A 56,641-nucleotide genomic window follows, 5' to 3' on the forward strand; every position below is an offset into this window, starting at 1 on the left:
GCGTGCCGAGCATCCGGACCACCCCGACCCCGGCTGACCTGAGCTCCAGCCCCCACAGCTCGTCGAGGACGAGCCTGTCGTGCTCACCCTCGACCACGAGCAGGACCCCGCGGAGGTTCTTGTATGCCGGCACCTGGACGCCCAAGATCCGTGGACCGGTAATAGAGGGGGCGTTGGTCATGCGACAGGGCCGAACAGACGGCCACCCAGTTCCCCCACGCCGGTCAGGTCGCTGAAGGCGATCACCTTGACGTGGTGAAGCGATTGACGGCGGCCGCAGGACGCGGCGCTCGGAGGCGTGGTCCGTGTCGCATCAACGATTGTCTCGGCGAGGATCACTGGAAGGTCTGCCGGCGCGTATCCCAGCGCGGTCCGTGGGGACACGCGCATGACCTCGGCGACCGTGTCGATCCGGTTCCGCAGGATCTGGTCGAGCACCTCGGGCTCGACCGCCAGGCCCTGCTCGCGAAGCTGGTCCTCGACCGCGCGCGCGAGGTCGCCGAAGCGCGCGGTTCGTCTGGTGAGGGCCACGGCGACCACCTTAGGAGCTGGACGCGTCGCTCACCTGGGAACGGGGTCAGTCGTCGTCGAGGAGAGACCGAATCTCTGCGTCTTCCCTCTCCGGCCAGTCCATGCTGTCGACGCGCTCGAGGTAGGCGTCCCGGCACTCTTCCGCGGTCCACTCACCCGTGGCCGCGGCGAGGTCGCTCCACGTGGCCCCAGCTTTCAGGGCAGGTAACGGTGCGTAGTCCTGCGCGGCGTCTACGGCTTCCTGGATAGCCTCGACCGCAGCAACCAGCGCTGTGAGCGCACGACGGTCCTCGGGTCCGATCTGGTCCCAGCGGCGAGGGCAGTTCGCCCGGACATGCTGAAAGTTCGTGATCGCCTCGTCGAGACCGCCAACCGTGTGAGCCCACTCCCCCGACAGGTCGAGGCTGACGGTGAAGGTGGACCACCCGCCGACCACCGCGGTGAGGGGGTCGGAGTCCGTTTCACGAGGTGGGGCGAGCTGTCGCTGTTGGCAGGCAGCTCGGTCGGAGCAGACGTACCGCCACGTTCCGTCGTCCTCGACGGGCTGGTAGCGCCGCCACGGTGCGCGCCACTCCGGCGACTTGGTGGGGTCCACTGGCGTGACGTGGCCGCAGTCCGCGCATGCGGTCGGCTCAGTGACGCCGTGCTGCCGGACGAGCGCAGCGATGGGGTCGATCTCGCGGGAGTCGACGAACGGCCCCCACTCACCGCAACTACACCGGGCCGCGTGGAGGCGACCGCCGTCATCGGTCTGCTGGGAGCGGACGGTTCGGACGAGGGGGATGTGGATCGGGAGGGAGCGCAGGCGGTCGTGATCGGTCATCGAGACCCCCCGGCGAGGGCCAGTGTCGGGCAGGTGCGTGAGCAGCGTTGTACGTACTCGTTCGGGGTAATCTCGCCGACGACGTACTGCACCATGTCGTCGACCTCGCCCCGAGTCGGCTCCCTGCCCCCGGGGTACGTCTGAGCGAGATTGCGGACGACTGTGCGCCTCTGCCCGGGGGTGAGGCCGACGAACAGCTCGGGCCACTGCACGGTGACGCAAAGGCGGCTCATTCGCCCTGCGTCTTCCGCTGGGTCTTGGGCTTGCTCGCCGCGGCGCGGAGTTGGTCGACCTGTGCCTGCAGGCCGCTGCGTTCGGTTCGGAGTTCGTCGAGCTGCTCACCGAAGCTGGTGCGCAGGTCGGTGAGGCGCTGCTCGCCATGGCTGCGTTCGCGTTCGACTTCGGCGCGGACGGCGTCGCGCTCTGCCCTGGCGGTGGCCTCGGCGGCGCGGAGTTCTCCCACCTGCTCGCGAAGCTCGTCGACCTTGCCGCGCGCCACGTCGACCTGCTCGCGCGCGGCGGTGGCCGCCTGCTCAGCGCGGTCGGCGCGGGTGGTCTCGGCGGTGACCCGCTCGACCGCTCCCCGGGCTCGCTCGTCGGCCTCGGCGCGGGCTGCCTGGGCGGCGTCGAGCTCCTCGGCGAGATGGTCGCGCTCGCCCTCCACGAAAGACGAAACCCCCCCAATCGTCGCCTGGCTCGGCGTTGGATGGGCCGGGTCTGGGCGAACGCCGGGACGTGTGCCGGCGGTGCGTGCGATGCTTCCGCCTGAGAGCCCCGCCGGTGACCCGAGACGCCTGCGGGCTCTCAGCATGTTCCGTCGTGGCCGGCTGCCCCGGAGCGCGCACGGTCCGGCCCTTCCGTCGGGGCACCCCTTCTACGGGGATGGGCCCCCGGCTCAGGGGCTTCGGCGGCCTGCCTTGTGGATCTGCGCGGAGACGTCGGCGACGACCTCACCCAGTGAGACCGGTGCGGAGTCGTCCGCGAGTTGGTCGAGTAATTCTTCCGTGGGCTCTCCGAGTTGTGGGGCGGCGTAGGCGTCCCACAACTCGGTGGCTCGGTCGAATCGGGCGTAGGCCTCGGAGTCGGTGGGCGCTGCCGCGTGCAGCCAGACGGACGCGGTCGTTGTCACCAGGTGCGCGAGTCGGGTCGCCTCTTCGTCCGTGGCCTGAAGTACTTCACGTGCCGCCCGGCGTAGCTGGGCGGCCACATCGTCCGCTGCGGGCTCGTCGAGTGTCGGGGCGACGTACGCGTCCCACTCGCTGGTGGCGACGACCAGACGGCGGTAGGCCTCGGTGTCGGCCTTCGCGCGGCGCCAGGCGGATGCCGCCATCGCCACCTGCCGCTCGAGCAGGGCCGCCTCGTCGTCCATGGCCAGCAAGTGTCGACGACCGAGCGCCGACACGGAAGACCACACGCGCCCCCTCCCCCACTCCCCCGGGTCCACGAAGTTCGCCATGGCTGTCCGATCCAGTGCGCGACCGGTTGCTTCTCCGCAGCAGAGCACACGTCTCACGAGGAGAAGAACCTTGATGAACCAGCCCCCGAACGACTCGTCCGGCACCGCCGGACGTCCCCATGCCCACCCGGTCGCGCTGCGGGATCAGCTGACGCAAACCATGACGGCCGCGAAACAGCTCAGGTCAATCCTCGCCACGGTGGACGACCCCGGTCGCAGGCTCGGTGAGCACCGATGAACGAGCGTGAGGTGCTCGCGGCCGCCGACGCCGTCTTCGACGCGGAACGAGCGCTGCGGCTGGCCGCTGACACCGTCGACGAGCTCGGCGACCTTGCCGCGTCGTCTCTGCGGGTCCTCGACGATGCCGCAACCGACGCCTTCTACGCGCACCAGGAGGAGCGGCGGGACTTCTACCTGGAGTCCGCCGGCGACCACCTGGCGCGGCTGCGCAACAGGTCCGGTCTGATGAACGAGCTCGGCGAGGACCTCACCCGCCACCTGACCGCCGCCGGCAGCGCCATCGAGCGCGCCGGCGACGAGCTCGCGCGCGGCATCGACGGGGAGGACCGTGACACGGACGTCCGGGCACTGCGCACCCAGATCGACATCCTGACCGAGGTCGTCACGCTGGCGCGGCCGGTCGCGGAACAGATCACCCGCCACGCCCAGCACGCCGCTGAGTCAGCGGCTGCGACCGATGCACTGATGCTCCTCGACTCGCGGGTCCACCACGCCGGGCGGGAGGTGACCCGGGCCGACGAGGGCGTGTCGATGATGCGCTCGGTGATCGAGAGCGCACAGTCGCGGGCGCGGACCTCAGTGGCGCTCGCCGGTTCCCTCAGCTACACGGCCACGCAAACGAGCAGTCAGTCGTGGTCCAGCGGTCCTCCGCAGCAGACCCACCAGCCCGACACGCCGGCCGACCCCGGCATCGCCATCTGAAAGGAAAGGTGCACGCGCCATGGGTGATCGCACACCGATCGAAGTCATCGTCTACTCCTGCCCGCCGGAGAGAGTGAACGCGGTCCTCGAGGTCTTCGAGGAGTTCGGCCTAGGAGACAAGTCGGGCTTCCCGGCGACCCCCGTGCCAGGCCCGAGCGACCAGCGGAGCCTCGAGTTGGGCCGGGGGTACATCCACAGCGACATCTCCGTGGGCTCCAGCGCGGAGATCGCGGCGGCCCTGCCCGCCGAAGCGGCCTGGAAGGTCTGGGAGGACCCTAAGTACGAGCACCTCGGGGAGGTGCACCTGAATCACCCCGACCTGGGCGTGTTCGTCGCGGACTGCGACGCGCAGGGTCGCCCGGTGTTCACCAGCGAGGAGATCGACCGCCTCATCGAACGCACCGACGCAGACCGCGTTCAGCTCGGGCACCTGACGGGCCGCACCTGGGAGATCGCGCTCGAGCAGCTCGACGAGGCGAACAAGGGGATCGTGATCCCAAGCGACACCCCGCCCGCCTCGGCACCGCTGCAAGCCGTCGCGCTCAACCAGCTCGCGGCCGGACCGTCGCGGTGGATGCCCGCCGACGCGCCGGGTCAGGCTCGTTCGACGTCGGCCCCAAATCGGTAGCCGCCCAGCTGTCCGATCCGCCGGTTCGCCGGTTGCTTCTCCAGAAAACGTCCGCGCCAACTTGAACAGGTGTGCCCTCGATGAACAACACGCTCACGATCCGATCGCATGACGAGCTGATCGCCTACGTCCCGCACCTGCTGGGCTTCCAGCGAATTGAGTCGAGCATGGTGTGCCTCGCAATCGGCGGCGGACCGACCGCGCGCCTTGACCTTCCGGACTCCCCCGAGGCGATGAGGCAGTTCCTGGACCAGATGTCCGACGTCTACCTCCATCGGCACCCGACTCGCCGTGTCGCACTCATCGCGTTCGGCGAGGACGGCCGGGCCTGCATCGAGGCTCTCTCCGCCCTGGGCGAGACCTTGGTCGACAGCGACCGCGGTCCCGACGTCGGCCCCATGCTCTGGGTCAACGGCGAGGAGTGGTTCGACGTCCTCGACGGCACCAGCGGGACCGTCGACCCGGCGACCCGCGTCCGGATGGCCGCAGAGTTCGCCCTGCTGGGCCGGGCCATGCCGGCCGCCACACGGGAGGATCTCGCCGCCGCGATGCAGGGCGACCCCACTGCGGTCGCCGAGCAGCTGCCGGCTGCCGAGGCCCGCGTTCTGGACATGGACGCCGCTGCCCTCCATGCCGAGGTCGGGTGGCTGGGTACCCGGCTTGACCAGTTCCGGAGCGATCGGGAGTACCTCTCCGACGTCGACGCAGCCCGCGTCCTGGCCGTGATCCACGACAGCGGAGCTAGGAACGCGGCCGAGATGCGGATGACGCGTGAGAACGCGCCGGTCTACTCGGAGTTCTGGCACGACCTCGTCCGTCGCGCGCCGGACGCGGTGCGTGATACTCCGGCGGCGATGCTGGCACTCAGCTCGTACCTGGAGGGCAAAGGCGCGCAGGCGTGGGTGGCGCTCGATCAGATCTCCGAAGCGCGTCCGCCGCTGGCTGACCTCCTGGCGACCGCCCTCGAGCAGGCGATCGACCCGCGGGAGTGGGAGCGTGCGCTGCAGCCGGAGGCCCCCGGCTCGCTGATGCAGCAGGCGGCCCTGCGCGACAGGACCGCGCCGGAGCGCCGTACCCACGACCAGCACGACCACAACACCCACGGCGTCGAGGGCCCGGAGTCGTCGACCCCTGGGCGTTGAGAAGGACGGAGGCCAGACCCGTGCAGAACACTCGCTCTCGACTGGAGAAGCGCCTCGCGCAGCTCCTCGCCACCACTGCCCCACTCGCTGCGCGGCCCGCGCCGGGACAGCCCGGATCGACGTCGTCTACCTCTCCGGAGCCGACCAGGACCGCCTGGACAGGTGTCTGCGCGAGTAGGCCTCCGGCGCACGTGTCAAGGATCCGACCTGGAACCTGTGGACAGCGACCGGTATCCACAGGCCGACGGCGCTGCGGTTGCGCTGTCGGTGGTTCGCGGCACACTCAGTTGGAAATGTCGGCGCGTTCGGGTCGTGCCGGCTGGTGGGGATTCATGAAGAGTCCCGCCACGAAGGGACGTGAGGAACATGCGGACGTCGACCAAGTTGATCCGCCTGTGCGCCGTCGTGCCGGCTGGTCTCGCCGGCAGCTTCGTTGCGGTCATCGGCCTGGGCTTCCTGCCCGGCGAGGGCCTGGTGTTCGCGTTCCTGGGCACGCTGGTGGTTTCGCTCGTCTTGGCGTGCGGCTGGGTGGAGGCTCCTGCTGCCCGGATCTTCGGGTTTGCGCGCGGCCTTCGTCCCGGGCAGCGCGCCGTCCTCGACCCGCCGCTGGCCCTCCTCGAGCAGCTCGATCTCGCGCCCGGGCGGGTGCTGGTGCGGCTCGACGACGACGCGAGGTTGCCCGCAACGCCGATCGGGCGCCGTACGGTGATCGTGGAGCCGTGGCTGGTGCAGGGCCTGTACGAGCGTCGGCTAACGACCGAGGATGCCGCGACGGCGATCGGGCACGCGGTCGCGAGCCAGCGGGTCGGCCCGTCCCGGTTCGACCTGGCGGCGCGGCTGTGGGCGCTGCCCTGGACGCTGGTGTTCGTGGTTGTGCGGCAGATCGTGCGCATGTTCTCGTGGGTGCCTGCCGGCGGGTTCGCGTGGCATCTGCGGATCGTGGTCGGTGTCATCGCCGTCTTCCAGGGCTTCCAGGCGGGCGGCGATCCTGCGATCGGGGTCGCGGCCGGCGTGCTGGTGGCGATCAGCTACATCGCACCGGCTGCCGATCGGGCCTGGCGCTCGGTGGCACAGCGCGACGCCGACCTCATCGTCGCCCAGCGCGGGCTGGCTGGCTCGTTGATCCAGCTCGCGCAGTGGCAGCACGGCTCCGCCTCGCTGGAGCGAGTGCAGCGGATCTGTGCGGCCGCGGCCGAGCGCGTCCCGTCCACGCCGCCAGCGCCCGCCGAGGGACCGGCGGTCGAGGCGGCGTCCGGCGCTCAGGTGCTGACCCTCCCCACCGCACGACCTTGAACCAGGGAGGAGGCGACGACCATGGATGACTTGCACCTGGAGGCCGACCGGATCTTCGGGCCCTGCAACGACCCGGCGTGCCCAGGTTCCAGGCCTACGACGGACCGCACGGCACGCCTCGACCTCGACTGGCCCGGGCGGGGGCATCTTCGCCTGGTCCGGGACAGCGAGGATCGCGCCGTGGGAAGCGACGGCGACGAATAGCAGGCCACCACAGCCCCTACTGCTGGTCGCGGATGTCGTCGACGGTCGTCCTGGTCCCCAGCGAGACGGTGACGACGCGGGCCAGCAGGTCGAGGGATGTAGCGCGGGCCGCCGACTTCGCGGGGACCAGGCGTTCGGGTCGACGGTAGGCCATGACGTCGCTCAGCGGTCGCGATGGTGCGTGGTGTGCCGCGGGTCAGCGACGGGCGGGAGCGGCGGCATGTCTTCGCCGAGGACCCACGTCCAGACGTCGGTGCCGGTGTCGGTGGCGATCCGGGCGGCGGTGTCGCGGTCCTCGTCGCTGGTGAGCAGAAACGCCGCGGTAGGGGTCTCGGTGTCGGTGAACACCAGGGAGGCCATGGGCTTGTCGGGAGCGAGGTTGTAGCGCAGCGACTTGGTGAACCTGCGGCGTGCGGCGAGCGCGGCGTCGAGGAGCAGCTTGTCGAGGAGCGACTCGTACGGCAGCCAGTGCTCATCGGTCATGACCAGGGAGATCTCCTCGGCGGTGGCCAGGCCGGCGCGTCCCACGGAGAAGGTCGCGATCACCATCAGGTGGCCGTCCTCGTCGGCCTGCGACAGTTCGAGCTCGTCACCGAACCGCTTGTTGAGGCGGGCCAGGAGCTTGTCGTCGATCATGAGCGGCGCGTCGGGCAGGTGCCTGACGAGGAGCTTGTGCCCGAACCTCGCCGGCACGATCTCCTTGTATTCGCCGATCAGCATCATGAACTGCTGGCCGGAGCCGTGCTGCTGCATCGGCGCCCACGCGGAGAGCCGCCGCGCGGCGATCTCGGTCTTCTTCTCGAGCTTGAACGGCTCGGGGATGTACAGCCTCGTGGCTAGCGGCTTGCCCTTGGCGAATTTCCCGCGGGCGGCCTGGCGCAGGTGCCAGGAGACGATGCGCCAGTTGCGTTTGCCGTCCATACCGGGCGTCCAGGTCGCCAGGTCGGCTTCTTGCCACAGGTAGTGCAGGACGGCGCGGAGGGTGAGGCGGTTGGGGTCGGCTGCGACGGAGTCGGCTACTCCCCCGCCCCCGGCACCGGCCGGGGCTGCTCGCTCAGCCTTGGACATGCGGAACCCCAGCTTGATGGCGGTCAGGCCGCTGTCGGCTTCTTCGGTGATCGCCGAGCCGAGGACCTGGCCGAGCCCAGAGAGCTCTTCGGGCGGCAGGTAGGAGGCGCACCGGTGCGCGTGCTCGAGGCCGGAGTCGGGCATGCGTTTGATGACGTACTTGTCGGGCCCGATCTTGGCGACGTACATGGCCACGCCGTCGGGGCGGCACAGGCACAGGGGCCGGACCCGGTCGGTGTGCGCGGCCGCGAGGAGTTGCTGGACGTCGCGGTTGTTGATGTGGGTGATCCGGCGGCCGTAGAGCTCGAAGGTCTGCCGGTCACCGTCGTGGTCGCTGCCGTGGTCTGCCCGGCCGCTTGGCGGGGCGCTGTGTGTCGTGGTCATGCCCGGAGAAGCAACAGACCCACGCGCCAATCGGACGCCTCGCGCCGGCCGGCCTGAACTTTTTCCACATTTTCTCGCCGAGGTGTCCGATCTGCGGCCCGGGTGGGTGCCTTTCGTAGTGAGGGCGGTGGTGAGCCGTGGCGTGGGTGTCGCGGCCGGCGTCCTCACCAACGGGTTGGAGGTGCCGGGCGTGGCGCGACGGCGTGCGAGTGTTGCTGACTCTGATCAGCTGGCGCTGTGGGATCTTGGTGAGGAACCTGGTGACCCGGCCGGTGAGGTCACCAGCGAGGGCGAGGACCACACGGGCAGCTCCCCGCAGGTCGTGACGGAGGAAGGGGCTCGGGATGAACCCGTACGGGACGCGGATGCGGGAGCACTACGCGAAGCATCGGGCCACGGAGTTGGCGGCGATCGCCGATCCGGAGAGTTTCTTCGAGGAACTGGGGCTGCAGATCGAGGCGGAGATCGACACGTTGGCGGACCAGATCGCCGGCCCGTCGGACCCGTCGGAGGGCTACCTGGAGCGGGTCGGCCGGCTGACCGAGGCGAGGACGACGGCGGAGTCGGAGGTCCTGCGGCAGCACATGAGGCCGGGCCTGACGACTCCCCCGAACACGTAACAACCGCGGCAGACCTCGTCGTCGGCGTACAGCCGCCGACTGCGAGCGCTCCGACGGGAGCGCCGGCGGTGGAACCTGCCGGGCTGATTCCTTCCGGGGAGTCGCTCCGGTTCGGGCCGGGCTCGCAGCGGGACCTGGCACCGTCGACGCCACGGGAGCGGCTGACCGCGAACGTGGCTGTACTGGAACTGCTCGCCCAGCTCGACGAGGAGAACAGGCTCCCCTCGGCGCAGGAACAGGGTGTGTTGGCGCGCTGGTCGGGCTGGGGATCACTGCCGGAGGTCTTCGACGACACCGCGAACCACAGCGAGGCCGCGGCGCGGGCTCGCGAGCTGTTGCAGGGCCGCGCCCGTGCCGCTGCGGCACGGACCACGCTGAACGCGCACTACACCGACGCCGCGCTGGTCAAGGCCGTGTGGTCGGCGCTCGGCGGAGCTGGGTTCGACGAGGCCTCCGGCGGCCGTGTCCTGGAGCCCGGCTGTGGGTCGGGGACCTTCATCGGGTTCGCGCCCGACCATGTCCGAGACGTGGTCGGCGTCGAGCTGGACCCGACCACCGCCCGGGTCGCGTCGCTGCTCTATCCGGCCGCGGACATCCGCGGCGAGTCGTTCGCCGAGACCCGGCTGCCCGAGGGAACGCGGGACCTGGTGATCGGCAACGTTCCGTTCGCCGACGTCGTCCCGCACGACTCCACTCACAACCGGCTCGGGCTGAGCCTGCACAACTACTTCATCTACAAGAGCCTGCACCTGGTCCGCCCCGGTGGTGTAGTGGCGGTGCTGACCTCGCGATGGACGATGGACGCAGCGAACCCGGCCGCCCGGGACGCGTTCTCCGACATGGCGGACCTGGTCACCGCGTATCGGCTGCCGAACCAGACCCACCACCAGGCGGCCGGCACTGACGTGATCACCGACCTGCTGGTCTTCCGGCGACGCCTCGAGGGCGAGGAGCCATTGGATCTCACCCCTGGGTGGCGGAATCTGGAGAGGTTGCCGTCGTTCCGGGCCGGGACCGGGCTCGAGGACGCCGAGGTCAATCTCAACTCGCTGTTCGTGCAGCAGCCGGCCCGTGTGCTGGGACGCCTCACGTCCCGCTCGGGCCGGTTCGGGCCCGAAGTCGCCGTCAGCCCACCGTTGACCAGCGAAGGTCAGAGCCTCGCCGAGCGGGTCGCGGCGGATCTGGAGCGCCAGCTGGGCTTCGACCTGTCCAACTACGCCGACGTACGGCCCCTGTTCACCCCTCCCCCGGCCCCGACTCGGCCCACCAGCGCCCCGGCGACCACGTCGTCGACGCCGAACGCTGCTGCCGGTCCGTCGATGCCGGGTAGCCGAGGTTCTGCAAACGCACTCGCCTGTGAACATGCGCGTGCGCGCGGTTTCAGTCTACTCCCATCTGTGGACGGTGACCTTGCCGACTGTGCGGCCGTTCTCGACCAACTCGTGCGCCTCGCGGAGTGTGGTCGGTGAGATCGGCGCGAGTGTCGTTGTGGCCGTGGTGCGGATGCGGCCCTGATCTACAAGGTCAGCGACAGTGTTCAGGAGCTGGTGCTGTTCAATCATGTCCGGGGTCTGCCTGAGCGGGCGGGTGAACATCAGTTCCCAGTGCCAAGCGATGCTCTTGCCCTTGAGCGGGAACACGTCGCGCGGACCGTCGTCAATGGCGACAATATGCCCGAACGCTCGAACGATCCGCGCATAGGTTTCGATCTGCCCCGCGGAATGCGCGGTGAACAGCCAGTCCACGCCATCCTGCGCGACGGCGAGCACCTGCTCAGCCAGGTCGTCGCGGTGGTTCACCACATGCTCCGCGCCCAGGTTGCGCACCCAGGCGGAGCGTTCATCGTCGGAGGCGGTGGCGATCACGGTGACGTTCGGCAGGAGCGCGTCGGCCAGTGCCAGCATGATCGATCCGACTCCGCCGGTCGCGCCGATCACCAGCAGGGTGCCGGTCGAGTCCTCGGTAAGGGCGAGCCGCTCGAACAGGGTCTCCCAGGCGGTGATCGCCGTCAGCGGCAGCGCAGCAGCGTCGGCAAACGACAGCACCTGCGGCTTGCGCCCCGTAATCCGCTCATCCACAACATGCAGGCGCTGGTTCGTACCTGGCCGGTCGATGCTGCCCGCGTAGTACACCTCGTCACCCGGAGCGAACAGCGTCACCGCTGAGCCGACCTCGCGCACCGTACCGGCGGCGTCGAAGCCGAGCACCTTGAACCCGTTCGCAGGAGCGCCTTCCCGCAGTTTCACATCGACCGGGTTCACCGAGACCGCCTCGACCTCGACCAACAAGTCATGCGGTCCAAGTTCGGGCACCTCGACCTCGCGGGCGGTCAGCGCCTCGGGGTCGGTGGCGGGGAGGTTCTTCTCGTATCCGATCGCAGTCGTAGCCGTCATGCCAATTATGGTTCCCCAGACCTACTGGTTACCGTCAAGGCAACCTAGTACCCATCGGATACCATGAACGTATGAGTCAGACCGTGGATGAGTGCGACCGGAACGACGTGTACGCGGCCATGTGTCCGTGCCGCGACATGCTCGACCTGCTCGCCAACAAGTGGAGCGCCCTGGCCATCGGTGCGCTCGAAGACGGGCCGCAACGCAACGGGCAACTCAAACGACGCTTGGAAGGCGTCAGCCCCAAGGTGCTGTCCCAGACCCTCAAGCGTCTCGAAGACCACGGCCTGCTCACTCGCACCGTCTACCCCGAGGTTCCCGCTCGCGTGGAGTACGAACTTACTGACCTCGGACACAGCGCAGCCGCCCCGTTGAAGCATCTGCGCGACTGGGTTGAACACAACGTCGGAACCGACCAGTAGCGACCCCCTCGGCGCTACATCGAGCCAGGAGTCCCGGCCTCCGCGTAATACCGCGTCAACACAGACGAGGCGTCGCGGTCGCCGTCACCGGACACGACAGAGTTCAGCAGGTACCGGTACCCGTCACCGGTCGTCATCACCCTAATTGATAACGTCACACCTAGAAGGTGCGAAGTAACCGACGCGCGAGCACAGGAGCGCTTCTGTCATTTCGAAGGCGAGACTTCGCGCGATTGGGATTCGCCGGGCCATCCTTCTTCTCTTTCGTCGAACGTCACCGCAACACCGTGTCGCTGGGGTTCGTGAAATCTTCTTCCGGAAGCGAAACCCAGGTACTGCGCCATGAGGAACTCGCCGCAGCGATGCACAGGCGTTCGACAGTTCGGTCGCACGAACCGATCGTTTGTTAACGGACGGCACTGTACGTCGATCGAAAGTCGCGCCGACACCCCCTGCGAATTCGCGTCGCGGGATAGTTTGCCAGGATCCGGCGATCAGCGTGGTGCGCATCAAGGAGGTGCGCAGCGGCCTCAGCACGAGGAGCCTGCCCGCGAGGCCGACCACCCCGCCCCTAGGAACGGTAGGAGTGCGACGTCGGGGCGAGCTGGGGGCCACCCCCCGAGACCGAAAGTAGCACCGCAGCGACGATAAGCGCCACGCCAACCAGGGTGGTCGTCAGCTCCCCGACCAACGAACCGATCCATCCGCGTTCCTGGAGGTCTCGGAACATCCTTATGCTCAGCCCGAACGTTCCGTTCGAGCTGCGAACCGATCGTCTCGATGCGTCGTGGCAGACGCCTCAGCTGTCCACCGATGACCTGGAGTTGCACGCGGCCGTCGGCGAACATCTCCCTTGAGTCCATCGCCAGACGTATGAAATGAGGAGTTCGAGCAAGGGCCCGATCGACCAAGTCGTAGTCGGCAACGAGCTGGCACAGCGTTCCCTCGAGTGACACGAAGGAAACGACTGGCGTTCTCCTCCGCTGTTGGGGACGTCGGGTCGGCTGAAATAATGGCCGGGACGATACGGTGGCGAGTCAGAGCGCCGTGATCCACCGCGCGATCTCGTCAGCGAGCTCGTCGCTATTGTCTTCGACCAGCAGCGAGTGGCCGTTCCCAGCGAGAAGAGGCAGTTCGGACGACCAGAAGGTGACGGCGGCGCCCTGATCGGTGAGCCAGGCCACGATGTCCTGATCCAGCTGCGAGGGGTGGTCGGTATCGGCTCCACCCGTGAAGACGAGAATCGGCTTGTTCGTGAACGCGTCGGTCGGCCCGATCCTCATTTGGCTCCCACCGATGTTCAGACGCTGATAAAGCATCCGGGCCGGGATCGGCCGAAGGGTGCGGCGGAACACCTCGATGCACTCGCGGGGGAACCGCCGGCTGGGTCCGATGGCCTTGTCGTTCACGAAGGCGCTTGTGGGTTCCCAGAAACCCATCTTCGGGATGGTCCAGTCGATGGCCGCTCCACGGATGGAGACCTCCTGGTCGGACTCCCTCACGATCTCGGGCACCGCCTGTATATTTCCAGGCGGGCCCGGAGCGACGGCTACGAGCCCGTCGATGAGATCGCCATGCGTCTCTAGGAGGCGGAAGCCAATCGGACCTGCCATCGAGTGCACGACCAGCACGACGTTCCGGCCGAGACCAGAGAGGAACACGCCCATCCCTCGGCACACGCTCTCATAGTCCAGCCGCGCAGACGCCGCACGATCATCGACGTGTTGGGCCGCCTCATAGGACAACCCCAGCCAGTCCACCACCAGCACACCGTAGCCATGCGATACCAATCGTGCCGCCCAGCCCTGTCGGCCGTCGGGCGTCTCGAGATAGCACTCCTTCGAGACACCACCCCCGTGCACGAGGACGATCCACCGAGCAGGCGCACCCGACGGCGCCAGTTCGGTGTACGAGATCGGCGCGACGTCGTCTGGGCGTGAAATCGAATCCATAGCTTCCTCTTCGCATATTTATCTGCTGAGCAGAACTTGTTCCTAACTAGAAGACACAATAGCTTGCGCGGCGCCAACAGTCCAGCATGGCTCGAGCTCTCTTCAGAACGCGCCGAACGACCCCTGCACCAGGTCGCAGGGGAAAGAGACGACGAGCCTTCAGGAGGTCAGGTCGGCCAGACGTACGGCTGCCTCATCGAGGAGTGCGACGAGGGTCTTCACCTTGCGGGGAGGCAAGCGGAACACCGGGGCAGATGCGTTGATCGCCAACCGCAGCCCGCTCGCCGAGGGAACGGCCACGGCCACCGAGGCCACGCCCTCCTCGCTCTCCTCCCGGTTCGTTGCATAGCCCTGCTTCGCGACAAGATCCAGTTGTGCGAGGAGCTCGGTCTTGGTACGGATCGACTGCGGAGTCACCTGTGAGAGTTGCTCGTCGGGGTAGAGACGGTCCAATTGTTCTCGCGGGAGCTGCGCCAGGAGAACCTTTCCCGTGGAGGTGCAATGGGCCGGCATCTCCTTGCCCAACCGTGAAGCGACTCGCACCGCCGTCGTCGGTTCCGAGACCGGGGTCGTGCCCGACGTGAACCAGATCCAGCTCAGCCCCGACATCGCCCGTACCGTTCCTCGACGCGCGCACGAGGTGCTCGGTATCGTGACCGAGAGCTGGAGCCCGCTCGGCCGCGGGCCCGAGCTGCGGGAGAACCCGACGATCGTGCAGATCGCGGCGGACGTCGGACGAACGGCGGCACAGGTGGTGCTCCGCTGGCACGTGCAGCAGGGCCTCGTGCCGGTGCCGAGATCGTCAGACCCCAAACGCCTGGTCGAGAACCTCTCGGTCTTCGACTTCCGCCTTAGCACCGACCAGATGGCCACGCTTGCGTCCCTCGACAACGGCGAAGCCGCCGCGCGGGACTCTGACCTGCCCGAGAACGGTCATTAGTCCACCAAGAACACCAAAATCGTCACCGATCTGGTAAATTCAGCGCGCTCTGGAGACGCAGCAGAACGCCTCGCGCGGCTCCTGGACATTCGACTACACGCAGGACCGGCTCTCCGCCATCATGCGCTGCACACACGACCGCTGCCTCGAGACCGCCGACGAATACGGCTCGCCAGGCTTGCCCGGTGGACTTCGGCGACTGCGCGAAGCAACTGACCGGCGGCGAAGGTGATGGCTCGAACGTAGGCGCGATCTGCCTTGCTCGCCTCACCTTCGGCTCGCTCGACAGCCGCGTCCAAACCATCGCGAAGTCGCGTGCACTGCAGATGGCGGCGAGGGAGAGAGTAAGTTCTGCAGTGTGCCCGATCGGGAACAGGGGGTGGGCTTTAGTACCCCTGCCCGAATTCGCGAAGTCTGGGCCACAGATCGCCGCCGACGACGCCGAAGACCCCTACGTCCGCCAGCATGCCGCCGAAGCCCTGCTTGAGATCAACGAAGACCGGAAAGTCAACGGCCGCTACCTCGCCGTCAAGACCCGACAGAACCTCGCCCGCCTCACCGACTTCGCCGAACACACCCGTCGGTTTCCCTGCCTCTTCCGCCTCGATCAACGCCACCTGTGCACCCCTATCAGCGGGAGCGAGGGTCTCGGGAAGCTTCTCAAGCCGACGGGCAACTCGCTCGGCAGTGCTTGCGAATCGGCGGTACGGACGACCCAACTGTTCGCTCGTGTTGGGGTCCTGGCCGTGCCCCATGAGACGGCGGAGCTGCTCCTCGCTGACCTCACCACCGGGTTCGACGGCGCCAGAAATGTACGCGAGACCCGATCCGAGCCATGAGCCCGGCGGCGTGCTGTTCAGTCGTTCAGCCGGTGGAGCCAGTAGCCGGGTTCGCGGCGCTCGTGGGCGTAGGCGAGGATCAGGATCGTGTCCGGCTCCACCGTGTAGACGATGCGGTACGGGTATCCGCGAACGGCCTTGCTGCGGATCACGGTGCCATCGTCAGCGGTCGTGAATGGTGGGGCGGCGTTCGGCCATTGGTCGAGGTCTTTCCGGGCTTGCCTTGCTCGGTCGATGAGCGCAAGGCCGATCCCTGGCTCCTGGTCTTCGTACCAGCGCACGGCGGCGTCGAACTCCGCGACGGCCTCGGGGTGCTCTCGCTGGGCCAAGGTCATGCGGTGAGCAAGGCGCGCAAACGCTCGTAGTGCTCGTCGGCATCCACCAGATCGACCGCACCCTCACGCACCTCGGCCAGTCGCCGGGTAGCCTCGGCACGCCAGGCTGCATCGACCTCGCTCTCGTCGTCTGCATCATGGAGGCTTTCGAGCAGGGCGTTAGCGACGACCGCGCGCTGATCGGCGTCGAGCGCGAGGCCGTCTCGGATCAGAGTTGCGGTGTCGGGTGTCATGTATTCAAGTGTACGTCGAACGGCCGACAATCGCGCTGGGCGTCTGTGGCTCGGGTTGCGGGGCTGCTGTGAACGTCACGCCGACGCGACGTGCTGCTGATGCTCATAGGCCGCGTGCTGGCCCGTCATGTCGCGGGTCGTTGCGCCGCGGGTCGCGTTCGGTCGGCTCGCGGAGTTGCCGTTCGCGTTCGGCGAGTGCTTGCTGCCTTGCTTCGTGCTCGGCGCGGGTGGTTTCGATCCGTGCGGCGGCGTCGCGGATCGGTAGCGCGCGGAGGTAGTCGGCCTCGGCTCGGAGCGCGGTGGCTTGCTGGTGCGCCTGTCCTGCTTGCTGTGCTGGGTTCGGCAGTCGCATCCCGACCCGGTGGCGCATCACCGCCTGCGGCCCGTACTCGCTGACCAGCAACGCCCGGCGTTCCTGCTCGTGCCGCTGCCGCAACTCGTCACGGTCGGCTCGCGCGGCCTCGACGTGCTGGGCGGCGTCGATCACGCGGGGATCGGCCTCGGCGCGACGCTCGGCCTGTCGTGCCGCCCACTCGGGCAGGGTGTCGGTGGTGCGGGGTGGTTCGCCCCATGTTTCGCGCACCCGTGCCCGAACCGTCCGGGTGTGCTCGCTCGTCTGGCGGTGCTCCGCGCGGGCCTTGCGCCTGCCGAGCCTGCCGACGGTGGCGAGTCGGCTGCTTGCGGCGGCCTCGCGCTCGACAGCATCGAGATAGGTGGTGCCGTCTGCCTCGGCCTGCACCGTCAACGGTTCCGCGATTTCGGCACGGATGCGCGCCGCCTCGTCCTCGGCGTGGCGGAGCACGTCGGCGTGCTCGTCGTCCTCGGTCTTGTGTGTTGCGCGCTGGGCGTCGAACCTGGCAGCGGTCTGCTCCCAGCGTTCCGCCGCACGTTCGGCTCGTTCGGCTTCGGCGGTGAGGCGGGCGAGTTCTTCGGTGATGAGCTGCACGGGGCCATCGCTGACGAGGCCTTGCACGGCGTCGATGGCTTGGGCGGTGGCGTGGTCGAGGCCACGGTCTGCCGGGTCGCGTTCCATCGCCTCAACGAACCGCGCCCGCGCATCCGCCATATCAGCGGCGACGACGTGGAGTTGGTTCTGTTGGCGGCCTCTCGTCATGCCGACGTAGACGCCTGCCGCGCTCGTCGCCTCCGACAAGGCCGTGTGGGAGGCATCGACGGTTGCGCCTTGGACGCCGTAGGCGGTCGCGGCATACGACAGGTGCGCCCACTCGCTCACGTACTCGGCGGGGAGGGCGACGGTGCGGCTGTGCTTGCCTCCGCCGCTGACTTCGCGGGCGTAGACGCTGCCCTCGTCGGTCACATGCTGCACGATCCATTGCTGCCGGTTTGCCACGCCGAGGTCGCTGCTGTTCTTCCGGGTCTGGATCAGGTCGCCAGCGCCGATGCTCAGCCCGTCGCTGCCGGTCGTCGTCATAGTGTCGTCGACCTCGCCGCGCTCGACCCGCCCGGCGCGGATGTGCTCGTTCAGCTCGGTGGCCTCGTCGTTGGTGGCGACGGTGATCGCTTCGCCGTCGTGGGCGTGGGCGGTGATGTGCTCGCGGGCCGCTTCCTCGTCGGCATGCAAGGTCACGAGGCCCATCGTGGCGAGTCGGTCGAACACGTCGCCGGGGTGCTCCCGGTCACGCATGACCAACGTCAACGCCGCATACTCGGCATCGGTGAACCTGTGGAGTTCGGTCATGTCGTAGGTACGGCCACGAATCTGGGCGGCCATGTCGAGCACCCCGCCGCGCCCGACCGCCGGGAGCTGCGCCCGGTCGCCCACGAACGCGACCGACGCGCCTGCCTCGGCGGTGACGGTCAGCAGAGCGAGGGCGGTGTCCTGGTCGAGCATCCCCGCTTCGTCCACGATCACCCGCTCACCCCGCGACAGCACGGCGTCGTTTGGTGGGCCGGTGTAGATGTTCCCGGTTGCAGGGTCGGTGTCGCCGGGTGCGAGGCGTGTCCATACGCCGTCCTCGTTCCACCGCCACCCATGCGCATACACGAGCGCCGCGACGGAGGTTGCGGGCACGCCGAGTTCTTCGTGGGCGACCTGCGCCGCACGCAACGTCGGCGCAACCACCCGCGAGGATCGCCCGTGCTCGGCTGCAACCTCGATGGCGACGCCGAGCATGGTGGTCTTGCCTGCGCCCGCCGCGCCCTCGACAATCACGAGCGGGTTGGTCGAGGCGACGGCAGCGGCGGCCACGGTCTGCCCGGTGTCGAGTCCGGCGGCTTGCGCAGCGTCGGTCACGTCGGGGTGCTTCGGCTCCCGTTCCGGCGTCGCGGCGGTGAGTTGGTCGCGGAGTGCGGTCTCGGCGGCGACGACGCCAAGGCTGGTGAGGTGGGCGACGTGCTCGGGTTGCACCATGCCCGGCGGCAGCACCGAGAAACAATCCGAGGCGGCGAGTCCGGTGGCGAGGTCGATGAACTCGCGCAACTCCGCCGGGGTCGCTTGCACGCCTGCCTCGGTGGTGATGCGGGTGACGTGCTCTCGCACGGTGTGCGGTGTCCAGGTCGATGCAGCCGCCGCGCAGCGATCCAGCGCACGACTGGCGACCTGTTGCACGCTGAGGTCATCCAGCGATGCCGGCGCAACGGTGTCGGGGTGCTGCAAGCTCTCGGGGTGGTAGCCGGCGTCTCGGAGTTCCTGCTGCCACCACTGCTCGTTCTTCAAGTCCGCCGGTTTCTTGCCGGGCCGCTGGAACGCCCACGCCGCGTCCTGCATCCGAGCGGTCAACACCGGGCCGGGCGTCTCGCCGGGATGCTTCGCTTGCCACTCGGCCTCCATGCGTTCCAGGTTGCGTCTGATCTGCGCCGACCGCTTCGACATGACGGCGTTGAACGGCTCCAACTCCACAACCTCACCGCTTACGGGGTCGAGGGTCAGGCCATGCTCGGAGAGCGTGGCGGCGAGCTGGGGGTGCGCGGCGATCACCGCCGTACCGAGAGCACGGATCGCGCCCTGCTGCTGGAACAACGCCGCCGTGGTCAGCGCCCGCCACTTCCCGCCCGCCCACACCCTCGTGCCAATCTGGAAATGGATATGCCGGTGCGGATCACCCGCACGACTCGTCTTGTGCGTGATCGCGACGGTCTGCATGTGCTCGACCGGCAGCACCTCCTGCGCGCCGCGCGGCCCCGCCAACGTGACCGAATGCTGACCAAGGAAGTGCTGAATCTCCCGCGCCGCATCCCGCTGCGTCGCGTCCAACGCCTCGGACACGTCCGGGTGGAGTGCGGCGGCGACCGACAGGCTCTTCGGCGCGTTGATCGTCATCTCCGCGAACAACGGCGACCCCCGACGCACCTTGCCCGGCTTGCGCGGGGTACCCATCGACTCCCCGGTGTCCGGGTTCACCCAATCGACCCAGGCTTCGTACTCATCCGCCGACAGCGACCGAGCAGCGGTGACCTCGCCGGTCGCGTCGATCACGGCGTACTCGGCCACGGCCTGGTCTGCGCCGAGGTAGTACTCGTCAGCGCGGGAGCGGTCGGCCTCGACATAGGCGCGCGCGGCAGCACCGCTGCCGTGGAACAGCTTCACTCCACCCTTCACTCTGGCCTCCCTCACGAGTCGTCTCGTGAGAGAGGTGCGCACTACGGCCCCGCCGTAAAATACGTGCCTCACTGAGATAGGGGGCAGATGACTGATGGAGCCGAGCGTCAGCGCGAGAGCGTCGCACAGAGTGTCGCTGGCAAGAGTTGGCGTCACAAAGTTCGAGGGAACTTTCGGAGTTCGGTTCGATGAAGTGACTAGTCTTCTCGGCGAACTTCGTGACCTGATTACTGCCCGATGAGTCTTCGGGCAGCGGTGACGACGGAGGCACGGCGGCGTGCGTGTTCGGCGTCGCTCTCGGCTCCGGTGATCATGCGGGCGACCTGCGGTACCGCTGACCACCATCCGGCGAGTGAGAGCACGAGGAACATCAGGTGGTCGGCGTCGAGGTCGCTCGTTACTGTGCCCTTGGCCTGTCCGTCGGTCATGGCGGCGACTTTGTATCCGTAGTATTCGCGCCGCTCGGCCTCGTCGGGTACTTCGGTGTCGAAGACGAGCCCTTCCCAGCGCATGAGCCTGCCGAGTTCGGGGTGCTCGCGGTGGTAGTCGTAGACGCGCCCGGCGTAGTCGCCCACGTCCTCGGTTGCGAATGATTCGACGGGCACGTCGCGGGCTACCTTCGCCAGTTCCTCGCGCAGTACGGTGGCGAAAAGTCTGTCCTTGCCCCCGAAGTGCGTGTAGACGCGCTCCTTGTTCACCCCGGCGGCCTTGGCGATGCGCTCGATGGTCGTGCCGTGCGGCCCGTGCGCGGCGAACTCGGCCACCGCCGCGTCGAGGATGCGGCGCTTCCTGCCCTCAACATCCCAGCCCATCGTTCCCACCTCCCGTCTCGTGCGGTAAACCCAACGCTCACGTTGCGTCTTCGCGGTTAGCCTACTACAGTCAAATCCAACGGAAACGTTGGATTTGGAGTGGTGGTGTCTGCGAACTCGACGGAACAGATAGCGGGAGCAGGCGAGGCGCGCGAGCACCCGGCAGGGAACGGCGTGGTCGTGCTGCTCGTGGTCACGGCGCTGCTGGTGCTCACGCAGTTGTACGCGGCAATCCCGCTGATCGCCCCGATCGGTGCGGAACTCGGCTCTGATGTGACGTTCGCGCTCTCGACGGTGTTCAGCGTGTGCTATGCGGTCGGGTTCCTGATCTGGGGGCCGTTGGCCGATCAGTACGGGCGGAAGCGGATCATGCTCATCGGCCTGGTGTATCTCACCGTCGCGACCATCGCCTGCGGCTTCGCCTCCACGGTGCCGATGCTTGCTGCGCTGCGCGGGGTGCAGGGGGTGATGGCGTCGAGTTTCGCGCCGGTTGCGCTCGCGTATCTGGCCGAAGCGACCCCGCTGAAGCGTCGGGCAACGGCGATCGGGGCCATGTCGACGGCATTCCTCGTTGCCGGGATCGCAGGCCAAGTACTCGCCTCCGCGCTCAGCCTGACGTTGGGCTGGCAGTGGGTGTTCATCCTCTCCGGCATCATGCTCGGCCTCGGCATGATCGGCGTCGCCGTGCTCGTCACCGAGCCGCACAGTCGCAGAGACGATGCGAGCCTGGTGCGTCGCTTCGCCGTAGTCGGGAGGGTCGCCACACGCCCCTCGGTGCTGCTACTGAGCCTCGCGCACCTAACGCTGCTGTTGTCGTTCGTCGGCATGTACACCGGCCTCGGCCCGCACCTGACCGACCTCTGCCTGGACTCATCGCAGGTGATCTGGCTCCGCCTCGTCGGGCTGCCGGGCATGTTCGCCTCCCTCTTCGCGGGCGCTATTGCGAAGCGTCTCGGCGGCGCGGGGGTTGCACGTGCCGGGTTCGCCCTCGCCGCGATTGGGCTGCTGATCGAAGCCGCACTCTCGGCATCCCTCGCGGGCACGGCGCTGGCGAGTCTCGTGTGAGTCACTGGGGTCGCGCTCGCGGTGCCCGCGATGATCACCCTGTTCGGCGAGACCGCCGCCCCGAACCGGGCCGGTGGGATGGCGCTCAACGGATTCGTGCTGTTCCTCGGTGCCAGCGTCGGCCCACTCACTGCCTACCTGGGCTTGGACTTCCCGATCCTGCTCGTCAGTCTCGCCGCGCTCATGGTGCTCGCCGTCGCCAGCCTCACCGGGTTCGCCCGACTCACCCGCACGCCCGCTTCGGAGGTACCTGTATGACTCGCATCCTGATTCTCGGCGCGACCGGGCGCACCGGAGCCGCCATCCTCGCTCATCTCCCCGCAGGCATCGAGGCGACCGCTGCGCTGCGCGATCCGGCAGACACCACGCGGCTCGCCAAGACTGCTGCATCGCTGACCTCCACGGTCGTGAACATCGCTGAGAACGCCAGTCTCACGCAAGCAATGCACGGCATCGACGTCGTCATGAACGCGATCCGACTGCGTGAGGACATCGCCCCGACCGAACTCGTGGCCGTACATGATCGACTCATCGAGGCAAGCACCAAGGCCAACGGCGCTCCGGCCCGGATCGTCACGGTCGGCGGAGCAGGAGCACTCCGACTCCCTGGAGACAGACGGTTCTGGCAAGACCCCCGGTTCCCAGAACCCACACTGCCGCGCGGGAGAGCACACGCCATGCTGCGCGACCACCTCGAAGCGGGCAACGCAGGATCAGAATGGGCGTATCTGATCCCGCCGCCCGTCTACGAACCGGAGGGGCCGACGACAGCACGCTGGGAACGAGTCTCCCCTTCCACAGACGAGACTGCGTTCACCCGACAAGCGATCAGTTATGCCGACTTCGGAGCGGCAGTCGCGGAGACTTCCACCAAGGACGACACTCGCACGCAACTCATCGCATGGCCCAGTGAACTGACAGAAAAGCACCCGATGAGTGGATAGGCGCATCTCCCCGCCGTTGTCGGCTCGGACACGGACGACGCATCGACCTGTGGGCCTGGCGGCGTACAACGTTGTCCGGCTCGTTGTGATCCGTGACGGCACGGCCATCGTGTTCAGCGAGTTCGGACAGCAACCCGTCAGCTTTGGCGACGCGGTGCTGCTGGGGCCGAGCGTGCTGTTCGGCGTCGAACCCGAGGGGCGGGTCACCTATACGACGGTCTACATCGACACCGACATGGCGCTGGATCAGTTCTTCTGGCAACACTCCGCGATCTTGCACGACCGCCTCGACGCCCACGACTTCGCGGGAAAGGTGTACACCGAACCTGCCCAGGTACTGCACCTGGGCCGGGATCGAGCCGGGCGGTTGTTGCCGTGGCTGGACGAGCTGGTCGCCCTCACCGTCGAGGGCAAGTACCTGGAACGGTTCCATCGGATGCAGGCGCTCTGGTTCCTCATCACCGATGTGATCGCGCCGTGCATCCGCGTCTCGACGGTGCGGCTGACCCGGCTGCAACGTGCCCGCGCTCGCCCGTTCTCCGCTCGAAGTCGGGTGCCTGAACCGTTGCGTCGTGAGGCGATGCTGGTGCGCGACGCGCTGCACAGCCGGATCACGCACCCGTGGACGCTCGCGGAACTGGCAGCCCTGGTGCGGCTCTCTCCGAAGCACCTGGTGCGCGTGTTCACGGACACGTTCGGGAAGACCCCGACCGCCTACCTGGTGATGCTCCGCGTGCAAGAGATGGCGCGGCTCCTACGCGAGACGAACATCACCGTCACCGCCACCGGGCAGCGGGTGGGGTGGCGGAGCCGGTCGCGCGCGGTAGAAGCATCCACAGCGCACACCGGAGTGACACCGAGCCGCTACCGAGACATGCGCCCGCTCATGACCGACCTCCCATGACCGAGCCGGTCGCGCTGCCCGGCAAAGTGCCGGAGTGACCGGGAAACGCCCGGCCTGCTCGTCTCCTGCTTCGCCGCGACCGCCGGTGCTTGGTAGGCCGGTTCTTCCCCCTGGTTGCTCGGGGGTGGTCAGAGAAGGGAGGTCGTCATGTCGCTGCTACTCGAACGCCCGGCGACCACGCCGACCGGTCATGAGCCTACAAGGACGCCGCAGTCGCCGCACCCCGCGATAGTGCAGCCGGTCGAGCCGTGGAGTTGCGTCTATGTCACCAGCATCCGTCACCGTCGCATATTGGCGGCGACCGCCTATGACTGTGTGCGCTTCGTGGTCGTGCGCGACGGCTCGATCATCCTCACCGATGCCGATGCCGATGCCGATGCGGGCGGGTCGGCGTCGGTGGGTGATGTGGTGCTGGTCGCCCCGAACGTCGAGTTCGGGTACGAACCCGAGGGCACCGTCACGGTGAGGACAGTGGCAGTGGATACCGATTACTGGTCGAGCAGTTGTTCTGGCAGCACCTCGACGTGCTCGCGGACGGCGAAGCCGCACGCGACCTCGCAACTCACCTGTATCCCGATCCGGTGCAGGTGCTGCGCGTCGGAGAATCGCAGGCCGAACGGCTCGGGCCGATCCTCGATGAACTCGCCACACTCACCGGCGAAGACCAATCGCCGCGCGGCTACTTCCGTGCGTATGCGCTGCTGTTCACGGTGCTCGCCGCCATCGCGCCGCTGGTTCGTCACGCGCCGGTGGAGGTGCCGCCGCTGACCTCTCGGCAGCGGGCCGTGCGGGTCGCGCCTCCCCGGTGGCGGGAGTTCAAGCCGGTGCGCCGCGAGATTATGCGCACGGCGGCGCTCATGCAGAGCAACATCGCCAGGCAGTGGCCGCTCACCGAACTGGACGCGCACGCCTGCCTGTCGCCGAGTCAGCTCAATCGGGTGTTCAAGGACTCGTTCGGGGTGACGCCGCCGGTGTACCTGTCGATCCTGCGCGTACAGGAGATGGCGCGCCTGATCCGCGAAACCGATCTGCTCATCGGCACGATCACCGAACGGGTCGGCTGGTGCCACCACTGCGGGCAAGCCTCGCGCATCTTCCGCCGCTACATGGGCGTGACCCCCATCGAGTACCGGCGCTACGGCCCACCGTCCGCGAGCCGGGCGGGGCCGGGCGTCGGCATCGCCACCGCACGCGCCGACGACTCCCGTGGGAACGGGTGCGCACCTACCTACTGACACCTGCCCACACGACCGGAGGAACCCGACGATGAGCACCGCCACCACGCGACCGCGATACGCTCCGGCGCGCCTGCATGTCGGGGTGGGGGTGACGGTTCCGGCAAATTGCCGGAACCGTGCGACCAGGGCTTTTACTCCCGGCCGGGGTGGTTCCGTCGAATCGGCGGCACCACACTCGCGGGGCGACGGTCGGGGAAAATTTCCCACACCGTCCAGCCTGCGACCTCGGCCCGCTGTGCTGCTCGTTGTGGTTCTCGTGACGGTGGTGGCAAATTGGCACCACCGTCCGACCAGGAGTTTCGCCGTTGCCCCCGCGAACCAAGCCGCATCCGCTGCGACCTCACCGCGACCGTTCACGGTGGTGTCGAATCGCCACCACCGTCGGACCTGCGCTTTCGCTCCGCTCGGCTGGCCGTCACGGGCGCGAACGGTGCCGCAAAATTTGCGGCACCGTTGAGCCGGTTCACGAGGGTACCGAATCGGCACCCCCGTGACATACCCCGTTTGGGGTCGGTCGCAGGTAGCTCCCTGTGGATAAGTCTGCATATAGTACCTCAACTCGATGCCAGGTACTAGATGTACCCGGCCATGAGGTTGGTGGCGTTTCCGGTCTTGTGAAAGGGGAGAACCTCCGGGCTTAGTGGAGATGTCTGACGTCTTCACGAACTCGGAGGTTCTCGTGTCCCACCGTAATGCCCGCTTGACCGTGCACGGCAGGCTGCTCATCGTCCATCGTGCCGGTGCCGGGTGGAAGCAGGCGCATATCGCCGCGGCAATGGGCGTGTCCCGACGCTGCGTGAAGCGGTGGCTGGACCGCTACCGCGCCGAGGGTGAAGCCGGTCTCTACGATCGCTCCTCGCGGCCTCACCACGTCGCCAACCGCACCCCCGATGCCAGGGCCGCGGCGGTGGTCGCGATCCGGAAGAAGGAACGAGTCGGCCGTGACGAGGTCGCGGCCCGCACCGGGGTGCCGGCGCGGACGGTGTCGCGCATCATCGCCCGGTCCGGGCTGCCTCGTCTGGTCGATCTGGACCCGATGACCGGGGAGCGGATCCGCGCGTCGAAGACCACAGCGGTCCGCTATGAACGCGAGCAGCCCGGCGAGCTGGTGCACATGGACGTGAAGAAGCTCGGTCGCATCCCCGACGGCGGCGGGTGGAAGGCGCACGGCAGAGCGATGGGCTCCACAGCCGCCCGGAAACAGACCGTCGTCGGCTACGACTACGTGCACTCCGTCGTCGACGACCACTCCCGGCTCGCATACTCCGAGGTCCTCCCCGACGAGAAGGGCCCGACCTGCGCCGCGTTCCTCGAACGCGCCATCGGCTACTTCGCCGCGCACGGCATCCCCCGCATCGAGCGGCTGATCACCGACAACGCCTGGGCCTACCGATGGTCGCTGCGCGGCGTCTGCGGCGCGCACGGCATCCGGCAGAAGTTCATCAAACCGCACTGCCCGTGGCAGAACGGCAAGGTGGAGAGGTTCAACCGGACCCTGCAAACCGAATGGGCCTACCGGCAACCGTTCACCTCGAACGACGACCGCACCGCAGCACTTGACCCCTGGCTCGAGCACTACAACACTGGACGACGCCACTCAGCCCTCGGAGGCAACCCCCCGATCAGCCGACTGCAACCAACGTCCTGACCCCGTACAACTAGATGTTGTGGTTTGCCTGTCGTACCTGTCTACATGGATACCTCGACGCAGACCACCACAACCACGCCCGAACCAGCCTCGACCGATGCCCCCGAACCACTCGGCGCACGCCTCGCGCGGGAGAGCCGCGCAGCGCAGGGCCTGCCTCCGGTCATCGCTGACCCACGGGTGCGTGAGCAACTGCAAGCCCTCTGCGGCCTGCCGAAGGCGCGGGGGCGTTAGGCGCGCCAGACGAACTCGACCCGATGTGCGAGAATCCCCGCCCGGTACACCTCACGGCGGGCATGAAACGCTTCGACGGTCTCATTGCGCCGCCTCGCCGGTGTCGCGCCGTTCATCCCCCTGGGCAGGGCGTGAACGAGGACGGCTTCAAGGACGAGACTGGCGGCCTGGTGCTGCCACATCGGGGTACGGTCGGCCCACTCCTGTGCGACGGTCGTCATATCAATCGACGGGCCAATGTGCTCCGGCACCGTGGCGGCGTACTCGCGGCGGGTGCGTTCGATGCGTTCGGCGATCCGTGAGCGTTGCCGCACCCACATCGACTTGTCGATCAACCCGTCGTAGTAGTCATCATCGAGCCGGGCGAGGCGTTCCCGGTCGGCATCGAGCGTCGCGGCAAGCCCCACTCGTGCGGCCTGATCCGCGCCCGGAGACTGGCGCTTGGCGGGGTTGAGGGTGATCTGCTCGAACGTCGCGAGCACGGCTTCCTCCACGAGTTTGGTGAGGTCGCCGGAACGGATCGAGCGGTTGCACCCGCCCGGCACCTGTTGCACACACTGATACACCTGGCCGCGATGCAGCATGGCGCGTCCGCAGGTCGAGCAGCGGATCAGACCCGAGAACGGATACAGCCGTTTCGCCGCCCCACTGCCGGGCTGATGGAAGTTTCGGGCCTGCTTGCGGGCATCGAGCACATCGGAGACCTGCTGCCAGGTGTCCTCGTCCAAGATCGCGGGCCACGCGGCGGTCGTCTGCATCAGGGAGGTTTTCGACCGGGTGCCGTCCGGCAACAACGGTCGATACTCCCGTACCCCCTTGATCGAGGGGTTGCGCAGCACCAGTTTGAGTGTCCGATCCGACCACCGGCACCCGTGCGTCGTACGGATACCCCGCCGGTTCCAGTCGGTGAGAATCCGGTACAACGTCTCTCCGGCCAGCACCCGCCGCGCGGCTTCCCGCACCAACTCGGCAGCCTCGGGGTCGATCACGAGCGTGTGGTTCTCGGCGCGGTAGCCGAACGGCACCTGCCCACCATGCCAAGTGCCCTCGATGGCCTGCTGCTTCGCCGCCCGAGCGACACGGCGGGCGGTGTCGGCTGAGGACTTGTTCGCCATCGCGACCAGCACCCGCGCCATCGCCACATCAGAATCCGTATCCAACCTCAGCGAGCCGGTCACGGAGCGGACGCTGAAGCCGTTGAGTACCTTGGCGTCGATCAGGTCTTCCAAGTCTCTCGGGTCGCGCACCGCCCGATCCAGGTCGTAGGCGATCATCACCCCGGCGCGCTGCTCGCTGAGGTGCTTCAACATCGCGCGGAACTCCGGGCGCACCACGCGCCGCACCCGCTCACCCGTCGGGAGTGTGATCGTGCGCTGCTTGAACGCCGACGTGTCGTTCTCCCGGTACACCTGGGCGACTTCCCACCCGTGCGCTGCCGCATACGCCCGGCAGTCAGCTTCCTGCCGGTCAACACCGCGCTCGGTGCCCTCGGGATCATCACTGATCCGCACATACACCACCGCCCGCAACGACGGCGACGCCTGCGCCGTCGCCTGGTCGTTCGGCTCATTGCCTGCGGTTCGTTCCTGCTGATCGTGGCTCATCTCAGCCACCGCCTTCCTAGCTCTCATCGAGAGGTAGGTGCGTTTACAGAACCTCGGCTATGCCGGTTCCGCATCCTCGTCGCGGTGCTGGCGAGGAGGAGCCGCTGGTGCTGCCTGGGGCGGTGGTGCGGGCCGAGGGCCACATCAGCATGGGCGCGGACGGCGGCTGGCTGCACGTGCGCGACGGCGTCCCTGAGCCGCTGGAGGTGCCGAAGTCGCAGGCGCACGAGCTGCGGATGCTCACCGGGCTGCGCGACACGGTCGTCACGCTGTTGGAGGCCGAGGCGACCACGCCCCTACCCGGTGACCTGCCGACGGTCGCGACCTTGCCCAAGGGGCCGAGTGCCGTGGGTGAGGAGCGGATGACGGCGCTGCGGGAGCGGCTGAACCGGCAGTACGACGCCTACGTCAAGCGGTACGGGCCGATCAACCGGGTCACCAGCCGCAACACCGGCCGGATCGACCCGAAGACCGGTGAACCGGTGCTCGCGCAGGTGCGGCCGCGGCAGGGAGGGTTCCGCGGCGACCCCCACTCCCCTGCCGTGTTCGCACTCGAGCACTACGACTCCGCGACCGGCGCGGCCCACAAGGCCGACATCTTCACCGAGCGGGTCGTCGCGCCACGGGTGTTGCGCACTCGCGCGGACTCCCCGGCCGACGCGGTGTCGCTGTGTCTGGACACTTACGGCGAGCTACGTACCAGCGAGGTCGCCCGGCTGCTCGGCGTCGACCAGACGCAGGCGGAGACCGAGTTGGAGGCGTTCGCGTTCGTCGACCCCGACACGGTCAAGGGCACCGAGGACGGCTGGACGGCCGCCTGGCTGCCTCGCGCGGACTTCCTTTCCGGGAACGTCCGTGCCCGGCTGACCCGGGTCGGAGAGGTCCTCGAGCAGCTCGTCGAGGGCGCTGCCGCGACGGGCGATGAGGCGGCACAGCCGATGGTGCGCCGACTCCAGGCGGCCGAGACGGCGCTGACAGAGGTGCTACCCGAGGACTTGGGGCCGACCGAGATCGTCGCCCAGCTCGGCGTGCCGTGGGTGCCGGCCAAGACGGTGGAGCAGTTCCTGCGCGAGACGCTCGATGACCGCACCGTTGAGGTGGAGCATCCGGGCGGGTCGGTGTGGTCGGTGCGCGGAAACCGACGCTCGGTGGCCGCCCGGAACACCTGGGGCACCGAACGGGCCAGCGCGATCGACATCGTCCAGGCGTGTCTGGAGCAGCGGCAGATCCGGGTCACCGACGAGACCCCGGACGGTCGTCGGATCCCGAACGAGACCGCCACCTTCGCCGCTCAGGAGAAGGCCGAGGAGCTGCAGGAGCGGTTCGCGACCTGGCTGTGGGAGGACCCCGCCCGGTGTCAGCACCTGGTCCGCGCCTACAACGACAAGCTGAACGCGATCGTGCTGCGTTCCTACGACGTCGACGAGGACAAGCACTACCCGGGCATGGCCCGCGTCCACGAAGGACGCCCGCTGCGGCTGCGGCCGCACCAGCACGCCGCAGTGGCACGGATGGTGGCCCGGCCCTCGGTGCTGCTGGCCCACGAGGTCGGAGCGGGAAAGACTCTCGCCGCGGTGACAGGTGTCTCGGAGCTGCGTCGGCTGGGCCTGGTCCGCAAGCCGGCGGTGGTGGTGCCCAACCACATGCTCGAGCAGTTCAGCCGTGAGTGGCTGCAGGCCTACCCGCAGGCCCGCATCCTCACCTGTGGCACCGAGGACCTGGTCAAGGACAAGCGACAGCTGTTCGTCGCCCGAGCCGCGACCGGCGAGTGGGACGCGGTCATCATGTCCCGCTCCGCGTTCGAGAAGATCCCGGTCTCCACGGACACCGAGGAGGCCTACCTCGACGAGCAGTTGACGCAGCTGCGGATGTGGCTGGCCGCCTCGAAGTCCGAGCGCGGCCTGTCGGTGAAGCGGCTGGAGGGCACACTGGCGCGGGCCGAGGAGCGGTTGAAGAAGCTGCGCGACGTCGCGCGTGACCCCGCGATCACCTTCGAGGCCACCGGGATCGACTACCTGTGCGTGGATGAGGCGCACGGCTACAAGAACCTCCGGCTGGCCTCCAACATCCCCGGTGTCGCCGTGGACGGGTCGAACCGGGCCACAGACCTGGACTTGAAGATGTCCTACCTGCGCGGCCGCCACGGCCGGCGGGTGGCCACGTTCATGACCGCGACCCCGATCGCCAACAGCGTGGCCGAGGCGTACACGATGCTGCGCTACCTCGCCCCCGCCGACCTGGAGGCGGCCGGGATCAGCGACTTCGACACCTGGGCCGCCACCTTCGGCCAGGTCGTCACCGACCTCGAGCTCTCCCCGTCCGGGACAGGGTTCCGGATGAAGGCTCGGTTCGCGAAGTTCAGCAACGTCCCCGAGCTGCTGCGGTTGTGGCACCAGGTCGCCGACGTCAAGACCGCCGACGACCTCAACCTGCCCACGCCCGAGCTGAAGGGCGGAGCACCGGAGACGGTCGTGGTGCCGCCGAGCCAGGAGCTGGTCGACTTCATGGCCCTGCTCGCGCAGCGCGCCGACGCCGTTTCGTCACGGGCGGTCGACCCGAGCGAGGACAACATGCTCAAGATCAGCGGCCACGGCCGCGCGGCCGCGCTCGACCTGCGGCTCGTCGACCACCAGCTCGACGGCCTGGCCGCGTTCTTGGACCGGGAGCCCTCGAAGGTCGACGCGGTCGCCGAACGTGTCGCCGGCATCTACCACGACCACGCCGACATCGCCTTCGGCAACGACCCGGAGCCAGGCGCCCTGCAGCTGGTGTTCTGCGACCTGGGTACGCCGACCGGGGCAGGCTGGAACGCCTATGAGGAGCTCAAGGCCCAGCTCGTCGCCCGTGGCGTACCGGCGCCGAAGGTGAGGTTCATGCACGAGGCCAACAACGACCGCGCGAAGGCGCGGCTGTTCGAGCAAGCCCGCACCGGCCACGTCGCGGTGCTCATCGGGTCGACCGAGAAGATGGGCGTCGGCACCAATGTGCAGCGCCGCGCGGTGGCGTTGCATCACGTCGACTGCCCGTGGCGACCCGCCGACCTGGCGCAGCGCGACGGCCGCATCATGCGGCAGGGCAACCTGAACGAGTCCGTCCGGGTGTACCGGTATGTCACCGAGTCGAGCTTCGACACCTACCTGTGGCAGACGGTGGAGCGGAAGGCGAAGTTCATCAACCAGCTGATGCGCGGCCGGCTGGATGTGCGCGAGATCGAGGACATCGGCGACTCTGCCCTCTCCTACGCCGAGGTCAAAGCCCTCGCATCGGGTGACCCGCGGATCATGGAGCTGGCCAAGGCCGAGACGGACGCGACCAAGCTGGAACGCCTGGAGCGCGCCTGGGCGGCAGCCCAGCGCAGCCTCGCGGCGACGATCCGGGAGGCCAAGCCGCGGCTGGAGCGGCTGGCGACCGACCGCGAGCAGCTGATCGCGGCGATGCCGCTGCGCCGCGACACCGACGGGGATGCGTTCTCGATGCGGATCAACGGCGCGGCGTACGACAAGCGTGCCGATGCCGCCCCTGCGCTGCAGCGGGCCCTGCTAGCGGTGCAGCCGTACCAGCGCGACCCGCAACCGCTCGGCGACGTCGGCGGCCTACATCTGCAGGTGTCCGCGGACTCGTGGATGGGCCAGCCCCGGTACGTCGTCTCGCTCGTCGAGGTACCGCGGGTGCACCTGCTCGTCGAGGCCGGCGACGTGCGTCAACCGAACATCGGGCTGGTGACGCGGGTCGAGAACCTCCCCCGTCGCCTGGAGCGGGTGCTCGACGACGTTGAGATGGACACCACCAAGATCAACCGCGAGGCAGAGAAGGCCCACGCTGGCCTGGTCGATGTCTTCCCGCGTGCCGGCGAACTGGCCGAGGTGCGCGCGAATCGGGACCGGCTCTCGGCCGAGCTGGCCGCCGACAGCGCGGAGAAGGCCTCATGCGAGCAAGCCGCTGAGCAGCCCTCCGCGCCTAACGGATCCCAGCCCCACACGCCAACCACGGTGCCCGAGCCGGCTGGCCAGGCGGGGCGGCCCGCGATCGCGCCTCCACCCCCTCCCCCACGGCCGGACGAGGATCCGCGGCCGCCCGCCCCTGTGGGGTGGTCGCGATGAGCACGGCGCAGGTCCCATGCCTCTCCACAAGCCGTTGCTGCGCGGCTGTTCTCCACCGGTTCGGGCGCGCCGGATGCGCCGTGCTGGCCGACTCTGCTCCACTGGTCAGCGGGGTCGAACCTGCGGCCGACCTCTCTCGAAAGGACCACGCCCGATGACTAGTCCCGCCACCTATCGCACCAGTGAGGTGTACGACGCGACCCCGGACTTCGTCTATGCGGTCTCGCTCCTCGCCGCGCTCGAGGACGCTACCGGGCAGGAGGGGCACGCCATGGTGTTGCCGTTCCTGGGCATGGCCCGTGCCGAGCTCACTGACTTCGGGCAGCGGCGTCCGGCGCACTACGTTCCGGTGCAGATCGGCGACCTGCGATCCGGTCTGGCCGACCTCGAGCAGCGCCTCACCGCGCTCCTGGCGGACTCGCAGGTGCTCCAGCACACCTTGCGCCTCGATTCAGCCCGCCGGCTGCTGCGCCGCGGCGTGGCCGCGGTCGCCTAACTGCGATGTCCGATCCGGCGAGTCGGCGGTTGCTTCTCCAGGCATGACGAACCCGCTGCCTCGCGATGCGACCTGGACCGACTACGTCAACGCCCACGGTGGACCCGAGGCGTCAGGCTGGTGGGTCACCCTTGCGCTGGTACGCCGACTCGGCGCGCCCGCGCCCGGAGGTCGGCGGCCCCTACCCCACTCACAAGCAGGCCGTGGCTGCGATGCAGGACTCGCTGCTCATCGACGGCTTCGCCGAGGACACCAACCGCAACGAGTGGCTCGACGACGTATACGTGGACCCTGATCCTGCCTCGATCGCCCGCATGTGCGCCGACTACCGATCCCGGGTCACTCTGATCGACCCGGCGACCCGAGCCATTTCGGAGGCCCCAACCCTGAACCCACGGTCACCGCTCGCAGCGGGAGGTTGCAGGCCGGCGCACTGCACATCCCCGGCTCGGACGAGAGCCGCCCGGCCACTGGAGAGGTCACGGAGCCGGCCGACCGCTCCCCCAGTTCACAGGGCATGTAGTCGCCCCTTCTCCACAAGCATTTCCCGCCGCGGTGTCCGATCTGGCACCGCGGCGGTTGCTTCTCCGGGCATGGCAACGACTTGTCCTCACCAGCGACCGGCCGGTTAACCGCGATGACGGTCTCCACGTACGCCGAGCACGCCGAGCACGCCGCCCAGGCACTCAACGCCCTGATCCGTAACGACGTGATCCCGGCCGACGAGCACGCGGTCGACCAGCTACTGCACTGTCGGGAGGCTGTGGTCGACGCGCTGCGTCAGCGGCTCTACGACGTCGGCCAGGACAGCTGGTACCCGCCGCCGGACCATCTGCCGGCCCGTACGCCGAAGCCGATGCTGGCCGGACTGGACGAGAAGCTCGCGAGCCTGGTGGACAACATCGCCTTCGCACTGCCCACGTTGATGCTCGACGAGCGCCGTCCCCACGCGGACTACCTCACACCCGCCTCGGAGGACCCGACGGTCGAGTCGTGGCGGACGGCCGCGATCGAGCTGTTGTCGGCCTCCCACGCACTGTCGGCGGCCGAGGAACAGCCGTGGCGCACCGATCCGGGCGCCGGCTGGTGGGTGATGCGCGACGTGGCGGTGGCCCTGGAGGCGGTCCTGGTGCTGGACTCCCGCCTCGACGAGGTCGGGCTGCTGGCAGAGCATCAGCGACCGGAGTTCGCGATGGGCCTGGACGAGAAGCGCATGGTGCTCTCCCAGACCGCACGGGTGGCGACCTGGCACGCCACGAGCGCGAGCCCCGAAGAGGCCACACCGCGGCTGCGGCAGGCGGTTCCGTCGACCGTCGTTGAGCCGGTGTCGCTGGTCTCCACGCCGGACGACCTCGCGGCCGCGCAGCGGCGGCTCGCCCGGTTCCTGCGCCCGATGCACGCCTCGGACGCGTTCTACGCCGATGAGCCGGAGATCACCGCCGACTCAGCACGGCAGGTCACGGCCAGCCAGCTCCATCTGTGCCGGGTGTTCGCGGAGGCCGCCGGTCAGTCAGCCAAGACCAGGATGTTCGCGGCGTTCTTCACCGAACGTGCCGAGGTGCTGGAGTCGTTGCAGCCCCAGATCAGCCACCTCTCCGACGTCAAGGCCGACCAGGAGCCGAACATGCGGCGTTTCTGGCAGCAGAGCGAGCTCACCACCGCGGTGGCCCGGATGGAGGACCACGGCGTGCCGATCAGGCTGCAGCCCACGCAGATGGTCGAGCTGGCCAAGGCAACCCACGAGGCGACCCACAACCTGGGCAAGGCTCTGCGCCGCGAACTGTTGCGGGGCAACAGCAACCTGATCGACGCCAACCCGCGCCACCGCGAGGGCCCGGTCCGGGTCGGACGCCGGTCGCGACTCGAGACCACGCTCACCGACCTGGTCAGCATGCCCGCCCCCAGCGAGCCAGTGGCCCGGTTCAGCAACCCGCTCCAGCGGGCGGCCCTCCAACAGACCTTGAACCTGACCCCCACCTCGTCGCCGGGAACCCCGACGCCGTTCCCCGCCGCGCGCAGCGCCACCTACGGAGGTCCGGCGTTCTGACAACTCAACAGCTTGCCCCGGCCCCGTCAACGCGGTCAGCCATCCACGAAGGGCACCCACAATCCCCGCCCATCTTTCGGGGAGGTGTACCTGCGGGGCTGGGGCACACACAACGACACCAGTAGTTGAGACCGAAGGAGTTCCCGATGACCCAGCAGGAGTCCCGGTTCACTGACCCCGACACCGCAGTCGACCACGTACGTCGCGTCGCCCGGGAGACTGCAACAGCGTTGGGTCACCGTGCGGCCGCGTTCGCGGTGATGGACCTGCGTCGGGAGTACCGGATCATGCCGTTGCGGCAGAAGGAGGCGCCTCCCGACCGGCTCGCGACTTGGCAGGCGGTGCGGATGGAGACTAGGTCGCTGGTGCCTATGGCGATGGGCGGCTCGACGGACCGGGCGCTGTTCGACGAGCGGGTAGCGACGCCGGCGGGCCAGCCGCTCCCCCAACAGCCGGGTTTGGGCGCCCGACCCTTAGCTGGCCCTGCAGGCGGCTGCGCTGCGCGCACCGGCGCACGCGTCACCGCCTCACCGGCCGGTCCGCTCGCCGGGTCCCGACATGGACAGGACTCCGCCGGCCTCACAGATGACACGCAATTCACAACATCGACCACCCCTTCCCGCAACCACAAGTCCCTCCACTCCCCCGGCGGCTCACTCCCCCGATCACCCGTGTCGTTCAGCAGCTGATCGCAGGCTCATCGGCTCGTCCTGCAACTCGTGGGTGATGCCACGCACCACAGGCCTCATCAGACGCTCTAGAACCCGCCTCTGAGCGCCGAACAGACCCACGGCGGGCAAGACCACGCCTCACGAGGCCAACGGCTGAGAGCGCCCATCCCGCCTTCAGCGTTACTGCGCAGCGCTGCCGCATAGCCCCACCGCCTAGCGCTAACGCGGCCCACTACCGCACGCCACTACCGCGCCGCGTTGGTGTATGACACGACCGCGCCGCGTCGGTGGGATGCGGTGCCGCCGCCAACCCGCGTGCTCACCATCGCGAAGCGGTCATGCGGCACGGTGGTTCGTCGCGGTGGTCTGTCGCGGTGGTTGGGCGCGGTGCTGGCCCGCGTTGCCGTGTGCAGTCGTGCGGGGCGGTGCTGCGTAGGCGTAGTGCGTGGCGCTGCCGCTGCGCGGGGCCGCGCGGCTATAGCGCGGTGCGATGGTGGACGCACTACCGCACCGCGCTACCGCGTGTCGCTACTGCTCTGCGGTGGTGCGCTGGGGGATGATCGGTCTCGTTCCTGGTCCCTGGACTTCGCACAGAAAGGGCTCTTCCCCGATGGCCTTGACCCAAGATGTGCTCAGCAGAGTCATCGCGTTCGCCAACGGCAAGGGTGGCGTCGGCAAGACGTCGACGTCGGCCAACTTCGCCGGCCTGAGCGCGGCGGCGGGCTGGCGCACCCTGTTCATCGAGTTCGACGCTCAGGGGGATGCCGGCGACGATCTGGGCTACAAGCACAGCCCGGACAACGACCGCGGCGCCCACATGCTCGGCGTCCTCGACGATCACCAGCCTCTGAAGCCGGTGCTGCGCGAGGTCCGTCAGAATCTCGACGTCATTCCGATGGGCCGCGACGCGCTGAAGGACATCGAGGATGTTCTGTGGGGCAAGGAGCGGCGAGGCACCGAGTATCGGCTGATGTTGGCCGAGGCGCTGGCGCCGTTGGCGCGTGAGTACGACCTGATCGTGATCGACACGCCTCCGACCCGGCCGATCGTCCTGCAGCTGGTCCTTGGCGCCACGAGGTGGGTCGTGGTCCCCACGAAGAGCGACCGGTCCAGCATCGGCAACCTGGCGGAACTGGCCGCCGAGCTCACCGAGGTGCGCCAGGCAAACCCACACGTCGAGGTGCTCGGGGTGGTTCCTTTCGACTTCGACACGAGCGGCGCACGCATTCGCCGCAACGCCGTCGAGGACATCAACGCGGTTCTTGATGGAGCCTCGAGCTTGTTCCTGGACCACGACGGCGAGGTCATCACGATTCGCCATTCCAGCGCGGCGGTCGACGCACGCAACGCCGGCAAGTTGGTACACGAGCTCGCGGAGATCGCGAAGGAGGAAGAAGCCGGCGAACCGTGGTGGAAGGCGCTTCGGGAGGGCCGCCGGCCCGAGCGCATCCCGGGCAGCGTCGGCGGCCTCGCCGATGACCATCTGCTGCTGACCAACGCGATCTTGACTCGGATCGACAAGCTCGAGTCGGCGAACCGCGAGGAGGTCAGCGCATGACCACCCGCCGCGAACCCATGTCCCCGATCGCAGGCTTGAAGAAGCCCACGGACCTTCCTTCTCCGAGCGCCCGGCCGCGTACCTTGACGCCGGTACCTGCGCCGAGCCCGGACCCGGTCGAGGAGCAGCCGGTCGATCTCGCCGCGAGCCCGGCGCCGGCGAAGGAGGCCTTTGGGGACACGGCGAAGGCTGAGCCATCGTCCAAGTCGGCCGGTCGGCCGCGGAAGTCGCGCACCGAGAAGGCGACCGCTACGGCACGCAGTGCGAGTGCGGACACGATGCGGCCGGTGTCGGTGTCGGTGCCACTGACCATGGGGGAGGCGTGGAGAGACCGGGCGAAGCGGGACCGCACCTCGCAGGTCGATGTGCTGCTCGACGCGCTCGTGGCCCATCAGGACGAGTTGACGGACCTGGTGGCGGCGCGGAGCGAGAAGCCGACGGTGAGCGACGGCCTGTTCGACCGGACCCCGGGGGCGAAGGGGGAGCGGTTCGTCGGTGTCTCGCTGCGGATCAAGGCGGGCAACCTCGAGGTGATCGATCAGCTGGCCGACAAGCATGGCGCCGAGTCGCGGTCGCAACTGGTGGCCGCGGCTCTGTCGGCGTACCTCAGCTGAACATTGAAGGGGGAGTGCACGGGTGAGCGCACGAGTCGACGAGGTGACGACGCGGTCCAGCCGTGCGCGGCGACCCTTTGGCAAGCCGTGTCGGTCCTGCGGGTCGACCAGCACCTGGGTCGAGTGGCGACGCGAGGTTGACGGCTCCCGGCCCGGTGGAGCGGGGGAGTGGCCGTACGCCGTATGCCAGACCTGCGGTCACGTCGCCAAGGGACGGCTCACGCAGTCTCGGCCCCCGGAGCAGCCTGCGGCGGCAACACCGTCGGCGGAGGCGGCGCCATCGGCTGAAGCGGACACCGACGACCAGGTGGTGGCCGGCGACGGGCGGCGGGGGAGGCCGCAGCGCCCGAAGGCAAGTGACGAGCGGGTCGAGGAGCTGCTGCAGGCGGCCGGATACAACCGGGCGATCACTCCGGAGGTCCTCGAGGCGCATCGCTGGTTCGCGACGCATGCCGGGAAGCCGGGGCTGCCACGGTGGAAGGCCGCGGTGGCGCTGCTGAACGGCGCTCAGGGCCGCGGCGAAGTGCCGCACGTGCGGGAGATCTATGGCGAGGAAAAGCGCCGTCGCGAGGCGAAGCGGGCACGCGCGGCCGCGATGCGCAAGCAGGCGGGTGCGCTCGCTGACGACCACGCGGAACCGGCTCGGGAGCACGTAGCGCGGGTGTGGGCCGAGACGGGAGCGGGGCCGACCTGGCGCGAGTTGGCCTCGGCGCTCGGCGTACAGGGGCCACTTGCGTCGGCGATGATCGACATGCTGCACCGCCGCGGTGTGCTCGCGTCGACGAAGGAGCCCCGCTCTCTCGCGGTGACCCCGGACTGGACGCCGACGCCATCGTGACTGGCGGTGTGTCGACGCATAGGTGCGTATAGGTCCGGGCGAGTTATACACACCCTGAGTCGGCGATCTGCTGCGTTCGTCCACCGTGGTGGTGGACGAACGGGGTGGCACCCAGGGTCGGTCGGTGCCGGAAGGCAGGATGACCCCACCATGAACGCACGTGACATCGAGGTCGACGGGTCTACCAGGGTTCGACTCGTGCAGCAGCATGCTGGGGCCTCTCGACGACCAAGTGTCGGTGCCTGCGGGCAGATTGTTGCCCCGCCGAGGCAAGAGTCGTCGACGACCGGAGTGAGTCATGAGCGAGTTGGTGCCGGGCGATGACATCCCAGAGGAGGAGCAGGCGCTGCTGGGGTACCTCGTCCACATCGTCGAGGAAGGGCGCCGGGTCGCGGCCGTCCAGGTCAACGCTACTTTGACCGTGACCTACTGGTTGGTCGGACGGGCCATCTCAGTCAACATCCTGCGCGACGGCCGTGCTGAGTACGGACGGGCGATTCTTGCCTCAGTGGGGCAAGAATTGGGCGAGCGGTTCGGTTCTGGTTTCGACCCGTCGAACCTCAGCCGCATGGTGATGTTCGCCCGTCTCTTCCCTGACTATGAGAAGGTCACCGCTCTCGCGCGTCAACTGAGCTGGACCCACGTCAAGGCACTCCTGGCGATCAAGTCCGACCAGGCACGGGCGTTCTACGCCGAGGAGGCTGCGGCCAAGCACCTCAGCGTCCGCGAGCTTCGAGCGGCGATCAGCCGCAAGGCCTACGAGCGCCGTGAGATTGCGAACTCCCAGATCCCCGAGGGATCGGCGGTGCCGCGTGACACGTTCCGCGACCCACTGATACTCGACACCCTCGGCCTTAGGGACACCTACCTGGAGAAGGACCTGGAGGCCGCAATCCTGCGCGATCTGCAGGCCTTCTTGCTCGAGGTCGGTCGTGGCTTCGCCTTCGTTGCCAGCCAGAAGCGGATGGTCATCGACGGCGACGACTTCTACCTCGACCTGCTGTTCTTCAGCCGGCCCTTGAGGCGCCTGGTCGCCGTCGAGCTCAAGATCGGGAAGTTCGATGCTCGGTTCGAGGGTCAGATGAAGCTGTATCTGAAGTGGCTCGACCGGCACGAGCGGCAGGAGGACGAGGGCGCACCGATCGGGTTGATCTTGTGCACGGAGGCCAGCCGCGAGCAGGTCGAGCTCCTGGAGATGCACAAGGACGGGATCGTGGTGGCCGAGTACTGGACGGCTCTACCGCCCAAACACGAGTTGGAGCAGCGGCTCCAGGCCATGCTGCGCGACGCACGTGAGCGGCTCGCCCGCCGGGAGCTGCCCTCCGGCGAGTGAGCTGGAAGGTTGTGCACGAACGCGTTGCACAAACCTGACGTCTGGTTGCCCCGTCCACGACGGTGGATCGGGGCTCGTTCTAGCCTGCGGCCTGGCGTTCGAGGTCGTCGAGAAGGTTGCCCTGGCGCTCTAGGAACGCTGCATCGCGTACGGTGGCGCCCTCGGGCAGGAGTGCTGCCTGCTCGACCTCGGGGGTGACGGGCCGCTCGTCGAGCGGGGTTGCGAGTCGCTGGGCAGTGAGTCCGTACCGGAGCCGGTGTCGGTCCCATGCGGCCACGGAGGCGCCTCGTTCGGCGGGGGAGAGGTCCTGGAAGCGCTTCTTGCGGTCGAGGCTGCGCGCGACGTACTCGTCGGCCGGGAGGCTGCGTAGCCACGTCTGGTAGTTCTCGAGCTCGTCGAGGCCGACGCGGATGCGGCGCTCGGCGAGCTCAGCCTTCCGTTGTGCCTGCTGGGTCAGGGACATCTGGTCGAACTCGAGACGCTTCGCCGCGGCGCGCTCGGCTCGGGCGGCGGGGGAGAGGTTGTCCCACCACGCCTTCTCCCGGGCCTTGGCAGCCTTCATCGCTCGTGCCCGGCCTGCGGTCCAGCTCGACGTCGTTCCGGAGCGGTACGCGGCTCGCTCAACTTCTATCCCCTCCAGTTGGCGAGCGTGCGCTGCGGCCGCGTCCTGTTCGACCTGGAGCGACCTCGGACGGGAGGCTGCCCGCCAGCATCCGTGCTCGTCGACCCGGGCCATTCCGGCCTTGCTGAGCGCGACCAGTGCGGCCTTCGCGGTGGCCCGTTGGGACTTCGACGGCTCATCCGCAAGGTTCTCCACCAGTCCTGCCTTCACTGCCAGGTCAGACAGTTCGAGGGGGGCCCCGGTGGTCAGCAGGGTGCGCCAGAGGCTGTGGCTGGCACGGGGGAGGATGGCCCAGAGACCGCGGGGCGCGGGGGGTGGGTCAAAGACAGGTGGGGGGATTTGCCGTCCCTCCCGGTCTGGTAAAGAGTTGATTTCGAACTCATAGCTCGTGGAGTCCCGCTCGGTCAGGGACAGGCAGTCGGTGTGCAGGGTGCCGAGGCGGCCGTTGAACCTGGCCAGGGCAGCCCGGACGGTTTTGCGGTCGCCCAGGCCGGTGTCGAGGAGCAGATCCCGCTCCGGGCAGGGGATCCGCAGCCTCCCCTCACGCAGCACCCGGTCGAGCATCTGGTGGCCGACCAGCAAGAGGGCGGCCCGCTGGCGGGCCGGGACGGTCCACTTCAGCTGGTCCAACTCGTGGCGGGCGGCCGCGACGGCGTCGAGGACCTCAGCCGGTGGCGCTTCGACCTGCCTGGGCTTCTCGGGGTTGGTGTTGAACTCGCTGGCGGAGCGGACGAGGTCGTTCCACACGTAGCCGAGCCACCAGGAGTAGCCGTGGTGCTTGGCCTTGGTCATCGCCTTCGGGTGCGACTCACGGATGATCCGCCAGGCCATCTCTGGGTCGCCGATCGCCCACACCATCTCGCGAGTGCAGGCCGCCTCGACGAGGGATCGGTCGACCTCGACCGCAGTGCGGGTCTTCGTCGCGCCGGCGGCCCACGACCCGGCCGGGATCTCGCCGGTCAGCAGGTAGGTGCGCCATTCGCCGCGCAGTTGACGCTTCCATCGCTGCAATGCCAACTGCACCACTAGGCCCGAGCCGGGCGCCGCGGGGGACTGGTGGCCAGCGTTGGCGGGCTTCACCTTGGCGCGGGGCCGCAATGGCGACGGCGCGGGCGCGTCCGGGAGCAGCCGCTTCAGGCCGCGCAGCGCCTCACGGAGCTCGCCCTTCGGCCTGGTGACCGCACCGAACCTGTGCGGTGAGGAAAGGGGGCGCACGGCGTCGCGCAGGTCGAGCTCGTTGCGCGGGACCTTCACGTCCTCGGCCAGGGCTGTGAGGAAGTCGCTGACCGCGGCCGCGAGCCCGGTCCGGGCAGCGGCGGGGGCGTAGTGGAAGTCGGGGTGTGCGAAGAAGATGTGCCAGCGGCCCTTCGCGCCGCCGGAGGGACGCTCCAGCACCCAGCAGTCGCGGCGGGACAGCCAGTCGGAGACCTCGGCCGTGAGGAAGTCACCGAGCGGGCCGGGTACGTCGACGTCGACCACGCCCACGCCGTCGCGCAGGTGACCAACCAGGGCAGCGATACGGCCCTTGCCAATCAGCTCGAGCCCATCGACCAGCGACGGCACCACGGTCCGGGGGACAGCCGTGTTGCCGGAGTCGATCACCAGCCACTGCGACGCGTCAGGGTTGAACAGGTGCTCATCCAGCGCCAACAGAGCCGGCGAGACACGCCGACCTGCATCAGGGTGTGCGGCATCGCCACGCGACGCCGGTACAGTTACCGGCAACAAATCTTGATAGCTCCTTTCGGAGTCTCCCGGCCACCAGCGCCAACTGGTTCCCGGTCTTCACCAAGACGGTCAGGTCCCGCGCCAACGGGGCCTTTCGTCATTTCTGGGCCTATGGGCCGTCCCGAACGCTGCCGGCCACCACCACCTTCCGTGCTCGCAGGGGCAGGAAGCTCATGGACCGGGCGCTTCGCACCTCGGCCGCGGCCTGGACTCGGAGGTCGTCACCTCGAAGCGCGGGGGAGTGCTGTGACGTGGGGGCGGCGACACGCCAGCGCGGGAATGACGTCCGCGGCACGTGGGCCTGCTCTACAGTGGGCAGCACAACACCTCCTCGTGAGGATCAGACTTTGCGAATCCGGGCGGCAACCCGGTGGAGCTTCCGACTAGGCCCCGTTGCAGCGGGGTCTTCGTCGTTTTCAGGGCACTGCCCTGACCCGGTCAACCGGTCATGGGCAGCTGCTCTCCGGCCTCGCCGGCCATCTGCCGGGCTCGCAGCGCCTTCTTCTTCACGCGGACTGTGAAGGGGACGCCGAAGTGTTCGCTCACCAGTCCAGCCACGATGTCCCCCATCGTGGTGCCTACCGCATCAGCCATCTCGACGACTTCGTCGGCCGCGGCGCGCGGCACCATGGCCGAGTAGCGAGCACGGCCATCGTTGGTGGGAGCCGGGTCGGGGTGCTCTCTGACCTCTCCAATCGGCGGGTCCATGGGGATGCCGACCTTCGTGGTGACGAGCCATCCGAGGTAGTCGCCGATGTAGCAGCCCAGGGCCGTGGCTTCCGCCTTCACATGGTCGGCTGCGGTTGGCGGCATGCTGGACACGATCTTGTGACGATCACCTTTCGCCCTGCGTCCCATGCTCGTCATCCAATCGTGAAGTTGGCCGCCGTCGTGACGCCCACCACCGGCGTGTCGAAGATTTCGAGAAATCTCGGTCGGCGAGGGCCCGCCCTAGCTCATTGTTTCGCCGAGGATTTTCGCGCAGATTCATTTGTCGGGGGAGCGGCGTGGCCACCTGGCTTGAGACACTCCATCGGTGCGTGTTGCGGCGGTGACCAGCGGGTACGTCCTACACTTGCAGCGGATTTCCGCGCGAATATCCGCACGCTGAGGGGAGGGGCGATGCCCGAACGCCGCGTGATCGAGCTCGCGGAGCGCGAGGGTCTCGGCCTGGGGGGTCAGCAGTTCACCTGTGCCAACCCTCGCTGCGACGAGCAGTTCATCCGCACCTCGGCCCGCGGACGGCCCAAGGACTTTCACAGCGAAGACTGCCGCCGCGCGGCTCTTCGAGACCTGCGGCGCATCATGGCCCAGCTGGCGCATCACGAGCGTCAGGCCGAGCAACTCCGCGCCCGCGCCGACGCCTACTTGCGCACCCCCGCACCGGACGCTGAGGCCGACACCAGAGGTGGGCCCACCTCCAATGAGATGCGGACCGCTCGCGAGGCGATCGCAGAGGTCCGCGGCATGGCCCGTTTCCTCGAGGGTCACCAGGACGAGTTCGCCGGCGACCTACTCAATCTCTTCCGTGCTGTCGAACCCCTGATCCGGTGAAGCGATAAGCGCGCGTTCGGTCCGAGCCGGGCACCCCTTGCGGATGGTTATCGGAGACGTGGCCCCACCCACCCGCTCCTACTTGTCCGTGACGTCGCCTGATGCGAGGTCGCGACCGGTCACGTAGTCGATCCAGATCTGGCCAACTTCTTCGGCGCGCTTCCTGTTGGTACTCCACTGCACCGCTCGGCCGCGGCCCCCGGGGCGCCGCTGCCCGGGAGGGACGTCGGCGACGACAAGGCCCAGCTCTTCGAGGATCGCAAGGTGCTTGCGGATCTGGCTGACGACGGTGCCGGTCGCGTCGGCAAGCTCTCTGACGCCGAGAGATCGATCGGCCAACTGGCGAAGTATCTCTGTGCGGACGCTGTGCCCGATTGCTTCGATGATGATCTTCACCTCCGTCGGCATGTCGGGAGGTGCGGGCAGCGACGGCATGGTGCGCATTCTGCCCGACACTCCCAGCCAGAAAGGGTCGCGTTACGCGGCTGTTTGTGTGACCATGACGGTACAACAATGTTTGGCCGGCCGTGGGACCTACGGCGGCCGCAGCCGGGCGTTGGGCGTGACGGCGCAGCGGACAATGGACGGCCCGGTTCGGCTCGGGACGATGGAAGGACGCGATCTTGGGGATGCGTCGGCAGAGGCCGCCGAGGGCACATGCGCCCTCGGTGAAACTCGGTGCGCGGATCCTCCCCGACCGCGGACCGCGCCTGAGCGTTCCAACTCGGATCCTGAAGATTGTTCGATGTCGGGTGTCCGATCTGCTGCGCCGCCGGTTGCCTTCACTGATAAGGAGCTCCGCCCCAGCAGAAAGGACTTCACCTTGAACTCGCGTCGCAGCACGGGAGAGTCGGCCAGTCTGTCGATGCGCAGTCCGGACGATCGGCGGACCCACCGTGTCCCTGGATCGTTCTACTCTTCGGATGGACAGGAAGACTCACTCGGGAGGTCGGAACTGATGCGGTTCACACGACGACTCGCTGCAGCGACGGCCACGGTCGCCCTGCTCGCCACGACGACAGCCTGCGGGGGAGGGGACGACGAGCCCGAGGCCACGCCCTCGTCGAGCACCCCCACGACGCAGAGCCCGTCACCGACGGAGCCCAGCCCCACCGAGACCGCGTGGCAGGACAAGTACACCGAAGCCCAGCTCGACGCCTACGAAGCCGCGTTGTCGCGGTACAGGGAGTACGAGACCCGCAGCGAGCCCATTTGGGCCGAAGGCAAGGCAACCGGCCGCGCCGAAGCCCTCTTCAAGCAGTACTTCCCCTCCCCGCTCTGGCAGGGGCAGGACCGGTTGCTCTCCAGTTACGAGCAAGGTGGCGTCACGCGGACAGGTCTGGCAGACGTCTACTGGTCCCGAGCCAAGTCCATCAGCGACAGCGGCCTGTCCGTCGTGGTCAACCAGTGTGTGGACTACGGACCGATCATCACGGAGCAGAACGGGAAGGAAGCAGAGCGTCCGGCCTGGGCGCTAAAGCCGAACCTCCGGACGATCAGTCTGGAGAAGCCCGAGGGCAGTGACTGGCTGATCTACGGCGTCGTCGACGCCTCGAGCGGGAAGGCTCGGCCATGCAAGCCCTGAGGTCGCTTCTCGCAGCGGTTGTCTTGACTGGAGGCGTGCTCGTAGCAGTTCTTGCCCCTCAACCTGCATCATTCGCCGATGGCCCGGATTGCCCGCCAGGCACCAGCCCTGTGCAGGACGCCGGTGGTGGCTGGATCTGCATCGTCGTCACGACCCCTGGCGAACCGGGCGGAGAAGACCCCGGCGACGACGGCGGTGATGGCGGCACGCAGCCGGCCGGGTGCTTTGACGGCGACAAGGAGGTGCCGTGCAACGACGAGTACGGCGGCACCTGGGACGCCGGGCACGGTTGCTACGCCTTCCAGGTCCAACCCCAACCGCCGGCGGGGTCTTCGCTGTGGGAGGGGCACGACCCATCGGAGGGGAGCGTGTGGAGCTGCGACTACACGGTGACCATCCCGGAGAACTCGTGGTTCGTTCCCAATGGCGAGGATCCGCTGGTCGACCCCGCGGTGCTCGCTCAGGAGGCGCTGGGCCGGATGAAGCTGGAGGAGGCGAACGCGCAGATCGCCCCCGGGCCCGACTTCCACACCTACGTGCACATCGACAACTGGCTGTGGCTGCCCGAGGCGCAGTGGCACGACCTGACCGAGACCGTCACCGCTGGGCCGACCTCGGTCACGGTGACGGCCGAGCCCATCCGCGTGGACTGGGACATGGGCACCGAGGTCACCAGCTGCTACGACGCCGGCCGGGTCTGGCAGAAGGGCATGACCGACGCGGCCAAGACCAGCTGCTCGTACGCATACGAATCCATCGAGAACCCGACCGGCGACACCCACAACGTCTCCGCCCAGCTGGTCTACGGCGTCACGTGGGACTGCGACGGGGCTTGTCTGAGCCCCTCGGGCGACCTCGGCGAGATCGAGGCCCCTGCCGGTGACGGAACGACGATCGAGGTGCGGCAGCGCCAGACAGTGGTGACCCAATGACGATGACATCAGGACCGACTAACACCCAGCGCAGGGGCTCGCGCAGTTCGCGCGACCAGGGCCTGGATCTCCGGTCGACGATCGGCGAGGTGCGTCAGCGGGCTCCGCGCCGGCTGGGCCAGTGGGCGGCCGCGGTGCTGTTCGTGGTCATTGTGGTGCTCGGGCTGCTCGCGCTGTTCCAATCCCAGAGCGACCGCGTCGAGGTCCTCGCCGTCACCGGAGCGGTTCCGGCCGGCCAGGTGATCGAGGAGGGCGACGTGCGGCCGGTCGAAGTGGCCGGCGTGGCCGGCGCGATCCCGGCCACCGACATCGACTCGGTGGTGGGCAAGCGGGCCGCGGCGGGGCTGGTCGAGGGCCAGGTCCTCACCGACGCGGCGCTGACCGACGAGCTGGTTCCCGGTGAGGACGAGCGTGTGGTCGCCATCGCGTTGCCGAACGGGCGCGTCCCGGGCGGTCTGGCCGCTGGTGACGTGGTCTCGGTGATCGTGGTGCCCGTCGAGGGCGCCGAGGGCTCCAGCAAGCAGCTGCAGGCGCCGACGGTGCTGTCCCAGGCCGCCTCGGTGCAGTCGGTGGGCGACACCCCCGAGGGCGGCCGTGTGGTCACGGTGCTCGTCGACGCCGGTGAGGCCGAGCAGGTCGCTGCCTACAGCGCCGCCGGGCAGGTCACCATCATCCAGGCGCCGCTCTCGGCGGGGGAGTGAGGCGGCATGCTGTTCGCTATCTGCGCCGACCGCGGCGCCCCCGGCTCGACCACCACCGCGCTCGCGCTGGCGGCGGCCCGAGGACTGCCCGCCGTCGCCGTCGAGGCCGACCCCTACGGTGGCGACCTCGCGCTGCGAGTCCGGCGCGATGGCAACCCGCTGCCGACGACGCCGACGGTGCTCAGCGTCAGCGCCGGCCGGTCGGCCCAGGAGCCGCCGTCGGGCCCTCGCACCTCGACCGCCGGGCCCAGCCAACGGCGGCACCGTGACCTGTGGCGCGACGGCTCACACCAGCTGTCCGACCAGGTGCGGGTCGTGCCGGGGTTCATGGCCGCCGAGCACGGCACTTCGATGGCCTGGCCGGTGCTGGCCAGCGCACTCGAAGCGCAGACCGTGCCGGTCTTCGCCGATCTCGGGCGGATCCACACCGGCTCGCCGTCGCTGGCGGTCGCGGCCGCGGCCGACGCCCTGATCCCCGTTTGCCGCAGCGACATGGCATCGGTCCAGCACATGGTCGATCGCCTCGAACTCCTGGTGCCGGCGATCGCCGACCGCAACGGCCGACCGCCGATCGTGCTGCCGGTGGTCATCGCGCCGCGTCAGCACGGCAGCACGATCGCCGGTAGCGTCGCGGAGATTCTCGGCGAGACCACCGTCGGGCCGACACTGCGCGGCGTCGGCTGGCTGGCCTGGGACCCGGCCGCAGTCGCGCAGCTCGAGAGCGGTGCCGACCCCTGGGCCAAGCCGCTGCACAAGTCACCGCTGATGAAGTCGGCCCGCAAGGTGATGTGGATGGTGGGCCTGGCCACCGGCCTCTCGCATGCCGACCCGACCGCCAACAAGAGCCGAGGCAAGCAGCTCGGCTCGCGTCGTCGACGTCGGGAGGACCAGCCGGCCGAGGACGCGCCACAGTCATGGGCATCGCCCTACCCGCCCGAGGGCCAAGAGAGCGCGCCCGGCGCGAGCCCAGTGTCATCCCCACTGCCATCTCCACCGCCTGCCCCGCCCAGCCGGGCTGCCGCTGAACCGCCGACGTGGACGCCCCGCCACGGGGCAACGGAGGCACCTCGCAACGGCACCAACGCTGACAAGCGGGCCGGCGAGGCCGCCGGAGAGACCAACGGACAGCCAACCGGACAGGAAGCCGTCCTAGACCGCTGGGAGACCGCAGCACGACAGGAGAGGCACTAATGATGGAGCGATCCGAAGCACTCAGCCTCGACCACGCGCTGCTGCGCCGTCTGCAGGTCCGCGTCGGCGACCTGCTCGAGGAGGACCTGTCCGCCCGGCGGCGCCGTCACCTGCCGGCGCTGTCAGAGGAGGACACCGAAGCGTTCAAGGCCGAGCTGGCACACCGCGTCGTCGACGAACACGCGAAGTCCCAAGCCGAGGGCGGCCTGGGCCAGCTGTCGTGGGAGGACACCCAGGACCTGGTCAACGCGCTCAAGAACCGGCTCTACGGGGCCGGATCACTCGAGGCGCTGCTGCGCGACGAACGCATCGAAGAGATCGACATCAACGGCTGGAAGAACGTCTTCGTCGACTACACCAACGGAGTGAGGGCGAAGGTGGCGCCGGTGTTCGCCTCCAACGAGGAGCTCATCGAGACGATCCAGACCCTCGCCGCCCACGAGGGCCTCTCGGGCCGCAGCTTCGACTCAGCCAACCCGCACGTGAACTTCCGGCTCGGCTCCGCGCGGGTGCAGGCGGTCATGGCCGTGAGCACACTCCCAGTGGTCTCGATCCGGCTGCACCACCGGCACATGCGCTACACGCTCAAGGACCTGGTCGCCAACGGCACCATCGACCAGCCGCTGGCCGACTTCTTCGCCGCGGCCGTGCGGGCGAAGAAGAACATCATCATCGGCGGCGAAACCAGCGCCGGCAAGACGGTCCTGCTCCGCGCTCTGGCGGCCGAGATCGGCCCCGAGGAGCGACTGATCACCATCGAGCGGGCGCTCGAGCTGGGCCTGGAGGACGACGTCGACGCCCACCCCGACATCGTCCCGATGGAGGAGCGGCTGCCCAACGCCGAGGGCGAGGGCGCCGTCCCGATGCGTGAGCTGTTGATGGTCTCCAAGCGGATGCGGCCCGACCGGGTCATCGTCGGTGAGGTCCTCGGCGACGAGATCCTGGTGATGCTCAACGCGATGATGCAGGGCAACGACGGCAGCCTGTCCACGATCCACTCCAACAGCTCGGAGGGGATCGTGGAGAACATCATCGCCTACGCCGTGCAGGCCCCCGAGCGGCTCCCGCGAGCCGCGACGGTGAGCATGGTCGCCAACGGCCTGGACTTCCTAGTCTTCGCCCGCCGCTACCGCGGAGAGGGCGAGCAGCGCCGCGTGGTGCACTCGGTGCGCGAGATCGTCGGCTACGACGAGCACGGGTTGAAGACCAACGAGATCTTCAAGCCCGGCCCGGACGGCATGGCTGTGCGCGACGAGCCGGTGGCCATCAACTGCATCGAGGCGCTGCGCGAGGCGGGCTACCGCGACGCCGGTGACCCGGGAGGATCAACGCCGGGAGGGTGGGTCTGACATGGTCGCGGTTCTCGGGATACTGCTGGCCCTCGGGCTCCTCGGCATCGGTCGCCTGATCCGCGGCCTGCCGCTGCTTCCCGCACTCCGAACTGGAGAGCGGGTCCGCTACACCTCCAACCGGCTCTCGGCCCACGAGCAGCGGACCCTCATCGCCGGCGCCGCGGTCGGGCTCGTCGTGGTGCTGGTGACCCGCAACCTGGTGTTCGGCGTCATCGTCGGCGCCGGCGTGGTGCTGTGGCCGATGGTCGTCGGCGGCGGCAAGGCCGAGCGCGCCGCCCTGGCCAAGCTCGACGCGCTGGCCCAGTGGACCGAGGCGCTGCGCGACCTGGCCCAGAAGGGCTCCGGCCTGGAGTCGGTCATCCCGCGCACCGTCGACACGGCCTCTGACGTGCTCGTCGGCCCGCTGCGGCTGATGTCGCGCCGCCTAAGCGTGAAGGTGCCGCTGCCGGAGGCACTGAGCCTGTTCGCCGACGAGGTCGACGACGCCAGCGCTGACACCGTAGTCGCTGCCCTCGCGCTGTCGGCACGCCAGCGCCGCGGCCGGCTCTCCGACGTCCTCGGCACCCTCTCGGAGGCGCTGCGCGACGAGCTCGAGCAGCGCACCAAGGTCATGCGCGAGCGGAACGTGATCCGCCGCGAGGCCGCCCAGGTGGCCGTGCTGACCGGTGTGCTGGTGGTCGGGGCCAGCCTGTTCGCACCGCCGAGCCTCCCTGTGGAGGGCGGCAGCGCCGCCCAGGTGCTGCCGCTGGTGCTCGCCATCGCGTTCGTTTTCGTGTTCAGCCGGGTCCGCAAGCTCGCCGAGCCCGAACCGCAGCCGAGGTTCCTGTCCTCGTCCACCGACGTGCTCGAGGCCGCCACCTACCGGCCCCGCACCCGAGCAGCGCTCGAGGAAGGGGTGACGCGATGAACCACGCGACGACCGGGGTGATGGTCCTCGGCGCGCTACTGGCGCTTGGGCTGCTGCAGCTGCGCTGGCTGCTGTTCCCGCCGGCCCCGGACCTGGTCTCCGAGATCGACCAGTGGCGCCGAGGCCGCGAGCGGTCCACCGAGCGGGTCGGCACCCCGCAGCAACTCTCCCCGCTGGGACGGCTGACCCGGTGGGTGGTCGACCTGCTGCGCACCCACCGGCCCGACTTCCTCGACGGCCTCGCCCCAGACCTGGCCATCACTCAACGCGACCTGCAGTCCTGGCTGACCCGCGTGACCGGCCTGGCCCTCGGCTTCGGCCTGGCGCCGATCGTGCTGGTGCTCGGACGCCGGCTGCGCGGCGACGACGTCTCGGTGCAGTGGGCGCCGGTCGTGGGCCTGATCCTGGGTGTCGCCGCGGTGGTGCTCTCGATCAGGGACCTGCGCACTCAAGCCTCGCGGGCCCGCGAGGAGTACACCCAGGCCCTCTCGACCTACCTCGACCTGGTCGCCATGAGCATGGAGGCAGGCCAAGGGCACGCCCAGGCGCTGCCGGCGGCCTCCCAGATCGGCACCCGCCGCGTCTTCGACGAGATCCGCACCGCCATCGAGCTGGCCCCATCTCGTGGCATCACCGCCTGGGAAGCCCTCGGCCAGCTGGGGGAGCGGTACCGGATCGCCGAATTGATCAGCCTGCGCGCCAGCATCGAGCTCGCCCAAGACGACGGCGCGCGCGTGAAGGCGTCGCTGATCGCCCGGGCCAAGACGATGCGGGCCTCCCGCCTGGCCGGCGCCGTCGAACGGGCCAACAAAGCCACCGAGTCGATGCGACAGCTGACGATGGTGGCCGCGATGCTCGCCGCGGTCTACATCGCGGCTCCCTACATCTTGGCTCTGCGATCCGCCGCTGGAGCCCCATGACCCCATCTGCGACCACCACACCCACAGACCACGATCACCCGCACGATCCTCATGGAGGAGGAGTTCAGATGTTCCAACCGTTCCGCGTCATCCACACCGTGATGTTGACCCTGATGCTGACCACGAGGTCGCGCTTCGAGGCCAGGAAGCGCGACGAGCGCGGCGAGGCCGTGCCGTGGCTCATCGTGCTCGGCGCCGGGATCGCGATCGCCTACTTCGCCGGCGACTCCGTCATGGCCTTCGCGAAGAGCCTCGTCGGCCAGCTCGGCAACTAGACCAACCGGGCAACCACCCGCCACCCGGACCAGGCCGGTCGGCCGGGCGGTCGCTAGCCGAGGAGAGGAGGACCGAGAAGGATGAGCACCCGAGCACACGCCCGAGCAGCATGGCGCGATCGGCGTGGCCGACCTGACGAGCAGCCGCGACGTCGCCGGGCTCGTCGACGTCGCAACGAGCGCGGCGCCACCGGCGTCGAGTTCCTCATCATGGCCACGGTCCTCATCGCACTGTTCACGACCCTGGTCCAGTACGGCATCCGATTCCACGCCCAGCGCGTCGCCGAAGCCGCTGCGCGCGAAGGCGCCGTGGCCGCCGCCCGCTACGACGGCACCGAGGGCGCCGGCAGCAGCACCGCAAAGGAGTACGTCACCGACGACGGCAAGCCGGCCGTCACCGGGTCGAGTGTGTCGGTCAGCCGCACGGCGACCGAGGCACGGGTGACCGTCACTGTCGAGGTCGTCACCCTGGCGCCCTGGCTGGGTGGCTCGATCACCTCCACCGCGACGGCTCCCGTGGAGAGGTTCGTCGAATGACCGGCCGACTCGCACGCAGCATCAACCACCGTCTCTCTCGCCTCCGAGATGCCCGGGACGAGCGCGGATCCGCTGGCGTCGAGACGCTCATCATGGCGACCGCGGCACTGAGCGTCGTCCTGGTCGTGGTCGCCGCCGGCCGGTACGTCGACGGGTCGGCGCAGGCCAACGACGCGGCGTACGCCGCCGCCCGCGCGGCGTCGCTCGAGTCGGGCATGGACCAAGGCGCGATCGCCGGTCGGCAGGCGGCAGAGCAGTCGCTGGCCGACCGCGGGAAGAGCTGCCAGAACCTCAAGGTGTCCTTCGCCGGCAGCGACTTCACCTCCGGCGGCCAGATCATCGCCGAAGTGACCTGCACCGTCACCCTCGTCGACACCGGAGCCCTGGGCAAGCAGCTCGGCCTGCGACCGAACACCGAGTTCACCGAGCGTGCGGTCGTGCCGATCGAGACCTACCGGAGCGAGTCATGACCGCTACGCACCGTGCGTTCACCCCAACACTCAAACGCGCATCCACGCCAGCAATGGTGCGTGCACCCGAGCGGGCCCTACGTCGGATCGCCCTGCGGGCTGCCTGGCTGGTCGGATCCGCCAGCAGTGCGCCCACAGGCCGCCCGGACCCACCAACCCGCCGGACTCGACGTGTTCGAGACGACCGAGGCGTCGCCGCGGTGTGGACGATGATCATCGTCACCACCGCATTCGTCGGTCTGATGGGCCTGGTCGGTGGCGGAGGCGAGCTCATCAACGAGCGCGTCGAGGCCAAGCGCGCCGCCGAGCAGGCAGCGCGGGCCGGCGCCGACGAACTGTCCGCATCGGCCGTGCGTTCCGGTAGTGACCAGGTCGACGCCGGCGAGGCGATCGCCCGGGCCAAAAGTGTGCTGCACCAGGCGGGCTGGTCCGGCTCGGTCAGCGTGCAGGGCAGCCGGGTCGTGGTCACCGCCACCGGCAGCCGCAAGCCCCAGTTCCTCAGCCTGCTCGGCGTAGGAGCTATCCAGATCAGCGAGACCGGCACCGCCGACGCCATCTCGACACCCGACGGCTGAGACACGGTCGAGCAACGAAGCCGCTGCGGCGCCTGACATGAACGAGGCGTCACCGCGAGAAGGAGGATCACGATGCTGAACAGACTGATACGCGGGGTGGGAGCCCTCGTCGTGTTGGTGGCGCTCCTCGTGGGTGCGCCACTGGCCCTCCTCGCGTGGGTCGGTAACCCGTGGCCAACCGGCGGCTGGTCCGAAGTCCAGCTGCTGACCAACCGCACCATCATCGGCGCCTTGGCTGTCGTCGGCTGGCTGGCCTGGGCGCAGATGGCTGCGTGCATCCTGATCGAGCTCGCCGGCGCCGTCCGCGGGAAGGCGCCCCAGCGCGTCAGGTTCGCCGCCGGAGGCCAGCAGCAGTTCGCTCGCGTGCTCGTGACCTCCGTGATTGCCCTGGGTATCGGTGCCAGCACGGTCGGCCCTTCACTGGCCGCTACCACTGTGGCCACCCCGCAGCCCGAGACGGCGCCCACCAGCCACACGATCGAGCGGCGCGACATCCAACCGGGCCAGGTCAACGCCGGTCCCGCCGTTACCATCGACCGCGCCACCACTGTGTGGAAGCTCGCCGAGACACACCTCGACGACGGATCGCGCTGGCGCGAGCTCCTGGACCTCAACCGCGGTGGCGCACTCAGCGACGGCACCACCCTCACCCAGGCCACCCAGACAATCCCAGCCGGCACCACCCTCCGGCTTCCCGCCGGAGCGCACGTCGATGCCCCCGCAGACCTCGCCGTTGCTGATCGCGACCAGAGGGACAGGAAGGAAGGCAGCTACACCGTCAAGCCGAACGACACCCTGTGGGACATCGCCGAGACCAAGCTCGACGACCCCATCCGCTACATGGAGCTCTACGAGGCCAACGCGGACGTCATCGGCAGCAACCCGGACCTGATTTACCCCGGCCAGGTGCTGGTGCTACCGGGCGCCCATAATCCGACCACTGACCGCGAGCAAGAGCCCAAGCAGCACGACCACGGACCCGATGACGCTACCGATGGCCAGGAGGCGCCCGCGGAGCCGGCCATCCCGACCGCGCCGCCGCAGGAGACGGTTCAGGACTCACCGAGCACGGAACAGGTCGCGGGCGACGAGGTAGACGCGGCCAGCGACGAGGACGGGATCACGGGCCTGCGGGCGCTGCTGGCCACCGCCGCGTGTCTGGCGGTGGGAGCCCTGGGACTGGTGGCCGGCAACCGGCGTCGGCAGTTCCGGCGGCGCCGGATCGGCCGCACGATCGCCTCGACGCCCGACGAGCTCGTGGAAGTGGAGCAGGCGATCCTCGAGCACGGCTCAGAGGCGCAGGAGGATGTCGCGTTCCTCGACCGGGCGCTTCGACACGTGGCCGCATCCTGCAAGGTGGCAGGCCACCCGCTTCCCCAGCTGGGCGCCGCCGTGCTGGGCGATGAGGACCTGACCCTGCTCTTCACCGACCCCGCCCCCGGGGAGGTGCCGCAGGGCTGGACCGCGACCGATGACGCCCGGGCCTGGATGCTGCCGCGCTGGACCTTCCTCGAGGAGGACCTGGAGAACCAGCCGGCCCCATACCCGGCGCTGGTGACCATCGGCCAGGACGAGGGCGGTCGTACCTGGCTGCTCGACCTGGAGACGCTGGGCATGTGCGGGATCGGCGGCGATCCGGCGCAGGTGGCCGACCTGGCGCGGTTCATGGTGGCCGAGCTGGCGGTCAACGCATGGTCGCAGGGGAGTGAGGTGCTGCTGGCGGACCAGTTCGGAACCGAGACGATCGGCCTCAACCCCGCCCGTCTGCGGCCGGTCCAGCGCAGCGACGCCCTGGCCCGGGCAGCTGTGCTGACCGGTGAGATGGGCGAGGGCGAGCAGAACCTGGATGCTGACGTGTTGACTCGCCGCCGCGATGGGCTGCTGCTGGACAGCACCAACCCGGTGGTGGTCGTGGTGTCCTCCCGCCCCGAGGGCGAGTTCGTCGCCGACATCGAGGACCGGGACCGCTCCCGGGTCGTGGTCGTGCACGGGGACGAGGAGACGCCGGCCGTGAAGCTGGCCGGCGACGGGATGGCGTTCTTGCCGATGTGGGCCATCAGCGTCAAGGCCTTCACGCTGCCGACCGCCGAGGCGGAGGCCATGGCGGCGCTGGTGGCGTCGACCCGCAACCTCGAGGACGAGCCGGTGCCGGCCACTCAGTCCGACGATGGTCCGCTGGGCAAGTACGCCCGTGCCGATGGGTCGCTGCGGGAGGAGTACACCGAGCCGCGGCGCACCGAGGGCAACGACCCGTCCTCGATGCTGCCCGATGCCGACGAGGTCTACCTGGCCACCGCGGCCACGACCACCGAAGACCTCGCCTCGGCCGCGCCGAGTGTTCCCGAGGAGGTCCGCGCCGAGATCGCGGCACTCGACCCGACGCTGGACCAAGACGTCGCTGACTGGTTCGACGAGTCCTCGCCGCGGCCCAAGGTGCACCTGCTCGGTCCGGTCTCGGTCACCGCACTCAACGGCGGCGACCCCGCGGCGATCGACAACGCTGGGGGCACGGTCTCCTTCATCGCCTACCTGGCCGTTCAGGACCAAGGGGTCACCGGGGAGCGTGCCGCCGTAGCGTGCGGGTGGAAGACGCAGAAGACGGTTCAGAACCGTGCCACCAACGCCCGCTTCCTGTTGGGCACCCGACCCGACGGGAGCGACTGGCTGCCGGACGCAAGCATGAGCGCTGGCGCTCGGCGGGGCGCCAGCCCCACCTACGAGCTGGTCCGAGAACCCGGGGGTGTGCTGACCAGTCCCGACTTGTTCGTGCGGCTCAAACACCGGGCCGAGCGCCGTGGTGACAATGGCTGCGAGGAGGACTTGGTGACCGCGCTGTCGTTGGTGACTGGTGCCCCGTTCGAGGCAGCCACCGAGAGCCGGTTCAAGTGGTTGTTCAAGCCGGGGCAGCAGCGGTGGGACGAGATCCTGGTGGGGGCCATCCATGACGCGGCCCACATCCTGGCGACGCGGGCGGTCACGGCTGGCCGGACCGACTTGGTCCGGGTGGCCTGCGACGCAGCCCGGAAGGCTAGCCCTCATAGTGACATCGCGTGGCTCGACGAGGCCGCGGCCACCGAAGCCGAGAGCGGTCGTGACGCCGCTGGCGAGCTCATCCGCGAGCAGGTCCTCGACCGGTACGACGAGGACCTCCCGCCGCGTTCGGAGGCCGTCGTGGAGCAGCGCGAGTGGGGTGCCACCGGGTAGCTCGCGGCAGGCTCCGACGGGGCTCTCGAGGACGGCTTCGGCCCTGTCTCACCTGGATGGTGGGACAGGGCCGAAGCCCGTTTTCTGGTCGCCCACGGGGGTGTCCGCAACCGTTCGGACGAACTTTTCTGACTTTTTCTCGGAGGGGTCTGGTGAGCGGCCTCACCGGCTCTGACCTGCGGTTTTGCGTTTGGTGAGCGGGTGTGGTGAGCGGTCAC

At 68.8% G+C, this 56,641-nt stretch carries 53 protein-coding genes and 1 pseudogene (1 of these 54 running past the window's edge); 35 read left to right on the forward strand and 19 right to left on the reverse strand.

Annotated elements, in window-relative coordinates; all coding sequences use genetic code 11:
- From ASD30_RS25495 to ASD30_RS25520, 5 genes are all read right to left on the reverse strand, one after another.
- A protein-coding gene (locus ASD30_RS25495) for a hypothetical protein (RefSeq protein ID WP_156393783.1) crosses the window boundary here: on the reverse strand, positions 1-181 show its 5' portion. The gene continues 467 nt to the left of window position 1, outside the view; only the first 181 of its 648 coding nucleotides appear in the window; it begins with the start codon at positions 179-181; its stop codon lies off the left edge, out of view.
- Positions 178-531, reverse strand: a complete 354-nt coding sequence (locus ASD30_RS27340; RefSeq protein ID WP_200951262.1) for a hypothetical protein — start codon at positions 529-531, stop codon at positions 178-180. Before ASD30_RS27340 ends, ASD30_RS25495 begins: the two co-directional genes overlap by 4 nt.
- Before the next feature lie 46 nt (positions 532-577).
- Complete coding sequence (locus ASD30_RS25505; protein ID WP_056689153.1) at positions 578-1,354, reverse strand: hypothetical protein; 777 nt, start codon at positions 1,352-1,354, stop codon at positions 578-580.
- A gap of 229 nt (positions 1,355-1,583) precedes the next feature.
- A complete protein-coding gene (locus ASD30_RS25515) occupies positions 1,584-2,018 on the reverse strand; it encodes a hypothetical protein (RefSeq protein ID WP_056689160.1) in 435 nt (144 codons plus the stop codon).
- 231 nt (positions 2,019-2,249) lie between these two features.
- Entirely contained in the window at positions 2,250-2,723 is a 474-nt protein-coding gene (locus ASD30_RS25520) for a hypothetical protein (protein WP_056689164.1), read from the reverse strand.
- Positions 2,724-3,044: 321 nt separating this feature from the next.
- Between ASD30_RS25520 and ASD30_RS25525 the strand changes: the two genes are divergently transcribed.
- The 4 genes from ASD30_RS25525 (at position 3,045) to ASD30_RS25540 (ending at position 6,815) form a co-directional block, all read left to right on the forward strand.
- On the forward strand, positions 3,045-3,752 hold the full coding sequence (locus tag ASD30_RS25525; protein ID WP_056689167.1) for a hypothetical protein: 708 nt from the start codon (positions 3,045-3,047) through the stop codon (positions 3,750-3,752).
- 19 nt (positions 3,753-3,771) lie between these two features.
- The gene (locus tag ASD30_RS25530; RefSeq protein ID WP_056689171.1) at positions 3,772-4,380 is read left to right on the forward strand and encodes a DUF3145 family protein; all 609 of its coding nucleotides are present in this window, start codon (positions 3,772-3,774) and stop codon (positions 4,378-4,380) included.
- Between the two features lie 80 nt (positions 4,381-4,460).
- Positions 4,461-5,522, forward strand: coding sequence for a DUF4192 domain-containing protein (locus tag ASD30_RS25535; RefSeq protein ID WP_056689300.1), 1,062 nt, complete (start codon positions 4,461-4,463; stop codon positions 5,520-5,522).
- A gap of 366 nt (positions 5,523-5,888) precedes the next feature.
- A complete protein-coding gene (locus tag ASD30_RS25540) occupies positions 5,889-6,815 on the forward strand; it encodes a hypothetical protein (protein ID WP_056689174.1) in 927 nt (308 codons plus the stop codon).
- A gap of 220 nt (positions 6,816-7,035) precedes the next feature.
- Here the strand turns inward: ASD30_RS25540 and ASD30_RS26835 are convergent, their stop codons facing one another.
- Positions 7,036-7,173: a hypothetical protein gene (locus tag ASD30_RS26835; RefSeq protein WP_156393784.1), complete on the reverse strand. Its 138-nt coding sequence runs from the start codon at positions 7,171-7,173 to the stop codon at positions 7,036-7,038.
- Positions 7,174-7,181: 8 nt separating this feature from the next.
- Entirely contained in the window at positions 7,182-8,471 is a 1,290-nt protein-coding gene (locus ASD30_RS25550; protein ID WP_056689179.1) for a DUF1173 domain-containing protein, read from the reverse strand.
- A gap of 344 nt (positions 8,472-8,815) precedes the next feature.
- On the opposite strand from ASD30_RS25550, the gene ASD30_RS27345 reads away from it, so the two are divergent.
- Together ASD30_RS27345 and ASD30_RS27350 are read left to right on the forward strand one after the other, a co-directional pair.
- Positions 8,816-9,091 (forward strand): hypothetical protein, encoded by a 276-nt coding sequence (locus ASD30_RS27345; protein WP_056689182.1) that lies wholly within the window; start codon positions 8,816-8,818, stop codon positions 9,089-9,091.
- 173 nt (positions 9,092-9,264) lie between these two features.
- Positions 9,265-10,560, forward strand: coding sequence for a class I SAM-dependent methyltransferase (locus tag ASD30_RS27350; protein WP_200951263.1), 1,296 nt, complete (start codon positions 9,265-9,267; stop codon positions 10,558-10,560).
- On the opposite strand, the gene ASD30_RS25565 is transcribed toward ASD30_RS27350, so the two are convergent.
- A complete protein-coding gene (locus ASD30_RS25565; RefSeq protein ID WP_024476678.1) occupies positions 10,477-11,484 on the reverse strand; it encodes a zinc-binding alcohol dehydrogenase family protein in 1,008 nt (335 codons plus the stop codon). The genes ASD30_RS27350 and ASD30_RS25565 overlap by 84 nt on opposite strands.
- Before the next feature lie 71 nt (positions 11,485-11,555).
- Between ASD30_RS25565 and ASD30_RS25570 the strand changes: the two genes are divergently transcribed.
- Positions 11,556-11,906 carry a winged helix-turn-helix transcriptional regulator gene (locus ASD30_RS25570; RefSeq protein WP_024476679.1) on the forward strand — a complete coding sequence of 117 codons (351 nt, stop codon included), beginning with the start codon at positions 11,556-11,558 and terminating at the stop codon, positions 11,904-11,906.
- Between the two features lie 1,037 nt (positions 11,907-12,943).
- Here the strand turns inward: ASD30_RS25570 and ASD30_RS25575 are convergent.
- Positions 12,944-13,858, reverse strand: a complete 915-nt coding sequence (locus ASD30_RS25575) for an alpha/beta fold hydrolase (protein ID WP_056689188.1) — start codon at positions 13,856-13,858, stop codon at positions 12,944-12,946.
- Between the two features lie 159 nt (positions 13,859-14,017).
- Positions 14,018-14,467, reverse strand: coding sequence for an IclR family transcriptional regulator (locus ASD30_RS25580; protein ID WP_082399847.1), 450 nt, complete (start codon positions 14,465-14,467; stop codon positions 14,018-14,020).
- Between ASD30_RS25580 and ASD30_RS25585 the strand changes: the two genes are divergently transcribed.
- Together ASD30_RS25585 and ASD30_RS27885 are read left to right on the forward strand one after the other, a co-directional pair.
- Complete coding sequence (locus ASD30_RS25585; protein ID WP_056689190.1) at positions 14,349-14,798, forward strand: aldo/keto reductase; 450 nt, start codon at positions 14,349-14,351, stop codon at positions 14,796-14,798. The two genes, ASD30_RS25580 and ASD30_RS25585, sit on opposite strands and share 119 nt — an antisense overlap.
- Positions 14,799-14,844: 46 nt before the next feature.
- Positions 14,845-14,976: pseudogene (locus tag ASD30_RS27885) on the forward strand (hypothetical protein); the annotation flags it as partial.
- Between the two features lie 208 nt (positions 14,977-15,184).
- On the opposite strand, the gene ASD30_RS28040 reads toward ASD30_RS27885, so the two are convergent.
- The 5 genes from ASD30_RS28040 to ASD30_RS25610 all read right to left on the reverse strand — a co-directional run bounded on the left by ASD30_RS28040 (position 15,185) and on the right by ASD30_RS25610 (position 20,576).
- Positions 15,185-15,763: a relaxase domain-containing protein gene (locus ASD30_RS28040; RefSeq protein ID WP_174524654.1), complete on the reverse strand. Its 579-nt coding sequence runs from the start codon at positions 15,761-15,763 to the stop codon at positions 15,185-15,187.
- Positions 15,655-15,972: a type II toxin-antitoxin system RelE/ParE family toxin gene (locus ASD30_RS25595; RefSeq protein WP_024476684.1), complete on the reverse strand. Its 318-nt coding sequence runs from the start codon at positions 15,970-15,972 to the stop codon at positions 15,655-15,657. The genes ASD30_RS28040 and ASD30_RS25595 overlap by 109 nt, the downstream gene beginning before the upstream one ends.
- Positions 15,969-16,205 carry an addiction module protein gene (locus tag ASD30_RS25600; protein ID WP_024476685.1) on the reverse strand — a complete coding sequence of 79 codons (237 nt, stop codon included), beginning with the start codon at positions 16,203-16,205 and terminating at the stop codon, positions 15,969-15,971. Before ASD30_RS25600 ends, ASD30_RS25595 begins: the two co-directional genes overlap by 4 nt.
- A 103-nt stretch (positions 16,206-16,308) precedes the next feature.
- On the reverse strand, positions 16,309-19,752 hold the full coding sequence (gene mobF / locus ASD30_RS25605) for a MobF family relaxase (protein WP_200951266.1): 3,444 nt from the start codon (positions 19,750-19,752) through the stop codon (positions 16,309-16,311).
- Between the two features lie 239 nt (positions 19,753-19,991).
- Complete coding sequence (locus tag ASD30_RS25610; protein ID WP_024476687.1) at positions 19,992-20,576, reverse strand: TetR family transcriptional regulator; 585 nt, start codon at positions 20,574-20,576, stop codon at positions 19,992-19,994.
- 105 nt (positions 20,577-20,681) lie between these two features.
- Here ASD30_RS25610 and ASD30_RS25615 point away from each other — a divergent pair, with 105 nt between their 5' ends.
- From ASD30_RS25615 to ASD30_RS25635, 6 genes are all read left to right on the forward strand, one after another.
- Positions 20,682-21,641, forward strand: coding sequence for an MFS transporter (locus ASD30_RS25615; RefSeq protein WP_199732620.1), 960 nt, complete (start codon positions 20,682-20,684; stop codon positions 21,639-21,641).
- A 30-nt stretch (positions 21,642-21,671) separates the two neighbouring features.
- A complete protein-coding gene (locus tag ASD30_RS27355) occupies positions 21,672-21,899 on the forward strand; it encodes a hypothetical protein (RefSeq protein ID WP_197425747.1) in 228 nt (75 codons plus the stop codon).
- Positions 21,896-22,585, forward strand: coding sequence for an NAD(P)-dependent oxidoreductase (locus ASD30_RS25620; RefSeq protein ID WP_024476688.1), 690 nt, complete (start codon positions 21,896-21,898; stop codon positions 22,583-22,585). Before ASD30_RS27355 ends, ASD30_RS25620 begins: the two co-directional genes overlap by 4 nt.
- 49 nt (positions 22,586-22,634) lie before the next feature.
- Positions 22,635-23,489, forward strand: a complete 855-nt coding sequence (locus tag ASD30_RS25625; protein ID WP_024476689.1) for a helix-turn-helix transcriptional regulator — start codon at positions 22,635-22,637, stop codon at positions 23,487-23,489.
- A gap of 503 nt (positions 23,490-23,992) precedes the next feature.
- A complete protein-coding gene (locus ASD30_RS25630; RefSeq protein WP_051317669.1) occupies positions 23,993-24,724 on the forward strand; it encodes a helix-turn-helix transcriptional regulator in 732 nt (243 codons plus the stop codon).
- 682 nt (positions 24,725-25,406) lie between these two features.
- Positions 25,407-26,375, forward strand: a complete 969-nt coding sequence (locus tag ASD30_RS25635; protein WP_101852925.1) for an IS481 family transposase — start codon at positions 25,407-25,409, stop codon at positions 26,373-26,375.
- A 230-nt stretch (positions 26,376-26,605) separates the two neighbouring features.
- Here ASD30_RS25635 and ASD30_RS25640 read toward each other — a convergent pair whose 3' ends face one another.
- Entirely contained in the window at positions 26,606-28,213 is a 1,608-nt protein-coding gene (locus ASD30_RS25640; RefSeq protein ID WP_056689303.1) for a recombinase family protein, read from the reverse strand.
- Positions 28,214-28,320: 107 nt separating this feature from the next.
- On the opposite strand from ASD30_RS25640, the gene ASD30_RS25645 reads away from it, so the two are divergent.
- From ASD30_RS25645 to ASD30_RS25680, 7 genes are all read left to right on the forward strand, one after another.
- A complete protein-coding gene (locus ASD30_RS25645; protein ID WP_200951267.1) occupies positions 28,321-32,313 on the forward strand; it encodes an SNF2-related protein in 3,993 nt (1,330 codons plus the stop codon).
- A 154-nt stretch (positions 32,314-32,467) separates the two neighbouring features.
- Entirely contained in the window at positions 32,468-32,809 is a 342-nt protein-coding gene (locus ASD30_RS25650) for a hypothetical protein (RefSeq protein WP_056689197.1), read from the forward strand.
- Between the two features lie 637 nt (positions 32,810-33,446).
- Positions 33,447-34,856, forward strand: a complete 1,410-nt coding sequence (locus ASD30_RS25655; RefSeq protein WP_056689200.1) for a hypothetical protein — start codon at positions 33,447-33,449, stop codon at positions 34,854-34,856.
- A gap of 1,227 nt (positions 34,857-36,083) precedes the next feature.
- Positions 36,084-37,085, forward strand: coding sequence for a ParA family protein (locus ASD30_RS25665; RefSeq protein ID WP_235532680.1), 1,002 nt, complete (start codon positions 36,084-36,086; stop codon positions 37,083-37,085).
- Positions 37,082-37,699, forward strand: coding sequence for a hypothetical protein (locus ASD30_RS25670; protein WP_200951268.1), 618 nt, complete (start codon positions 37,082-37,084; stop codon positions 37,697-37,699). The genes ASD30_RS25665 and ASD30_RS25670 overlap by 4 nt, the downstream gene beginning before the upstream one ends.
- A 310-nt stretch (positions 37,700-38,009) precedes the next feature.
- Positions 38,010-38,537, forward strand: coding sequence for a hypothetical protein (locus ASD30_RS25675; protein ID WP_235532681.1), 528 nt, complete (start codon positions 38,010-38,012; stop codon positions 38,535-38,537).
- Positions 38,538-38,835: 298 nt separating this feature from the next.
- Complete coding sequence (locus ASD30_RS25680; RefSeq protein WP_056689209.1) at positions 38,836-39,870, forward strand: PDDEXK nuclease domain-containing protein; 1,035 nt, start codon at positions 38,836-38,838, stop codon at positions 39,868-39,870.
- Between the two features lie 79 nt (positions 39,871-39,949).
- On the opposite strand, the gene ASD30_RS25685 is transcribed toward ASD30_RS25680, so the two are convergent.
- Positions 39,950-42,142, reverse strand: a complete 2,193-nt coding sequence (locus ASD30_RS25685) for a hypothetical protein (protein WP_235532682.1) — start codon at positions 42,140-42,142, stop codon at positions 39,950-39,952.
- Between the two features lie 516 nt (positions 42,143-42,658).
- Complete coding sequence (locus tag ASD30_RS25690; protein WP_056689215.1) at positions 42,659-43,078, reverse strand: hypothetical protein; 420 nt, start codon at positions 43,076-43,078, stop codon at positions 42,659-42,661.
- Positions 43,079-43,342: 264 nt separating this feature from the next.
- Between ASD30_RS25690 and ASD30_RS25695 the strand changes: the two genes are divergently transcribed.
- Entirely contained in the window at positions 43,343-43,774 is a 432-nt protein-coding gene (locus tag ASD30_RS25695) for a hypothetical protein (protein ID WP_056689218.1), read from the forward strand.
- Positions 43,775-43,852: 78 nt separating this feature from the next.
- Here the strand turns inward: ASD30_RS25695 and ASD30_RS25700 are convergent, their stop codons facing one another.
- A complete protein-coding gene (locus tag ASD30_RS25700) occupies positions 43,853-44,209 on the reverse strand; it encodes a winged helix-turn-helix domain-containing protein (RefSeq protein ID WP_235532683.1) in 357 nt (118 codons plus the stop codon).
- 523 nt (positions 44,210-44,732) lie between these two features.
- Between ASD30_RS25700 and ASD30_RS25705 the strand changes: the two genes are divergently transcribed.
- From ASD30_RS25705 to ASD30_RS25760, 12 genes are all read left to right on the forward strand, one after another.
- Positions 44,733-45,359 (forward strand): hypothetical protein, encoded by a 627-nt coding sequence (locus ASD30_RS25705; RefSeq protein ID WP_056689223.1) that lies wholly within the window; start codon positions 44,733-44,735, stop codon positions 45,357-45,359.
- A 110-nt stretch (positions 45,360-45,469) separates the two neighbouring features.
- Complete coding sequence (locus tag ASD30_RS25710) at positions 45,470-46,291, forward strand: hypothetical protein (protein ID WP_056689226.1); 822 nt, start codon at positions 45,470-45,472, stop codon at positions 46,289-46,291.
- On the forward strand, positions 46,288-46,992 hold the full coding sequence (locus ASD30_RS25715; RefSeq protein ID WP_056689228.1) for an SAF domain-containing protein: 705 nt from the start codon (positions 46,288-46,290) through the stop codon (positions 46,990-46,992). Before ASD30_RS25710 ends, ASD30_RS25715 begins: the two co-directional genes overlap by 4 nt.
- 6 nt (positions 46,993-46,998) lie before the next feature.
- A complete protein-coding gene (locus ASD30_RS25720) occupies positions 46,999-48,183 on the forward strand; it encodes a hypothetical protein (RefSeq protein WP_056689231.1) in 1,185 nt (394 codons plus the stop codon).
- Positions 48,184-48,185: 2 nt separating this feature from the next.
- On the forward strand, positions 48,186-49,532 hold the full coding sequence (locus ASD30_RS25725) for a CpaF family protein (RefSeq protein ID WP_056689235.1): 1,347 nt from the start codon (positions 48,186-48,188) through the stop codon (positions 49,530-49,532).
- Between the two features lies 1 nt (position 49,533).
- Positions 49,534-50,442 carry a type II secretion system F family protein gene (locus ASD30_RS25730; RefSeq protein WP_056689238.1) on the forward strand — a complete coding sequence of 303 codons (909 nt, stop codon included), beginning with the start codon at positions 49,534-49,536 and terminating at the stop codon, positions 50,440-50,442.
- Positions 50,439-51,362, forward strand: a complete 924-nt coding sequence (locus ASD30_RS25735; protein ID WP_056689241.1) for a hypothetical protein — start codon at positions 50,439-50,441, stop codon at positions 51,360-51,362. The genes ASD30_RS25730 and ASD30_RS25735 overlap by 4 nt, the downstream gene beginning before the upstream one ends.
- 68 nt (positions 51,363-51,430) lie before the next feature.
- Entirely contained in the window at positions 51,431-51,637 is a 207-nt protein-coding gene (locus ASD30_RS25740; protein ID WP_056689244.1) for a hypothetical protein, read from the forward strand.
- Positions 51,638-51,718: 81 nt separating this feature from the next.
- Entirely contained in the window at positions 51,719-52,174 is a 456-nt protein-coding gene (locus ASD30_RS25745) for a TadE/TadG family type IV pilus assembly protein (protein WP_056689247.1), read from the forward strand.
- A complete protein-coding gene (locus ASD30_RS25750; RefSeq protein ID WP_056689249.1) occupies positions 52,171-52,644 on the forward strand; it encodes a hypothetical protein in 474 nt (157 codons plus the stop codon). The genes ASD30_RS25745 and ASD30_RS25750 overlap by 4 nt, the downstream gene beginning before the upstream one ends.
- 53 nt (positions 52,645-52,697) lie before the next feature.
- Positions 52,698-53,219 (forward strand): pilus assembly protein TadG-related protein, encoded by a 522-nt coding sequence (locus tag ASD30_RS25755; RefSeq protein WP_082564197.1) that lies wholly within the window; start codon positions 52,698-52,700, stop codon positions 53,217-53,219.
- A gap of 72 nt (positions 53,220-53,291) precedes the next feature.
- Entirely contained in the window at positions 53,292-56,423 is a 3,132-nt protein-coding gene (locus ASD30_RS25760; RefSeq protein WP_056689255.1) for a LysM peptidoglycan-binding domain-containing protein, read from the forward strand.
- Positions 56,424-56,641: the final 218 nt, after the last annotated feature.

The organism is Nocardioides sp. Root140 (genome assembly GCF_001426745.1).
Lineage (GTDB): Bacteria > Actinomycetota > Actinomycetes > Propionibacteriales > Nocardioidaceae > Nocardioides.

What these genes read in the sequence shown, in the direction of transcription:
- ASD30_RS25745 (WP_056689247.1), top strand. Translation starts at nt 51,719, where the DNA reads ATGAGCACCCGAGCACACGCCCGAGCAGCATGGCGCGATCGGCGTGGC.
- ASD30_RS25530 (WP_056689171.1), top strand. Translation starts at nt 3,772, where the DNA reads ATGGGTGATCGCACACCGATCGAAGTCATCGTCTACTCCTGCCCGCCG.
- ASD30_RS25755 (WP_082564197.1), top strand. Translation starts at nt 52,698, where the DNA reads ATGGTGCGTGCACCCGAGCGGGCCCTACGTCGGATCGCCCTGCGGGCT.
- ASD30_RS25595 (WP_024476684.1), bottom strand. Translation starts at nt 15,972, where the DNA reads ATGACCTTGGCCCAGCGAGAGCACCCCGAGGCCGTCGCGGAGTTCGAC.
- ASD30_RS25730 (WP_056689238.1), top strand. Translation starts at nt 49,534, where the DNA reads ATGGTCGCGGTTCTCGGGATACTGCTGGCCCTCGGGCTCCTCGGCATC.
- ASD30_RS25655 (WP_056689200.1), top strand. Translation starts at nt 33,447, where the DNA reads ATGACGGTCTCCACGTACGCCGAGCACGCCGAGCACGCCGCCCAGGCA.
- ASD30_RS25680 (WP_056689209.1), top strand. Translation starts at nt 38,836, where the DNA reads ATGAGCGAGTTGGTGCCGGGCGATGACATCCCAGAGGAGGAGCAGGCG.
- ASD30_RS25670 (WP_200951268.1), top strand. Translation starts at nt 37,082, where the DNA reads ATGACCACCCGCCGCGAACCCATGTCCCCGATCGCAGGCTTGAAGAAG.
- ASD30_RS25575 (WP_056689188.1), bottom strand. Translation starts at nt 13,858, where the DNA reads ATGGATTCGATTTCACGCCCAGACGACGTCGCGCCGATCTCGTACACC.
- ASD30_RS25610 (WP_024476687.1), bottom strand. Translation starts at nt 20,576, where the DNA reads ATGGGCTGGGATGTTGAGGGCAGGAAGCGCCGCATCCTCGACGCGGCG.
- ASD30_RS25700 (WP_235532683.1), bottom strand. Translation starts at nt 44,209, where the DNA reads ATGCCGTCGCTGCCCGCACCTCCCGACATGCCGACGGAGGTGAAGATC.
- ASD30_RS25740 (WP_056689244.1), top strand. Translation starts at nt 51,431, where the DNA reads ATGTTCCAACCGTTCCGCGTCATCCACACCGTGATGTTGACCCTGATG.
- ASD30_RS25690 (WP_056689215.1), bottom strand. Translation starts at nt 43,078, where the DNA reads ATGGGACGCAGGGCGAAAGGTGATCGTCACAAGATCGTGTCCAGCATG.
- ASD30_RS25720 (WP_056689231.1), top strand. Translation starts at nt 46,999, where the DNA reads ATGCTGTTCGCTATCTGCGCCGACCGCGGCGCCCCCGGCTCGACCACC.
- ASD30_RS25650 (WP_056689197.1), top strand. Translation starts at nt 32,468, where the DNA reads ATGACTAGTCCCGCCACCTATCGCACCAGTGAGGTGTACGACGCGACC.
- ASD30_RS25665 (WP_235532680.1), top strand. Translation starts at nt 36,084, where the DNA reads ATGATCGGTCTCGTTCCTGGTCCCTGGACTTCGCACAGAAAGGGCTCT.
- ASD30_RS25725 (WP_056689235.1), top strand. Translation starts at nt 48,186, where the DNA reads ATGGAGCGATCCGAAGCACTCAGCCTCGACCACGCGCTGCTGCGCCGT.
- ASD30_RS25565 (WP_024476678.1), bottom strand. Translation starts at nt 11,484, where the DNA reads ATGACGGCTACGACTGCGATCGGATACGAGAAGAACCTCCCCGCCACC.
- ASD30_RS25580 (WP_082399847.1), bottom strand. Translation starts at nt 14,467, where the DNA reads ATGTCGGGGCTGAGCTGGATCTGGTTCACGTCGGGCACGACCCCGGTC.
- ASD30_RS25600 (WP_024476685.1), bottom strand. Translation starts at nt 16,205, where the DNA reads ATGACACCCGACACCGCAACTCTGATCCGAGACGGCCTCGCGCTCGAC.
- ASD30_RS25550 (WP_056689179.1), bottom strand. Translation starts at nt 8,471, where the DNA reads ATGACCACGACACACAGCGCCCCGCCAAGCGGCCGGGCAGACCACGGC.
- ASD30_RS27355 (WP_197425747.1), top strand. Translation starts at nt 21,672, where the DNA reads ATGATCACCCTGTTCGGCGAGACCGCCGCCCCGAACCGGGCCGGTGGG.
- ASD30_RS25620 (WP_024476688.1), top strand. Translation starts at nt 21,896, where the DNA reads ATGACTCGCATCCTGATTCTCGGCGCGACCGGGCGCACCGGAGCCGCC.
- ASD30_RS25750 (WP_056689249.1), top strand. Translation starts at nt 52,171, where the DNA reads ATGACCGGCCGACTCGCACGCAGCATCAACCACCGTCTCTCTCGCCTC.
- ASD30_RS25735 (WP_056689241.1), top strand. Translation starts at nt 50,439, where the DNA reads ATGAACCACGCGACGACCGGGGTGATGGTCCTCGGCGCGCTACTGGCG.
- ASD30_RS25570 (WP_024476679.1), top strand. Translation starts at nt 11,556, where the DNA reads ATGAGTCAGACCGTGGATGAGTGCGACCGGAACGACGTGTACGCGGCC.
- ASD30_RS25715 (WP_056689228.1), top strand. Translation starts at nt 46,288, where the DNA reads ATGACGATGACATCAGGACCGACTAACACCCAGCGCAGGGGCTCGCGC.
- ASD30_RS25520 (WP_056689164.1), bottom strand. Translation starts at nt 2,723, where the DNA reads ATGGACGACGAGGCGGCCCTGCTCGAGCGGCAGGTGGCGATGGCGGCA.
- ASD30_RS25505 (WP_056689153.1), bottom strand. Translation starts at nt 1,354, where the DNA reads ATGACCGATCACGACCGCCTGCGCTCCCTCCCGATCCACATCCCCCTC.
- ASD30_RS25760 (WP_056689255.1), top strand. Translation starts at nt 53,292, where the DNA reads ATGCTGAACAGACTGATACGCGGGGTGGGAGCCCTCGTCGTGTTGGTG.
- ASD30_RS25525 (WP_056689167.1), top strand. Translation starts at nt 3,045, where the DNA reads ATGAACGAGCGTGAGGTGCTCGCGGCCGCCGACGCCGTCTTCGACGCG.
- ASD30_RS25640 (WP_056689303.1), bottom strand. Translation starts at nt 28,213, where the DNA reads ATGAGCCACGATCAGCAGGAACGAACCGCAGGCAATGAGCCGAACGAC.
- ASD30_RS25540 (WP_056689174.1), top strand. Translation starts at nt 5,889, where the DNA reads ATGCGGACGTCGACCAAGTTGATCCGCCTGTGCGCCGTCGTGCCGGCT.
- ASD30_RS27345 (WP_056689182.1), top strand. Translation starts at nt 8,816, where the DNA reads ATGAACCCGTACGGGACGCGGATGCGGGAGCACTACGCGAAGCATCGG.
- ASD30_RS25705 (WP_056689223.1), top strand. Translation starts at nt 44,733, where the DNA reads ATGCGGTTCACACGACGACTCGCTGCAGCGACGGCCACGGTCGCCCTG.
- ASD30_RS25535 (WP_056689300.1), top strand. Translation starts at nt 4,461, where the DNA reads ATGAACAACACGCTCACGATCCGATCGCATGACGAGCTGATCGCCTAC.
- ASD30_RS25695 (WP_056689218.1), top strand. Translation starts at nt 43,343, where the DNA reads ATGCCCGAACGCCGCGTGATCGAGCTCGCGGAGCGCGAGGGTCTCGGC.
- ASD30_RS26835 (WP_156393784.1), bottom strand. Translation starts at nt 7,173, where the DNA reads ATGGCCTACCGTCGACCCGAACGCCTGGTCCCCGCGAAGTCGGCGGCC.